This is a genomic window from Nocardia sp. NPDC057440, from assembly GCF_042802915.1.
In the GTDB taxonomy this organism is placed as follows: domain Bacteria; phylum Actinomycetota; class Actinomycetes; order Mycobacteriales; family Mycobacteriaceae; genus Nocardia.
This window is the reverse complement of record NZ_JBHVDF010000017.1, coordinates 1-55,997: the sequence shown is the minus strand read 5'-3', so window position 1 is coordinate 55,997 and position 55,997 is coordinate 1. Positions and strand designations below refer to the sequence as shown.

At 67.3% G+C, this 55,997-nt stretch carries 56 protein-coding genes; 30 read left to right on the top strand and 26 right to left on the bottom strand.

Features of this window, described 5'->3' with window-relative positions; genetic code table 11:
- The first annotated feature begins 104 nt into the window (after nt 1–104).
- The 6 genes from carD (at nt 105) to ACFU4Z_RS29030 (ending at nt 4,596) form a co-directional block, all read left to right on the top strand.
- Entirely contained in the window at nt 105–593 is a 489-nt protein-coding gene (gene carD / locus ACFU4Z_RS29055; protein ID WP_011206964.1) for an RNA polymerase-binding transcription factor CarD, read from the top strand.
- A gap of 2 nt (nt 594–595) precedes the next feature.
- On the top strand, nt 596–1,294 hold the full coding sequence (gene ispD / locus ACFU4Z_RS29050; protein WP_379069027.1) for a 2-C-methyl-D-erythritol 4-phosphate cytidylyltransferase: 699 nt from the start codon (nt 596–598) through the stop codon (nt 1,292–1,294).
- A 2-nt stretch (nt 1,295–1,296) separates the two neighbouring features.
- Entirely contained in the window at nt 1,297–1,764 is a 468-nt protein-coding gene (gene ispF, locus ACFU4Z_RS29045) for a 2-C-methyl-D-erythritol 2,4-cyclodiphosphate synthase (protein ID WP_379069296.1), read from the top strand.
- A gap of 66 nt (nt 1,765–1,830) precedes the next feature.
- Entirely contained in the window at nt 1,831–3,258 is a 1,428-nt protein-coding gene (cysS, locus tag ACFU4Z_RS29040; protein WP_379069024.1) for a cysteine--tRNA ligase, read from the top strand.
- On the top strand, nt 3,258–4,238 hold the full coding sequence (rlmB, locus tag ACFU4Z_RS29035; protein WP_379069021.1) for a 23S rRNA (guanosine(2251)-2'-O)-methyltransferase RlmB: 981 nt from the start codon (nt 3,258–3,260) through the stop codon (nt 4,236–4,238). Before cysS ends, rlmB begins: the two co-directional genes overlap by 1 nt.
- 79 nt (nt 4,239–4,317) lie before the next feature.
- Nucleotides 4,318–4,596 (top strand): DUF4190 domain-containing protein, encoded by a 279-nt coding sequence (locus ACFU4Z_RS29030; protein ID WP_379069018.1) that lies wholly within the window; start codon nt 4,318–4,320, stop codon nt 4,594–4,596.
- Between the two features lie 3 nt (nt 4,597–4,599).
- Here the strand turns inward: ACFU4Z_RS29030 and ACFU4Z_RS29025 are convergent, their stop codons facing one another.
- The 8 genes from ACFU4Z_RS29025 to kstR form a co-directional block, all read right to left on the bottom strand.
- Nucleotides 4,600–5,409: an enoyl-CoA hydratase/isomerase family protein gene (locus ACFU4Z_RS29025; RefSeq protein ID WP_379069015.1), complete on the bottom strand. Its 810-nt coding sequence runs from the start codon at nt 5,407–5,409 to the stop codon at nt 4,600–4,602.
- Nucleotides 5,410–5,643: 234 nt separating this feature from the next.
- Nucleotides 5,644–6,819 (bottom strand): acyl-CoA dehydrogenase family protein, encoded by a 1,176-nt coding sequence (locus ACFU4Z_RS29020; protein WP_379069012.1) that lies wholly within the window; start codon nt 6,817–6,819, stop codon nt 5,644–5,646.
- A gap of 76 nt (nt 6,820–6,895) precedes the next feature.
- Entirely contained in the window at nt 6,896–7,051 is a 156-nt protein-coding gene (locus ACFU4Z_RS29015) for a hypothetical protein (protein WP_379069009.1), read from the bottom strand.
- Nucleotides 7,052–7,155: 104 nt separating this feature from the next.
- A complete protein-coding gene (locus ACFU4Z_RS29010; protein ID WP_379069293.1) occupies nt 7,156–7,992 on the bottom strand; it encodes a metal ABC transporter permease in 837 nt (278 codons plus the stop codon).
- Between the two features lie 29 nt (nt 7,993–8,021).
- A complete protein-coding gene (locus tag ACFU4Z_RS29005) occupies nt 8,022–8,909 on the bottom strand; it encodes a metal ABC transporter ATP-binding protein (protein WP_379069290.1) in 888 nt (295 codons plus the stop codon).
- A 189-nt stretch (nt 8,910–9,098) separates the two neighbouring features.
- Nucleotides 9,099–9,962 carry a metal ABC transporter solute-binding protein, Zn/Mn family gene (locus tag ACFU4Z_RS29000; RefSeq protein ID WP_379069287.1) on the bottom strand — a complete coding sequence of 288 codons (864 nt, stop codon included), beginning with the start codon at nt 9,960–9,962 and terminating at the stop codon, nt 9,099–9,101.
- A gap of 247 nt (nt 9,963–10,209) precedes the next feature.
- The gene (otsB, locus tag ACFU4Z_RS28995; protein ID WP_379069006.1) at nt 10,210–12,780 is read right to left on the bottom strand and encodes a trehalose-phosphatase; all 2,571 of its coding nucleotides are present in this window, start codon (nt 12,778–12,780) and stop codon (nt 10,210–10,212) included.
- Between the two features lie 281 nt (nt 12,781–13,061).
- Nucleotides 13,062–13,712 (bottom strand): cholesterol catabolism transcriptional regulator KstR, encoded by a 651-nt coding sequence (gene kstR / locus ACFU4Z_RS28990; protein ID WP_379069003.1) that lies wholly within the window; start codon nt 13,710–13,712, stop codon nt 13,062–13,064.
- 162 nt (nt 13,713–13,874) lie between these two features.
- Between kstR and ACFU4Z_RS28985 the strand changes: the two genes are divergently transcribed.
- The 7 genes from ACFU4Z_RS28985 to ACFU4Z_RS28955 all read left to right on the top strand — a co-directional run bounded on the left by ACFU4Z_RS28985 (nt 13,875) and on the right by ACFU4Z_RS28955 (nt 21,729).
- Nucleotides 13,875–16,100, top strand: a complete 2,226-nt coding sequence (locus tag ACFU4Z_RS28985; protein WP_379069000.1) for an acyl-CoA dehydrogenase — start codon at nt 13,875–13,877, stop codon at nt 16,098–16,100.
- A gap of 25 nt (nt 16,101–16,125) precedes the next feature.
- Nucleotides 16,126–17,190 carry an acyl-CoA dehydrogenase family protein gene (locus ACFU4Z_RS28980; RefSeq protein WP_379068997.1) on the top strand — a complete coding sequence of 355 codons (1,065 nt, stop codon included), beginning with the start codon at nt 16,126–16,128 and terminating at the stop codon, nt 17,188–17,190.
- Nucleotides 17,175–18,335 (top strand): acyl-CoA dehydrogenase family protein, encoded by a 1,161-nt coding sequence (locus tag ACFU4Z_RS28975; RefSeq protein ID WP_379068994.1) that lies wholly within the window; start codon nt 17,175–17,177, stop codon nt 18,333–18,335. The genes ACFU4Z_RS28980 and ACFU4Z_RS28975 overlap by 16 nt, the downstream gene beginning before the upstream one ends.
- Before the next feature lie 34 nt (nt 18,336–18,369).
- On the top strand, nt 18,370–19,296 hold the full coding sequence (locus ACFU4Z_RS28970) for a bifunctional MaoC family dehydratase N-terminal/OB-fold nucleic acid binding domain-containing protein (RefSeq protein ID WP_379069283.1): 927 nt from the start codon (nt 18,370–18,372) through the stop codon (nt 19,294–19,296).
- Nucleotides 19,293–19,694 (top strand): MaoC family dehydratase, encoded by a 402-nt coding sequence (locus tag ACFU4Z_RS28965; RefSeq protein WP_379068991.1) that lies wholly within the window; start codon nt 19,293–19,295, stop codon nt 19,692–19,694. The genes ACFU4Z_RS28970 and ACFU4Z_RS28965 overlap by 4 nt, the downstream gene beginning before the upstream one ends.
- Nucleotides 19,687–20,865 (top strand): lipid-transfer protein, encoded by a 1,179-nt coding sequence (locus ACFU4Z_RS28960; RefSeq protein ID WP_379068988.1) that lies wholly within the window; start codon nt 19,687–19,689, stop codon nt 20,863–20,865. Before ACFU4Z_RS28965 ends, ACFU4Z_RS28960 begins: the two co-directional genes overlap by 8 nt.
- Before the next feature lie 417 nt (nt 20,866–21,282).
- Nucleotides 21,283–21,729 (top strand): NUDIX domain-containing protein, encoded by a 447-nt coding sequence (locus tag ACFU4Z_RS28955; RefSeq protein ID WP_379068985.1) that lies wholly within the window; start codon nt 21,283–21,285, stop codon nt 21,727–21,729.
- Nucleotides 21,730–21,853: 124 nt separating this feature from the next.
- On the opposite strand, the gene zapE is transcribed toward ACFU4Z_RS28955, so the two are convergent.
- Nucleotides 21,854–22,864 carry a cell division protein ZapE gene (gene zapE / locus ACFU4Z_RS28950; RefSeq protein WP_379068982.1) on the bottom strand — a complete coding sequence of 337 codons (1,011 nt, stop codon included), beginning with the start codon at nt 22,862–22,864 and terminating at the stop codon, nt 21,854–21,856.
- Nucleotides 22,865–22,901: 37 nt separating this feature from the next.
- Here zapE and ACFU4Z_RS28945 point away from each other — a divergent pair, with 37 nt between their 5' ends.
- From ACFU4Z_RS28945 to ACFU4Z_RS28920, 6 genes are all read left to right on the top strand, one after another.
- Nucleotides 22,902–23,243 (top strand): hypothetical protein, encoded by a 342-nt coding sequence (locus ACFU4Z_RS28945; RefSeq protein WP_379068979.1) that lies wholly within the window; start codon nt 22,902–22,904, stop codon nt 23,241–23,243.
- A 162-nt stretch (nt 23,244–23,405) separates the two neighbouring features.
- Nucleotides 23,406–24,350: a DUF4129 domain-containing protein gene (locus tag ACFU4Z_RS28940; RefSeq protein WP_379068976.1), complete on the top strand. Its 945-nt coding sequence runs from the start codon at nt 23,406–23,408 to the stop codon at nt 24,348–24,350.
- On the top strand, nt 24,347–24,850 hold the full coding sequence (locus tag ACFU4Z_RS28935) for a hypothetical protein (protein WP_379068973.1): 504 nt from the start codon (nt 24,347–24,349) through the stop codon (nt 24,848–24,850). The genes ACFU4Z_RS28940 and ACFU4Z_RS28935 overlap by 4 nt, the downstream gene beginning before the upstream one ends.
- A 189-nt stretch (nt 24,851–25,039) precedes the next feature.
- On the top strand, nt 25,040–26,002 hold the full coding sequence (locus ACFU4Z_RS28930; RefSeq protein ID WP_379068970.1) for an AAA family ATPase: 963 nt from the start codon (nt 25,040–25,042) through the stop codon (nt 26,000–26,002).
- Nucleotides 25,999–27,273, top strand: coding sequence for a DUF58 domain-containing protein (locus ACFU4Z_RS28925; protein ID WP_379068967.1), 1,275 nt, complete (start codon nt 25,999–26,001; stop codon nt 27,271–27,273). The genes ACFU4Z_RS28930 and ACFU4Z_RS28925 overlap by 4 nt, the downstream gene beginning before the upstream one ends.
- A complete protein-coding gene (locus ACFU4Z_RS28920; protein ID WP_379068964.1) occupies nt 27,270–27,728 on the top strand; it encodes a hypothetical protein in 459 nt (152 codons plus the stop codon). The genes ACFU4Z_RS28925 and ACFU4Z_RS28920 overlap by 4 nt, the downstream gene beginning before the upstream one ends.
- On the opposite strand, the gene ACFU4Z_RS28915 is transcribed toward ACFU4Z_RS28920, so the two are convergent.
- Together ACFU4Z_RS28915 and kstD are read right to left on the bottom strand one after the other, a co-directional pair.
- Entirely contained in the window at nt 27,729–28,595 is an 867-nt protein-coding gene (locus tag ACFU4Z_RS28915; protein ID WP_379068961.1) for a MaoC/PaaZ C-terminal domain-containing protein, read from the bottom strand.
- A gap of 203 nt (nt 28,596–28,798) precedes the next feature.
- Entirely contained in the window at nt 28,799–30,508 is a 1,710-nt protein-coding gene (gene kstD, locus ACFU4Z_RS28910; protein WP_379068958.1) for a 3-oxosteroid 1-dehydrogenase, read from the bottom strand.
- A 105-nt stretch (nt 30,509–30,613) separates the two neighbouring features.
- Between kstD and ACFU4Z_RS28905 the strand changes: the two genes are divergently transcribed.
- Genes ACFU4Z_RS28905 through dmpG form a run of 4 tightly spaced genes read left to right on the top strand, consistent with a single transcriptional unit; the run spans nt 30,614 to nt 35,043 of the window.
- The gene (locus tag ACFU4Z_RS28905; protein ID WP_379068955.1) at nt 30,614–32,284 is read left to right on the top strand and encodes an FAD-binding protein; all 1,671 of its coding nucleotides are present in this window, start codon (nt 30,614–30,616) and stop codon (nt 32,282–32,284) included.
- Nucleotide 32,285: 1 nt separating this feature from the next.
- Entirely contained in the window at nt 32,286–33,071 is a 786-nt protein-coding gene (locus tag ACFU4Z_RS28900; protein WP_379068952.1) for a 2-keto-4-pentenoate hydratase, read from the top strand.
- 10 nt (nt 33,072–33,081) lie between these two features.
- A complete protein-coding gene (locus ACFU4Z_RS28895; RefSeq protein ID WP_379068949.1) occupies nt 33,082–33,993 on the top strand; it encodes an acetaldehyde dehydrogenase (acetylating) in 912 nt (303 codons plus the stop codon).
- A 12-nt stretch (nt 33,994–34,005) separates the two neighbouring features.
- Nucleotides 34,006–35,043 carry a 4-hydroxy-2-oxovalerate aldolase gene (gene dmpG, locus ACFU4Z_RS28890; protein WP_379068946.1) on the top strand — a complete coding sequence of 346 codons (1,038 nt, stop codon included), beginning with the start codon at nt 34,006–34,008 and terminating at the stop codon, nt 35,041–35,043.
- Here the strand turns inward: dmpG and ACFU4Z_RS28885 are convergent.
- A complete protein-coding gene (locus tag ACFU4Z_RS28885; RefSeq protein ID WP_379068943.1) occupies nt 35,040–35,177 on the bottom strand; it encodes a DUF433 domain-containing protein in 138 nt (45 codons plus the stop codon). The two genes, dmpG and ACFU4Z_RS28885, sit on opposite strands and share 4 nt — an antisense overlap.
- Before the next feature lie 214 nt (nt 35,178–35,391).
- On the opposite strand from ACFU4Z_RS28885, the gene ACFU4Z_RS28880 reads away from it, so the two are divergent.
- Nucleotides 35,392–35,919 (top strand): hypothetical protein, encoded by a 528-nt coding sequence (locus tag ACFU4Z_RS28880; protein ID WP_379068940.1) that lies wholly within the window; start codon nt 35,392–35,394, stop codon nt 35,917–35,919.
- Nucleotides 35,920–35,947: 28 nt separating this feature from the next.
- On the opposite strand, the gene hsaB is transcribed toward ACFU4Z_RS28880, so the two are convergent.
- Genes hsaB through hsaA form a run of 4 tightly spaced genes read right to left on the bottom strand, consistent with a single transcriptional unit; the run spans nt 35,948 to nt 39,516 of the window.
- The gene (gene hsaB / locus ACFU4Z_RS28875) at nt 35,948–36,523 is read right to left on the bottom strand and encodes a 3-hydroxy-9,10-secoandrosta-1,3,5(10)-triene-9,17-dione monooxygenase reductase subunit (protein ID WP_379068937.1); all 576 of its coding nucleotides are present in this window, start codon (nt 36,521–36,523) and stop codon (nt 35,948–35,950) included.
- Between the two features lie 20 nt (nt 36,524–36,543).
- The gene (gene hsaC, locus ACFU4Z_RS28870; protein ID WP_379068934.1) at nt 36,544–37,449 is read right to left on the bottom strand and encodes an iron-dependent extradiol dioxygenase HsaC; all 906 of its coding nucleotides are present in this window, start codon (nt 37,447–37,449) and stop codon (nt 36,544–36,546) included.
- Entirely contained in the window at nt 37,449–38,327 is an 879-nt protein-coding gene (hsaD, locus tag ACFU4Z_RS28865; RefSeq protein WP_379068931.1) for a 4,5:9,10-diseco-3-hydroxy-5,9,17-trioxoandrosta-1(10),2-diene-4-oate hydrolase, read from the bottom strand. Before hsaD ends, hsaC begins: the two co-directional genes overlap by 1 nt.
- 25 nt (nt 38,328–38,352) lie before the next feature.
- Complete coding sequence (hsaA, locus tag ACFU4Z_RS28860; RefSeq protein WP_379068928.1) at nt 38,353–39,516, bottom strand: 3-hydroxy-9,10-secoandrosta-1,3,5(10)-triene-9,17-dione monooxygenase oxygenase subunit; 1,164 nt, start codon at nt 39,514–39,516, stop codon at nt 38,353–38,355.
- 198 nt (nt 39,517–39,714) lie between these two features.
- On the opposite strand from hsaA, the gene ACFU4Z_RS28855 reads away from it, so the two are divergent.
- Nucleotides 39,715–40,929 (top strand): Rieske 2Fe-2S domain-containing protein, encoded by a 1,215-nt coding sequence (locus tag ACFU4Z_RS28855; protein WP_379068925.1) that lies wholly within the window; start codon nt 39,715–39,717, stop codon nt 40,927–40,929.
- Nucleotides 40,929–41,255: a hypothetical protein gene (locus tag ACFU4Z_RS28850; RefSeq protein ID WP_379068922.1), complete on the top strand. Its 327-nt coding sequence runs from the start codon at nt 40,929–40,931 to the stop codon at nt 41,253–41,255. Before ACFU4Z_RS28855 ends, ACFU4Z_RS28850 begins: the two co-directional genes overlap by 1 nt.
- A 19-nt stretch (nt 41,256–41,274) precedes the next feature.
- Here the strand turns inward: ACFU4Z_RS28850 and ACFU4Z_RS28845 are convergent, their stop codons facing one another.
- Nucleotides 41,275–41,685, bottom strand: coding sequence for a cupin domain-containing protein (locus ACFU4Z_RS28845; RefSeq protein ID WP_379068919.1), 411 nt, complete (start codon nt 41,683–41,685; stop codon nt 41,275–41,277).
- Nucleotides 41,686–41,911: 226 nt separating this feature from the next.
- Here ACFU4Z_RS28845 and ACFU4Z_RS28840 point away from each other — a divergent pair, with 226 nt between their 5' ends.
- Entirely contained in the window at nt 41,912–42,835 is a 924-nt protein-coding gene (locus tag ACFU4Z_RS28840; protein WP_379068916.1) for an AraC family transcriptional regulator, read from the top strand.
- Nucleotides 42,836–42,893: 58 nt separating this feature from the next.
- On the opposite strand, the gene ACFU4Z_RS28835 is transcribed toward ACFU4Z_RS28840, so the two are convergent.
- The 3 genes from ACFU4Z_RS28835 to ACFU4Z_RS28825 form a co-directional block, all read right to left on the bottom strand.
- A complete protein-coding gene (locus tag ACFU4Z_RS28835) occupies nt 42,894–43,949 on the bottom strand; it encodes a saccharopine dehydrogenase NADP-binding domain-containing protein (RefSeq protein ID WP_379068913.1) in 1,056 nt (351 codons plus the stop codon).
- A 154-nt stretch (nt 43,950–44,103) separates the two neighbouring features.
- Nucleotides 44,104–44,856, bottom strand: a complete 753-nt coding sequence (locus ACFU4Z_RS28830) for a DUF427 domain-containing protein (RefSeq protein WP_379068910.1) — start codon at nt 44,854–44,856, stop codon at nt 44,104–44,106.
- A gap of 41 nt (nt 44,857–44,897) precedes the next feature.
- The gene (locus ACFU4Z_RS28825; RefSeq protein WP_379068907.1) at nt 44,898–45,728 is read right to left on the bottom strand and encodes an NmrA family transcriptional regulator; all 831 of its coding nucleotides are present in this window, start codon (nt 45,726–45,728) and stop codon (nt 44,898–44,900) included.
- A 191-nt stretch (nt 45,729–45,919) separates the two neighbouring features.
- On the opposite strand from ACFU4Z_RS28825, the gene ACFU4Z_RS28820 reads away from it, so the two are divergent.
- A complete protein-coding gene (locus ACFU4Z_RS28820; protein WP_379068904.1) occupies nt 45,920–47,260 on the top strand; it encodes a DUF2716 domain-containing protein in 1,341 nt (446 codons plus the stop codon).
- 196 nt (nt 47,261–47,456) lie between these two features.
- On the opposite strand, the gene ACFU4Z_RS28815 is transcribed toward ACFU4Z_RS28820, so the two are convergent.
- The 6 genes from ACFU4Z_RS28815 to ACFU4Z_RS28790 form a co-directional block, all read right to left on the bottom strand.
- Nucleotides 47,457–47,891: a MarR family winged helix-turn-helix transcriptional regulator gene (locus ACFU4Z_RS28815; RefSeq protein ID WP_379068901.1), complete on the bottom strand. Its 435-nt coding sequence runs from the start codon at nt 47,889–47,891 to the stop codon at nt 47,457–47,459.
- A gap of 168 nt (nt 47,892–48,059) precedes the next feature.
- On the bottom strand, nt 48,060–49,115 hold the full coding sequence (locus ACFU4Z_RS28810; RefSeq protein ID WP_379068898.1) for an acyl-CoA dehydrogenase family protein: 1,056 nt from the start codon (nt 49,113–49,115) through the stop codon (nt 48,060–48,062).
- Nucleotides 49,112–50,140 (bottom strand): acyl-CoA dehydrogenase family protein, encoded by a 1,029-nt coding sequence (locus ACFU4Z_RS28805; RefSeq protein ID WP_379068895.1) that lies wholly within the window; start codon nt 50,138–50,140, stop codon nt 49,112–49,114. The genes ACFU4Z_RS28810 and ACFU4Z_RS28805 overlap by 4 nt, the downstream gene beginning before the upstream one ends.
- Nucleotides 50,141–50,225: 85 nt before the next feature.
- Entirely contained in the window at nt 50,226–51,368 is a 1,143-nt protein-coding gene (locus tag ACFU4Z_RS28800; protein WP_379068892.1) for an acyl-CoA dehydrogenase family protein, read from the bottom strand.
- Nucleotides 51,368–52,255: an enoyl-CoA hydratase gene (locus tag ACFU4Z_RS28795; RefSeq protein WP_379068889.1), complete on the bottom strand. Its 888-nt coding sequence runs from the start codon at nt 52,253–52,255 to the stop codon at nt 51,368–51,370. The genes ACFU4Z_RS28800 and ACFU4Z_RS28795 overlap by 1 nt, the downstream gene beginning before the upstream one ends.
- Nucleotides 52,252–53,808: a FadD3 family acyl-CoA ligase gene (locus ACFU4Z_RS28790; protein WP_379068886.1), complete on the bottom strand. Its 1,557-nt coding sequence runs from the start codon at nt 53,806–53,808 to the stop codon at nt 52,252–52,254. Before ACFU4Z_RS28790 ends, ACFU4Z_RS28795 begins: the two co-directional genes overlap by 4 nt.
- Nucleotides 53,809–53,905: 97 nt before the next feature.
- On the opposite strand from ACFU4Z_RS28790, the gene ACFU4Z_RS28785 reads away from it, so the two are divergent.
- Together ACFU4Z_RS28785 and ACFU4Z_RS28780 are read left to right on the top strand one after the other, a co-directional pair.
- Entirely contained in the window at nt 53,906–55,096 is a 1,191-nt protein-coding gene (locus tag ACFU4Z_RS28785; protein WP_379068883.1) for an acyl-CoA dehydrogenase family protein, read from the top strand.
- Nucleotides 55,093–55,902, top strand: a complete 810-nt coding sequence (locus ACFU4Z_RS28780; protein ID WP_379068880.1) for an SDR family oxidoreductase — start codon at nt 55,093–55,095, stop codon at nt 55,900–55,902. The genes ACFU4Z_RS28785 and ACFU4Z_RS28780 overlap by 4 nt, the downstream gene beginning before the upstream one ends.
- Nucleotides 55,903–55,997 lie beyond the last annotated feature (95 nt).

The window sequence follows — 55,997 nt, the reverse complement described above, 5'->3', positions numbered from 1 at the left end:
GTCAACCCCCGCAATGCGCTCGTTGTGGCCCTGACCTGCACAGTTGATCGCGCCGTTACCGAGTCGCATGTTAAACTGTGAACATCGAAAGGGGCACGGGACACATGATTTTTAAGGTCGGAGACACCGTCGTTTACCCCCACCACGGAGCGGCGCTGATCGAAGCAATCGAGACTCGCACCATCAAGGGTGAGCAAAAAGAGTATCTGGTCCTGAAGGTCGCCCAAGGTGACCTGACTGTGCGCGTTCCCGCAGAGAACGCCGAGTATGTCGGCGTGCGTGACGTAGTCGGCCAGGAGGGTCTCGATCGAGTCTTCCAGGTGCTGCGGGCGCCGCACACCGAAGAACCGACTAACTGGTCTCGTCGTTACAAGGCCAACCTGGAGAAGCTCGCCTCCGGCGATGTGAACAAGGTTGCCGAGGTCGTCCGCGACCTGTGGCGTCGTGAGCAGGACCGCGGTCTGTCCGCGGGCGAGAAGCGGATGCTTGCCAAGGCCCGTCAGATCCTTGTCGGTGAACTCGCGCTTGCCGAGGGCACCGATGACGGCAAGGCTGAGACGCTGCTCGATGAGGTTCTCGCAGCGGCTTCCTGACCGTGAATGTTGTACACAACGGCGGCTGCGTCGTTGCGTTGGTACCTGCCGCCGGCCGCGGCGTTCGTTTGGGTGAAAACACGCCCAAAGCGTTCGTCGCGGTCGGCGGCACACCTATGGTCCGACTGGCCGTAGATGGCCTGATCGCCTCCGGGGCGGTCGACCGAGTCGTGGTCATGGTCCCCGCCGAATTCGTGGAGAGCGCCGTCGCCCTACTGCCTGTCACGGACTCGGTGCAGGTGGTCGTCGGCGGCGCCGAGCGCACCGACTCGGTGCGCGCCGGCATCGGCGCAGCGCCGGACGCCTCCTATTTCCTCGTGCACGACGCCGCCCGAGCCCTGACACCGCCCGAGCTGATCGCGCGGGTCGCCGCCGAGTTGCGCGCGGGCCACCGCGCGGTAGTCCCCGCGCTGCCCGTTGTCGACACCATCAAGTCCGTCGATTCGCACGGCGCAGTGATCGGCACCCCCGACCGTGCGGGCCTACGCGCCATCCAGACCCCGCAGGGCTTCGCCGCCGATCTGTTGCGCGCGGCCTACGCGACCGATGTCCAGGCCACCGACGACGCCGGGCTCGTCGAGCTACTCGGCACCCACGTGCGCACGATTCCCGGAGACCCCTTGGCTTTCAAGATCACCACTCCGCTCGATCTCCTGCTCGCGCAGGCGGTGCTCGACCGCATGGACGCGAGGACATCGTGAGCATGCGGGTCGGCATCGGCAGCGATGTGCACCCCGTCGAGCCGGGTCGCCCCTGCTGGATGGCCGGATTGTTCTTCGGCGGCGACGACGGCTGCGCGGGGCACTCCGACGGCGATGTCGCGGCGCACGCACTGTGCGACGCGCTGCTCTCGGCGGCCGGACTCGGCGACGTGGGAGCGGTGTTCGGCACCGGAAGGCCCGAGTGGGAAGGCGTTTCCGGCGCGGCGATGCTCGAGGAAGTGCGCAGGTTGATCGACGAAGCGGGCTTCGGCATCGTCAATGCGGCGGTGCAGGTCATCGGCAATCGACCCAAGATCGGTCCGCGCCGCGCCGAGGCGCAACAGGTGCTCGGCGAACTCCTCGACGCACCGGTTTCGGTCTCCGGAACAACCACGGACGGACTGGGTCTCACTGGTCGCGGGGAGGGTGTCGCGGCAGTGGCTACCGCGTTGCTGGAGGCGCGGGTATAGCATCCGGCCGGTCACACCCCGAGCCGGGCCGTGAACCCGCAGGTACACCAGCTAGTATCGACGGTCGTGACGCTGCGCCTCTTTGACACCGACACGCGGACCGTGCGCGATTTCGCGCCCTTGGTCCCCGGCCGTGCTTCGGTGTATCTCTGTGGCGCCACCGTTCAGGGTGAACCGCACATCGGTCATGTGCGCAGCGGAGTCGCGTTCGATGTGCTGCGGCGCTGGCTGCTCGCACACGACTACGACGTCTGGTTCATCCGGAATGTCACCGACATCGAGGACAAGATCCTGACCAAAGCCGCCCAGGCCGACCGGCCGTGGTGGGAATGGGCCTCGACCTATGAGCGGGCCTTCGATCGCGCCTACTGCCTGCTCGGCGTGCTGCCGCCGTCGGCGGAACCGCGGGCGACCGGTCACATCACGCAGATGGCCGACCTCATGCAGCGGCTGATCGAGCGCGGGCACGCCTACGCCTCGGAGGGCAACGTCTACTTCGACGTACTCAGCTATCCGGACTACGGCAAGCTGTCGGGCCACCGAATCGACGATGTGCACCAGGGCGAGAGTCTCGGCCACGGCAAGCGCGACGCCCGCGACTTCACGTTGTGGAAGGCCGCGAAGCCCGGCGAGCCGTCCTGGCCGTCGCCGTGGGGGCCCGGCCGCCCCGGCTGGCATCTGGAATGCTCCGCGATGGCCGAGTTCTATCTCGGCCCCGAATTCGATATCCATTGCGGCGGTATGGATCTGGTGTTCCCACACCACGAGAACGAGATCGCCCAGTCCAAGGCCGCCGGTGACGGCTTCGCGCGCTACTGGCTGCACAACGGCTGGGTGACCATGGGCGGCGAGAAGATGTCCAAGTCGCTCGGCAATGTGCTTTCCGTGCCCAATGTGCTCAAACAGGTTCGGGCCGTGGAACTCCGGTTCTACCTCGGCAGCGCGCACTACCGTTCGATGCTGGAGTACTCGGACAAGGCGCTGCACGACGCCGCGCAGTCCTATCAACGCATCGAGGCCTTCATTCATCGGGTCGTGGAGCGGGTGGATGACATCCCGGTCGGGAAGTGGACCGACGCGTTCGCCGCCGCCATCGATGACGACCTCGCCGTGCCGAAGGCGCTGGCCGAGATCCACTCCGTGGTCCACGAGGGCAACAAGGCGCTGGAAGCGGGCTCGATCGACACCGCCCGAGATCTGGCCGGACAACTGCGCGCCATGCTCGGCATTCTCGGAGTCGACCCGCTCGATCCGCATTGGTACACCCCCGAGGACAACTCGGTCGCCCTCGGTGCGCTCGACGTGCTGGTGCGTGCGGAGCTCGAGCGCCGCCAGCAGGCGCGCGCCGACAAGGATTGGCCGAGCGCCGATGCCGCGCGGGACCGGTTGCAGGCCGCAGGCATCGAAGTGACAGACACCCCTGACGGTCCGGAATGGTCGCTGGCCGCTACAACATCATCGCCTGGCGCGGTGCAAAGTGGAAAGGCGAACTGATGGCAGGCAATTCACAGCGTCGAGGCGCAATTCGTAAGGGCGGCACCAAGAAGGGCGCGGTCGTCGGCTCTGGCGGGCAACGCCGTCGCGGCCTCGAGGGGCGCGGTGCGACGCCGCCCGCCGTCGAGCGCACCAAGCATCCCGCGGCCAAGCGGGCCGCCGCCAAGGCGAAGGCCGAGGCAAAGGGTCGTCCCGGTCCACGCGGTGCGGCAGGACGCGCGGCAGGCCGCAAGAACGACGACGCGCCGGAGATGGTGCTCGGCCGCAATCCGGTCGTCGAATGCCTGCGTGCCGGTGTTCCCGCGACGGCGCTGTACGTCGCGGTCGGCACCGAGAACGACGAGCGGCTGACCGAGAGCGTGAAGATCGCCGCCGACGCGGGCATCTCCATCCTCGAGGTGCCGCGTACCGATCTGGATCGGCTGAGCGCCAACGGTTTGCATCAGGGCGTCGGGTTGCAGGTGCCGCCGTACCGGTATGCGCACCCGGACGATCTGATTGCCAAGGTGCGGGATTCGGCCGAGCCCGCCCTGCTGGTGGCGCTGGACAATATCTCCGATCCGCGCAACCTGGGCGCCGTGATCCGCTCGGTGGCGGCGTTCGGCGGGCAGGGCGTGCTGATCCCACAGCGCCGCAGCGCGAGTGTCTCGGCGGTGGCCTGGCGCACCAGTGCGGGCGCCGCGGCCAGGCTCCCGGTCGCCCGGGCCACGAACCTGACTCGCACACTGAAGGATTGGGCCGCCCAGGGCTGCCAGATCGTCGGTCTCGACGCGGGCGGCGACACCACCCTCGACGACTTCGACGGTCGCGAGCCGACTGTCATCGTGGTCGGCTCGGAAGGCAAGGGCCTGTCGCGGCTGGTTCGCGAGACCTGCGACTCGGTCCTCGGCATCCCGATGGCGGGCCCCGTGGAATCGCTGAACGCCTCGGTCGCGGCGGGTGTGGTGCTCTCCGAGATCGCCCGTCAGCGCCGCGCCTGAGCGACGACTCGACACAGGCCGACAAACTCGGGCACGCCATTGGGCGGCAAAGTGACTCTCGCCCCGTAGAATTCGGGCGGTGGTGATACCCAACCAGCCCATCGGCCAGCCGGTCGAACATCCGAACGCGACGGCTGTGTTGTTCCTGGGCGCGGCCAGTCTGATCTGCTGTGGTCTGCTCGGGCCGGTGGCCTGGGCTCTCGGCAAGCGCGCCCTCGACCAGATCGAGGAATCCGGCGGCGCCTTCGGTGGCCGTGTTCAGGTGATGGTCGGGTACATCCTCGGCATCGTCGGCACGATCCTGATGGTCTGCTGGGCCGTGCTCTTCCTGTTGGTCATGATCAACGGCAACGCGTAGGCGTCAATCGAGGCTCGGGCGCTCGGATTCGCCTTTGCTGTCCCACGCGGGCCATTCCTCGCTGATGCTGCCGGTCCAATGGGGCTGTCTGCGATCGCGGAAGGCCGCCATCGCCTCGCCGCCATCGATGCTCTTGGCGACGTGCTCGTTCAGGTCACCCTCGAGTTGGCCGACCACGGTCGGGCTCATTCCGAGCCCCTCCCACAGCAGTCGCTTCGAAAGCGCGACCGGCAGCGGCGCCGAACCGTTCGCGATGTCGTGCGCGATCGCCAGCGCGGTCGGCACCACCTCGCCCGCGGGCAGGCAGCCGTTGGCGAGGCCCATCGCCTTGGCCTCGTCGCCGTCGAAGGTCCGGCCGGTCAGCATGATGTCCGCGGCATTGGCCATACCCACCAGCCGCGGCAGCGTCCAGTGCGCGTAGCCGTCGGCGAGGACGCCGCGTCGCACCTGGTTGAGCCCGTACACCGCATCCCGTGCCATGTACCGCAGATCGCACTGGAGAGCCAGCGCGAGCCCGATACCGACCGCGTGGCCGTTCACCGCGGCGATCACCGGTTTACGCACCCGCCACGGTGGCGGGTCGATGGTCGCGCTGACATCACCCACCCGATTGGACAGGTCAGCGCCCGCGCAGAACGCGGGCGGCGTGCCGGTCACGACGACCGCGCGAATCGCATCCTCGGCGTCGCAGCGCGCCAGCGCGGCACTGAGTTCGGCAGCCATCGCCGGTGTGACGGCGTTCTGCTGAGCGGGACGATTGAGCGTGAGCACGGCGATGCCCGCAGAGACATCGACGAGCAGTTCCGGACTCATGCCACTGGATGGTAATGGAGTTTGATTTGCAGCGCCTGCGGCGCTGCGTGTTCGCGGCCCCCTTGGTCTCGCTTCCGAGCGGCCGAGACTTGCGACTTCGTCGCGTGCGCTTCGGCCGCTCGGAAGCGAGACGGGCCGCGAACTCTAGTGCTCGATCTCGCTTCGCTCGGAAGGTGTCATCGTGCCCAGTGGGCGCGTCAGTCGCGATGCTCGAGATTTCGCCTAGTTCGGGGCTCAGTTGCTGCGCAAGACCTTGCGGCCGATGGCGTACTTGTGGACCTCGGTGGGGCCGTCGTAGAGGCGGAAGGCGCGCATGTCGCGGAAGATCATTTCGACTACGGTTTCGTCGCTGATGCCGATGCCGCCGAGCACCTGCACGCAGCGGTCGGCGACCTTGAAGAGTTCTTCGGAGACGAAGGCTTTGGCGATGGAGCTTTCGTGCCGCGCCTTCTCGCCCTGGTCCATCAGCCAGCAGGCGTGCCAGATGGTCAGGCGGCACTGGTGCAGTGCGATCTCGTTGTCCGCCAACATGAACGACACGCCTTGGTGGTCGCCGATCGGCTTGCCGAATGCGGTGCGGGTCTTGGCGTAGCCGACCGCGATGCTCTGTGCCCGCTCGGCCGCGCCGAGCCAGCGCATGCAGTGGGTGAGCCGGGCGGGGGCCAGCCGCAGCTGGGCGTAGCGCAGTGCCTGGCCGGTCTCGCCGAGCAGCGCGGACACGGGCAGGGTGAGGTTGTCGAAGCGGACGACGCCGTGGCCGCCGACGTAGTTGCGGTCCATCGTGTTCATGGTGCGTTCGATGACGATGCCGGGCTGGTCGCCATCGGTCAGGAACAGCGTCGGGCCTTCCGGCATGTGCGGGTTCGGTGCGACCTTGGCCATGATGATCCAGGTCTTCGCGCCGTCGGCGCCGGTGATCAGCCACTTGCGGCCGTTGATGATGAAGTTTTCGCCGTCGAAGGTCGCGGTAGTGGCCAGCTGGCCAGGGTCCGAGCCGGCGCCGTCCGGCTCGGTCATCGCGAAGACGGTGCGCTGGTGGCCGGCGACCGCGGGGGCGAGGTGACGTTCGACCTGCTCGGGGTTGGCGATCTTGGAAAGCAGGAACATATTGCCCTCGTCGGGCGCGGCGCAGTTCATGGCGACCGGGCCGAGGGTGGACCAGCCCGCGGCCTCATAGATCACGGCCTGCTCGATGTGCGTGAGCCCGCGCCCGCCGAGGGACTCCGGGGCCTGGACGGTCAGCAGCTTCTCGGCGCGGGCCAGCTCGACGAGTTCCTGCCGGAGCTCATCGGTCGGGCCGTGCGAGGTCAGCCGCGGGTCGCGCTCGAAGGGGACGATCTTGTCGATGACGAACTGGCGTACCCGGTCGCGTTCGGCGGCGAGTTCGGCGGGAATCGTGAAGTCGATCATCGTTGGTCACCATTCGTTCGGGGGTGCGTCCGTCGAGCATACGAAACCTCCGCAGCACTACTGAAGGCACCCGCCCTCAGCCGTTGGAGATGTCGCTCGCGCAGACTTGCGCGAATCGGAGTTCGTCAGATGTGTCGAGAATCCGATCGACGAACTGCACGATGCTCGGTGCCGCACCGCTCGGCGCGGGAACGCCGATCTTCCCCGAGTCCGCTCCGGCACTGCACCTCATCGATGCCCACACCTTCGACGGTTCCGGCAACGTGCTTGCACCACTATTGGGTCGAGCGGTCCGACGTGTGAGGTGAGCGGCCGCGAATCCGGCACTCGGTCGGCTCAGGCGATCCGGGCGACCCGGCGCCGCCGCGGCCCGACCACGCGGCAGATCAGGTAGATCAGGAACGAGATCGTCGTGACGAACGTCGACACCGGAACGCCGGGCGCGAGCGATAGCAGAATGCCGCCGACAGCGGCGATCTCGGCGAACACCACGGCAAGCACGGTGGCGCGCACCGGATTCGCGGTCAGCTGGGCCGCCGCCGCTGCCGGGGTGATCAGCAGCGCGAGCACCAGCAGGGCCCCGACGATCTGTACGCCGAACGCGGCCGTGATGCCGAGCATGACGGCGAACACCACCGACAGCGCCCGTACCGGTACGCCGCGGGCCAGCGCCACCTCCGGATCGGAGCTGGCGAACAGCAGCGGCCGATAGACCACCGCGAGCACGGCGAGCACCAGCACCGTGCAGGTCGCCAGCAGCGCGAGGCCGCTGTAGCCGACGCTGACCACCTGACCGGTCAGCAGCGAGAACTTCGATCCGGCGCGTTCGGGACCGAGCCAGAGGAAAAGCACCGAGAGCCCGAGCCCGAACGACAGCACCACCGCGATCACCGAATCGCGTTCCCGGGCTTTGGTTCCGAGCACACCGAACAGCACCGCGGCCACCACGGAGCCGACGATCGCGCCGAGGCCGACCCCGATCCCGGCAAGCAAGGCGGCGGCCGCGCCGGTCAGCGACAGCTCGCTGGTGCCGTGCACCGCGAAGGACATCTGCCTGCTGATGATCAGCGGGCCGATGGCGCCCGCGAGCAGCCCGAGCAGGGCCGCGGCCAGCACCGCCTGCTGGACGAAGGAGTAGGACAGCAGGTTGACGGTGGTGGAGAAGTCGAACATCTTCGACACCACACCCGAGAGTTTCTCGATCACGAACGAACCCCGCTCGGCTCGGTCTCGGTCGCGGAAGGCCGCGACTCCGTCTCGGCAGGCACGGTGCCGTGGCAATGCTGGGCGCCTGCCGCGCCGAGCGCGTCCATGGTGTCTCCGGTGCCGACCACGACGAGCCTGCCGCGTACCCGCAGCACATCGACCTCGGTCCGATACAGCTCCGACAGGACCGCCGAAGTCATCACCTCGTCCGGCGTTCCGATCCGGAACTTCCCGTCCACCAGGTACAGCACCCGATCCACCAGCGGCAGAATCGGATTGATCTCGTGCGTCACGAACAGCACCGCGGTGTCGTGGGTACGCCTGCGCCGATCGATCAGCTCGGATACCAGCCGCTGATTGGCCAGGTCCAGGCTGAGCAACGGCTCGTCACAGAGCAGCACCTTGGGATCGCCGACCAGCGCCTGCGCGACCCGCAGCCGTTGTTGTTCGCCACCGGACATGGATTCCAGTGGCGCGTAGGCGAATTTCTCCGCGCCGACGTCGGCGATAGCGGCCGCGACCTTGCGCTTGCGTTCCGCGCGCCCGCGCAGCCCCAGGCCCCAGCGGTGCCCGTCGACACCGAGTCCGACCAGGTCTACGCCGCGGAGTTGCACGCCTGCGTCGATGGTCTTCTGTTGCGGCACATAGCCGATGTCGGGATTGCCCGCGCGGGCGGGCGCGCCGGCGATTTCGGCGGTTCCCGAGCTGAGGGCGAGCTGTCCGAGCAGCACCTTCAGCAACGAGGTCTTGCCGGATCCGTTCGGCCCGAGCACCGCGACGAATTCGCCTTGCCGAACGTCGAGATCCAGTCCCTGCCAGAGCGTACGGTCGCCGAACGACATCCGAGCGGCGTCGAGATGGACAGCGGCCTCATCGCTGCCCATCCGCGATGGCAGCTGCCGTTCGACCGGTTCGGCATGTTCGGTCAGCGCGGTTCCCTCACTCATCTCGGCACATCTCCGCCCGCATCAGGCTCGGCCCCGGTGGCGCGGGTTCGGCCACCGGCCGCAGCAGCATGGTTCTCGGCGATATCGGTACGTTCCCTGGCCGCATCAGCTCAGCCCCCGGCGACATCATCTCAGCGCCGCGGCTAGCGCCTGGGCGTTATTGGTCTGCCACTGAATGTAATCCACGCCCTCGGGCAGAGTTTCGGTCACCTCGACGACGGCGAGGCTCGCCGAGTCCGCCAACGAGCGCAGATTCTTGGTGATCTTGTCCTGGGTCTGCACGTTGTAGACCAGGGCGCGGACCTTCTTGCCGGTCAGCAGATCCTGGGTCGCGGCGACAGCGGCGGGAGCCGGGTCGGTCTCCTGCTCGATCGCCTCCTGGAACTCGTGCGGGGTCAGATCCTCGGTGCCCGCGGCGACGAGCAGGTAGTGCGCGAGCGGTTCGGTCTGCAGCACCGGCGTTTTCGGATGCTCGGCGGCGATCTTGGTGGTGATCGCGGTGATCGCGCCCAACCGGCTCTTGAACGCCGCGGCGCGGTCGGTGTAGGCGGCGGCGTGTGCCGCGTCGATCTCACCGAGTGCTGCGGCGATCCGGTCGGCGACCGTGCCGACGGTGCTCAGGTCGTAGAAGACGTGCTCGTTCTCGTCGCTCTTGTCGGTGCGGGATTCGAAGGCATCGACGGTGCGCTTGTCCTTGCCTGAGACGGCTTTCTCGATGAATTCGTCGTAGCCGCCGCCGTTGTAGACGACCAGGTCGGCATCGCTGATCTCGGCGGACTCCACCGCGGAGGTCTCGTGGGAGTGCGGATCAGCCGACGGATCGCTGACGATGGACGTCACGGTGGCGTCCGGCCCCGCGATGGTCGCGGCGATGCCGCCCCACACATTCGTCGATGCGACGATGTTCGGTTTGTCGGAGTCCTTCGAGGCGCCGCACGCGGTGAGGGCGAGCGCGGCGGCCACTCCCACGCTGATGCCTGCGAATTTCATGGCAATTCGGGATCTCACGCGGGGGTACTCCTGGCGGCGCTCTGGATCTCGCAGCGCTGTGTTCCGACCGACCCGCAAGTAGTCGCTGGCGGCAGTGCTCTAGATCATAATGGAAATCGTTACCGTTTTACTTTAGCAAGAGTCCCCGCTGAGCACGAGTCGGTGTTTCCGGCGTCACCCGGATACGAGCCGGGCCCGCGAACAGGGTGATCGTTCGCGGGCCCGGGTTATGTGGTTGTCGAAGCTGCTAGACGAGCGCCTCCACCGGCTTGCCGAGCAGCTGGGCGCAACGCAGCAGGCCGAGATGGCTGTAGGCCTGCGGGTGGTTGCCGAGCGAGCGTTCGGCCACCGGGTCGTACTCCTCGCTGAGCAGGCCGGTCGGGCCCGCGACGTCGACCAGCTGGGCGAACAGCGCCTCGGCGTCCGAGCGTTTGCCGATCAGCAGATACGCCTCGACCAGCCAGGCCGCGCACAGGTGGAAGCCGCCCTCGCCGCCGGGCAGGCCGTCGTCGTGGTGGTACCGGTACACCGTCGAACCGCTGCGCAGCTCCGCCTCGGTGGCGACGACCGTCGCCGCGAACCGGGGATCGGAAGGATCGATGAGCCCGCTGAGCCCGATGTGCAGTGTGGCCGCGTCCAGGTCCGTGCCGTCGTAGGCCGCGGTGTAGGACTGGACCTCTTCGTTCCAGCCCTTGGACTTGACCTCGTCGGCGATGACGTCGCGCAACGTGACCCAGACCGGATCGATCTGCCGATCGAACTTCTGCGCAAGCGTGATCGCCCTGTCGATGGTCAACCAGCCCATCACCTTGGAATACACATGGTGGCGCGGGTTACCGCGGATCTCCCAGATGCCGTGGTCGGGTTCCTGCCAGCGCCGCTGCACCGCGGAAACCATGGCGTGCACCAGCTCCCAGTCGGCATCCGGCAGCACCTGAGCCGGATCGGTGATCCCCTTGTGCTCGCGGCCGTGGGCCAGCGATGCGATGAGGTCGACGATCGGACCGAAAACGTCCAGCTGCACCTGCATATTCGCGGCGTTGCCGACGCGCACCGGCCGCGAACCCGCATAACCCGGGAGCTGATCGATCGACGCCTCGGGCGGCAGGGTCTCGCCGTACAACGTGTACAGCGGGTGCAAGCGCTCCGGGCCGGGCAAGGTCTCGAGCACCCGGTGCACCCAGCCGAGGAATTCCTCCGCCTCGGTGAGTGAGCCCAGTGAAACCAGCGCCTGCGCGGTCAGTGAGGCATCGCGCAGCCAGCAGTAGCGGTAGTCCCAGTTGCGCACGCCGCCGATGTCTTCCGGCAACGAGGTGGTCGCGGCGGCCAGGATCGAACCCGACGGTGCGTGCACGAGCCCGCGCAGCGTCAGCGCGGAGCGCTTCATCAGATCCGGCTTCAGCGTCGGCAATTCGAGCTTGGCCGCCCACCGCGACCAGTAATCCTCTGCGTCCCTTCGCCGTTCCGGCTCGCTGCTCATGGCAGGGGCGAGATCCTGCGTGCCACAGCGCATTTCCAGCACGATCGGACCAACGGACGGATCGACGACGGCGCGCGCCGAGCTGTGCGTGCCATCGGTCAGGATTTCCCATTCCACGCCGGGGGAGCGCAGCACCATCGGGTCGTTGGTGCCGAGCACCCGCAGCCCGGTCGGCTCGCATTCGATGGTCACCGGCACCTGGCCGAATTCCGGTCGTGGCGCGAAGGTGACGACGGCTTTCGCGTCACCGGTGATCACCCTGGTCAGGTCGGTCCTGGTCGGCGCGACGTCGTGCGGCAGATAGTCGACCACTTGCAGGCTGGCCCAACGGGTTTCGACGGTCATGGTGCCGTCGATGTAGCGCTGCGAGAGCGGCAGCCCCGGCCGTTCCGGTGCGATGGTGAAGTGGCCGGCTTCGGGTCCGCCGAGCAGGTGGGCGAACACCGCCGCCGAATCCGGTTCCGGATGGCAGAACCAGGTGACCGTCGCATCCGGCGTCAGCAGCGCGACCGAGCGCGGACTCGACAGCATGGTCAGACGCTCGATGCGCGGCGCGCTCGCGCCCGCCAACCAGGTGCGCCGCTCTTCGAGCAGGAAGGCCAGCGCCCAGGACACGCACTCGGTGTTGTCGACCCGGAACTTCGCCAGGCTCTCGCCCTTGCCGACCTTGATGCCGACATCGGGACCCGAGAGCATGCGGAAGGCCTTCTCGTCGGTGACGTCGTCACCGAAGAACACCGCGGCGGACGCGCCCTCCTGGTGCCGGACGGTATCGAGCGCGACGCCCTTGTCCGTCTGGATCACCGCGAGCTCGATGACTTCCTTGCCCTCGGTCACCTGCACGCCGACCCAACAGGCCGGCCCCTGCCTGACCTGTTTGAGCGCGCGGAGGCCGATTTCCGGGCTGGCATTGCGCACATGCAACGCGACGCTGGCAGGTTTGATCTCCACCGAGGCGCCGGGGTTGTCCGCGGCGATCTGGGAAAGAGAGGTCTGCACTTCTTGCAGTAGCTGTTTAGCGTCGTTGTCGATGGCATGCACGAAGCCGACATCGAATTCGGAGCCGTGGCTACCGATGAGTTGCACCTCGACGGGGAGTCGAGACAGTGCCGCGAGATCCCGCAGCGCGCGGCCGGAAATAACGGCAGCGGTCGTTCCGGTGAGGCCGGCGAGCGCGCGCAGCGCGCTCACCGATTCCCGGTGGGGAAAAGCCTTCGCCGGGTCGGACACGATGGGTGCGATGGTCCCGTCGTAGTCCGATGCGACCAAAAGCCGTGGCACGCGCGCAACCGTCGACAAGGCACGGCGAAGTTCCAGTGGCAGATCCTGTGCGCTCACGCATCCAACCTAGTGATCGGAGGAGTTTTTTCAGGGGCGCGGTGAACAATACTTTGTTTAATTTGCCGCACATACGCGCGCCGCTGTGCGTGCGCGCGATTGCGTCCTGGGTCATCGATCACCTAGTGAATTTTTGCAGCTGGCGTGGTTTTACCCAACTTCCAGCGTGGGCTGCCTCACTTCGGCCGACGCGTGCGCAGGTACTCCCGGTGGTGGTGAGGCCGCCCGGCGGAGTTGCCTGGAATCAACTGGATCCGCGCTCGTCCGGGTGCGGCCCCGCCTTACTTGCGGTTCTCGCCCAACAGGAGATCGACCGTCAATTCCAGGCGCTCGGTGACATCGGTCGCCGAGGCGCGCCTGGTCAGCCAGGCCACCAGGTTCGAAAGCCACACGTCGCTGATGACCCGCGCGATCGCCAGCTGGCGTTCGGTGGGCTCGCCGTCGTTCATGGCACGTGCGAATACCCGATCCATCACCTTGCCGACCCGATCGACCTCGGCGGCCGCCGACGCGTCGGCGAACATGAAGGCTCTGGTCATGGCCTCGGTGAGCAGCGGGTCGCGCTGCATCATCCTGGTGATCTGGGTGAGCAGCAGATGCATGCGTTCGCGCGGCGACTGTCCGGCCAGCGGCTTTCGTTTGCCTTCGATCTGCTCGAATTCACGCGACAGCGCTGAGACGAGCAGATGCACCTTGGAGGGGAAATACCGATACAGCGTCCCGACCGCGACATCGGCGCGTTCGGCCACCGCGCGCATCTGCACCGCGTCGTATCCGCCCTTGGAAGCCAGCGCCAGGGTCGCGTCCAGAATTCGCTTCCGGCGTTCCCGCTGTGCGGCCGAACTCAGCTCGTCCTCACTGAGCGTGGTGACCGTCGCGGTAGGCGGTGCCGTGCTCGAGTCGGCAGGCTGGGATCGGGAGGGACTGGCCATTGATGAGAGTCCTTTCCGGAAACGTCGTTTCATCGGCTTGTTTTCGGGTCGGTGGCGTGCGCTTTCGACCCACAAGGCGAGGTCGTCTCTTGACTTCCGCCCAGCTAGGATATTAGAACATGTTCTAGGTGTGGGAGTCACGCCGGAGAGGCGGTATGGAGTGTGACCATCGCCACCACTGACGAGCATAAAGCCGTTCAGGAGTCGATGCGTGGATGGGCCGGATCGGTGCATCCAATTGCAACAATGCGCGACGATGCCACGAACTTCTGGCGCGCGTACTGGCCCGCGCTCGCGGATCTCGGGATCTTCCGGGTCGCGGTCGCCGAGGATGCGGGCGGCGCGGGCGGATCGGTCGCCGACCTCGCCGTTCTCATCGAACAAGCAGCGCATGATCTGGTGGGTGGACCGGTGCTGGCAACGGCATTGGCGAATCTGGTCACCGGGGGCGCCATCGATGAGGACCTGCCGTGCGGTGTCGCGCTCGACTTCATTGTCGAATCCGCAGTGAGCGTACCGGCCGCAACCGATGAGCTGCTGCTCACCGGTGTCTGGGATTCGGTGCTCGGCGCGGCGCCCGAAACCGCGGTGCTGTTGCCGGTGCAGACCCCGAACGGGCAGCGCTGGTGCCTGATTCCGGCGGATGCCGACGGTCTGCGGGTCGAATCGCTGCCGCCGTTGGACCCCAGCACCCCGCTGGCCAAGGTGCACTGCGCCGAGGTGCGGGTGCCCGCCGAGCGCGTGTTCGACTCGCCCCACCCGGTCGAGGATCTCGTGGCGGTGCTCGTCGCCGCCGAGCTCGCCGGGCTGGCAGGCTGGTGTCTGGAGACCGCGGTCGAATACGCCAAGGTGCGTGAGCAATTCGGGCGTCGGATCGGTTCTTTCCAAGCGGTCAAACATATTTGCGCCTGGATGCTGTGCCGAGCCGAGCTGATCCGTGCCGTCGCCGCCGACGCCGCCGCCGCGGTGGACGAAGGCGGGGCCGAGTTGCCGATCGCGGCCGCGATCGCCGCGACCATTTCCCTCGATGCCGCGGTCGATACCGCGAAGGACTGCATCCAGGTGCTCGGCGGCATCGGATTCACCTGGGAGCACGACGCGCACTTCTATCTGCGCCGCGCGATCGCCCTGCGGCAACTGCTCGGTGGTTCGGCCCGCTGGCGGGCCAGGGTGACCGAGCTGACCCGCGCGGGCCGCCGCCGCACCACCGGAGCGGACCGAGTGTTCGCCGCGGCGCGAGCGACGGATCCGGAGGCGGTAGCGGAGCGTGACCATGAAGGGGCCCGTGAACGCCGTCAGTCGAACACCGCCGATGGTGTCGCTGTCGACGCGAGCGCGAACGAGCTGGCCGCCGAGGTGGCCCGCATCGCCGCGCTGCCCGCCGAGCAGCGACGCGACGCCATGGTCGAGGCAGGGCTCGTCATGCCGCACTGGCCCGCGCCTTACGGTCGTGGCGCGGATCCGATGACGGGGCTGGTGATTTCGGAGGAACTGCGCCGCGCCGGGCTGGAATCGCCGGACCTGGCGATCGGCGGCTGGGCGGTGCCCACCCTGCTGCAGTACGGAACACCGGAGCAGATCGAACGATTCGCGTGGCCGACGCTGCGCGGCGAGGTCGTTTGGTGTCAGCTGTTCAGTGAACCGGGAGCCGGTTCGGACCTGGCCGCCCTGCGCACCACCGCCAAGAAGGTCGACGGCGGCTGGGTGCTGAACGGCCAGAAGGTGTGGACGTCGTTGGGCGACAAGGCGAACTGGGCGATCTGCCTGGCTCGCACCGACGCCGAACTGCCCAAGCATCGTGGCATCAGCTACTTCGTCGTCGATATGCGCAGTGCGGGGCTCGAGGTGCGCCCGCTCGTCCAGATCACTGGTGAGGCGCGCTTCAGCGAGGTGTTCCTCGACGATGTCTTCGTTCCCGACGACGGTCTGGTCGGCGCGCTGAACAACGGCTGGAAGATCGCCCGTTCCACCCTGTCGACCGAGCGGGTCGCCATGGGCGGCAACGGAATCGGGCCGGTGCTCGAGGAGCTCATCGCTAAGCTGCCCGCGACAGGGCCCGGGGCGGAACTGCTGAACGATCGGCTCGGCGGGTTCGTCGCCGACGCGATCGCTGGACTATTGCTCGAGCAGCGCGCCGCGGTGCGGATGCTGGCGGGTGGCGATCCAGGCGCACAGAGCAGCGTGCGCAAACTCGTCGGTGTCCGCCATCGCCAGGCGGTCGCCGAATTCGCCGTGGAGACGGCAGGTGCTATCGGTGCGCAGGACTCGGAAGTGGCAAAAGAGTTCCTGCTCACGCGCTGTTTGTCGATCGCTGGGGGAACCGAGCAGATTCTGCTGACCGTGGCTGGTGAGCGGATCCTCGGACTACCCCGCGACACGGACAGCTAGTCGACAAGTCAACTGGGAGAAAAGCGTGGACTTCACCAGGGACGAGGGCCAGGACGCCGTGGCCGAGGTCGTCGTGAGTTTGCTGGAGCATGAACCGGCACGGGATATCGAGCTGTGGCCGAAACTCGTCGACAGCGGACTGCTGTCGGTCGCCCTGCCGGAGCGCTTCGGCGGTGATGGCATGGGCCTGCCGGAAATAGCCGTGCTGCTGACCGAGCTGGCCACCGACGCGGTGGCGGTACCCGCCGTCTCGACGCTCGGTTTCGGGCTGCTTCCGCTGTTGGGCGCGTTGCCCGAGACCGTGGCCGAGCAGGTGTTCCCCGCAGTGGCCAAGGGAGCCGTGCTCACCGCGGCGGTGAGCGAACCGGCCAACCCGTTTGTGGTCAAACCGGAAACCACGGCGGTCGCCGAGGGTGATTCGGTACGCATCACCGGCCACAAGGTGGCGGTGCCCTACGCGGACCTCGCGCGCTGGCTGCTGATTCCCACCAATTCCGGTATCGCGCTTGTCGAATCGGACGCGGAGGGCATCACGCTGACACCGTCGCCGGTGTCCGGCGGCATTCCCGAGTGCAGTGTGCGGCTCGACAATGTCGAGATTCCGGCCGAGCGGCTGCTGCCCGGCGGCATCGCGCAGCTGCACCGGCTCGCGGTCGCGTCGATCGGCTCCGTCGCGGACGGGCTGCTGAAGGGCGCGCTCGTCTTGACCGCCGAGCATGTCCGCACGCGCAGACAGTTCAACAGGCCGCTTGCCGAATTCCAGGCGGTGGCACAGCAGATCGCCGATCTGTATGTCGTCTCGCGCACCCTGCACGCCGCGGCCGTATCGGCGAACTGGGCGCTGGCGCACGACGATCCCGGCCAGGCGCACCAGGAGCGGATCGACGACGATCTCGATGTCCTGGCCTACACCGTGGCGTCGGAATTGCCCGCGGCCATGCAGAAGTGTCATCACCTGCATGGTGGCCTCGGCGTCGACATCACCCACCCGATGCACCGCTACTACTCGCAGGCCAAAGACATCGCGCGCTGGCTCGGCGGCGAATCGTTCCGACTCGATCGATTGGGGGCCAGATGTTCATCGACCTGACCGCGGAGCAGCGCAAGCTGCGCGATGAATTGCGTTCGTACTTCGCCGATCTCGTGACTCTCGAAGAGGAAGCCGAGATGGCGGTCAACCGGCACGGCGACGCCTACCGCGCGGTGGTGCGCCGGATGGGTGCGGACGGCTGGCTCGGTGTCGGCTGGCCCAAGGAATACGGCGGCCAGGGCTTCGGTCCGATGGAACAGCAGATCTTCTTCAATGAAGCGGTCCGCGCCGATGTGCCGCTGCCGCTGGTGACACTGTTGACCGTCGGGCCGACGCTGCAGCAGTTCGGCACTGACGAGCAGAAGGCGAAGTTCCTGCCCGGAATCCTCTCCGGTGATATCCATTTCGCGATCGGTTACTCCGAACCCGAAGCGGGCACCGACCTGGCCTCGCTGCGGACCAGCGCCGTGCGCGAGGAGTCCGGCGACTGGATCGTCAACGGGCAGAAGATCTTCACCACCGGTGCGCACGAGGCCGATTTCGTCTGGCTGGCGTGTCGAACCGGGTCCGTCGAGTCGCGGCACCGCGGCATCACGATCCTGATCGTCGACACCACCGACCCTGGTTATTCCTGGACCCCGATCATCACCTGCGACGGCGCCCACCACACCAATGCCACCTACTTCGACAATGTCCACGTCCCGGCGAACATGCTGGTCGGCGGGGAGAACCGAGGGTGGAAGCTGATCACCACCCAGCTCAACCACGAGCGGGTGAGCCTCGGCCCGTCGGGCAAGATCGAGCAGCTCTACGACAAGGTGCGCGACTGGGCACAGCCGCGCGGTGTACTCGCCGAGGCCGACGTGCGCCGTTCGCTCGGCCGCATCCACGCCATGGTCCGGCTGAACGAGCTGCTGAACTGGCAGGTGGCGGCCACCGTCGACGGTGACCAGGCCACCGTGATCGCCGATGCGTCGGCGACCAAGGTGTTCTCGACGGAATCGCTGCAAGAGGCGGGCAGGCTCGCCGAGGAAATCATCGGCCGCTACGGCGATCCCGCCGATCCGGCCACCGCCGAATTGCTGACCTGGCTGGACCGCAGAACCAAACAGAACCTGGTGGTGACCTTCGGCGGCGGTGTCAACGAGGTGATGCGCGAACTGGTCGCCTCATCCGGACTGCAGTTGCCGCGGGTACCGCGATAGTGAACAACCAAAGGAGCCGCGCGTGCCGGAAACCATGACTCCGGAAGCGATTACCGCCGCCGCCGAGCGCATCATCGCGGCCGGGGACTGCGCGCCACGTCCCGGGCGTGACCCGGTGAACCAGCCGATGATCAACAACTGGGTCGAGGCGCTCGGGGATGCCAATCCCGTCTACGTCGACGACGAAGCCGCGCGGGCCGCCGGGTTCCCCGGCGCTGTCGCACCACCGGCCATGGCTCAGGTGTGGACGATGTTCGGGCTCAACGGTTCGCGCCCGGACGACGATCCGATGGCCAAGGTCACCGAGCTGCTCGACGGCGCGGGCTACACCTCGGTGGTCGCCACCGACTGCCAGCAGACCTACCACCGGTATCTCACCGTCGGTGAGCAGGTTTCGGTGACGAGCAGGCTGGCCGAGATCCGCGGCCCGAAGCGGACCGCGCTGGGGGAGGGCTGGTTCGTCACCTTCCAGACCAGTTGGCAGGTCGGCGACGAGGTCGTCGCCGAGATGCTCTTCCGGCTCTTGAAGTTCGCGCCCGGCACCGGCGCCGCACCGAAAGAACCCGAGGGGGCCCGCGTCAAGCCGCTGGTCTCCTGGGACACCGAGTTCTTCTGGGAAGGCACCAAAGCGGGCGAGCTGCGCATCCAGCAGCTGCCCGACGGCACGCTGCGGCACCCGCCGATCCCGGCGATCTGGAAAGACAAGTCCGAGCAGACCGACTATGTGGTGGCCTCGGGACGCGGCGAAGTATTCAGCTACGTCGTGCATCACGCTCCGAAAGTGCCCGGTCGGCAGCTGCCGTTCGTCGTGGCGCTCGTCGAATTGGAGGAAGGCGTGCGCATGCTCGGTGAACTGCGCGGCATCGACCCGGCCGAAGTGAAGATCGGTATGCCGGTCGAGGTCGAGTTCGACACGCTCAACGACGAGGCCGTGCTGCCGGTCTGGCGGGTGTGCGCATGACCGCCGTTGCGGTAGGCACTGTGCTGCCGGAGCTGGTTATCGAGGCCGACCCGACCTTTGTGGTCAGCACGGCCCTGGCCACCAGGGATTTTCAGGACGTCCACCACGACAGGGACAAGGCGATCGCCCGCGGTTCCAAGGACATCTTCGTCAACATCCTCACCGACACCGGGCTGGTGCAGCGCTTCGTCACCGATTGGGCCGGTCCGCGCGCGATAGTGAAGTCGATCGCGCTGCGCCTGGGTGTTCCGCTGTATTCCGGTGACACCTTGACCCTTTCCGGCACGGTGACCGAGGTGGTGGGCGACGAGGTCCACATCGACATCGTCGGCAAGGACAGCCTCGGCGACCACATTACGGCGAAAGCCGTTATCTCCTATCGGGGTTCGAATGACTGAGCAGGGTATCTCGGGCCGCGCGGCCATCGTCGGGATCGGCGCCACCGACTTCTCCAAGGACTCCGGGCGCAGCGAACTGCGGCTGGCCGCCGAGGCGGTGACCGCGGCGCTCGCCGATGCGGGGCTCACGCCCGCCGATGTCGACGGCCTGACGACCTTCACCATGGACACCAACACCCAGGCCGCGGTCGCGCGTGCCGTCGGGATTCCGCAGCTGAAGTTCTTCAGCCACATCGGTTACGGCGGTGGCGCGGCATGCGCCACCATCCAGCAGGCGGCGATGGCGGTGGCCACCGGGGTCGCCGACGTGGTTGTCGCCTATCGGGCATTCAACGAGCGGTCGGTGTCGCGCTTCGGCCAGTTCTCCACGGCGCTGGCCACCGCACCGACCTCGTCGGGCATCGATGCGGGCTGGTCCTATCCGCAGGGGCTCGGCACACCGGCCGCGCAGGTGGCCATGGTCGCCCGCCGCTACATGCATGTGTACGGCGCCACGAGCGAAGATTTCGGCCGGGTGGCCGTCGCCGACCGCAAGCATGCCGCGGTGAACCCGAACGCCTTCTTCTACGGCAAACCGATCACGCTGGAAGAGCACCAGAATTCGCGCTGGATCGCCGAACCGCTGCACCTGCTCGACTGCTGTCAGGAGTCCGACGGCGGGGTCGCGATCGTCGTCACCAGCGCCGAGCGCGCCCGCGATCTTCCGCAGCGTCCGGCCGTAATCGCCGCCGCCGCACAGGGTTCCGGTGCGGACCAGTACGTGATGACCAGCTACTACCGCGACGCCATGACGGGTCTACCGGAGATGGGCCTCGTCGGTGCGCAGCTCTGGGCGCAGAGCGGGTTACGCCCCGACGATATGCAAGCCGCCATCCTCTACGACCACTTCACGCCGTTCGTCCTCATGCAATTGGAGGAACTCGGCTTCTGTGGTCGCGGCGAGGCCAGGGACTTCATCGCCGACGGAGCCATCGAGGTGGGCGGCCGCCTCCCGCTGAATACGCACGGCGGCCAACTCGGCGAGGCCTATATCCACGGCATGAACGGCATCGCCGAGGCCGTCCGCCAAATCCGTGGCGCGTCCGTCAACCCGGTCGACAATCTGGAGAACATCCTGGTCACCGCGGGAACCGGCGTGCCGACCTCGGGCCTGGTGCTCAGCGCCGGCTGACCCCGATCCCGGTGTAAGCCGGGATCGCACGGCCGCCGCCGGGATGCGGGATGGTGTCTGCCGCTCTCCCGGCGACCGGCCGGGCTCGCGACCCATGCGGCCGGTCCGGCTGGTCGTGAGCGGCGCAGTGGATGCCGCAGCCACCCGCAGCGATGTCGTCGATCGCTACCGCGACGATGTCGCGGCCGGCCCAGCATGAATTTCCTTGGGCGGTACGGGGGCGAGTCGCTGCGGTATCCGCCGATCGTCGGGCGCGGCCTCATAGGGCTTTCGTCTATCAGCCGATCGATCTGCTGTGCCAGTGTCGATCCATGGGCTGCCGCCGGCCGACGCAGCCTGTCACAGTTTGCTGTCGGGGTACCTTGATGGTGGTAGCGGCCATACCGAACAGTATGCCGATCTGCCATAGGGAGCTTTATGACCGACCGGCACCTCGTCGATGTTCATGTCTTAGTCATCCGCGACGGTGAGCTGTTGCTCAGCAAGCGGCGCAGCAATGACGAGTTCGACGGCCGGTGGCATCTGCCTGCGGGCAAGCTTGAAGTGGGTGAGTCTGCGGCCGTCGCGGCGGCGCGGGAGGCGCACGAGGAGATCGGCATCGTGATCGACCCTGCGGGCCTTCGTCTTTTTCACGTCGCGCATGTGATCGGCTCCGGCCGCGAAGCTCGGCTCGGGCTTTTCTTCGAGGTGTTGCGCTGGACCGGCGAGCCGGTCAATCGCGAGCCGGACAAGTGCTACGAGCTTCGCTGGTTTCCACTCGACGCCCTACCGGAGGACTCGATCATCCGCTACTCGCTCGCCGGCATTCGGGCGTTTTCCAGTGAAAGCACCTACAGCGAGCGCGGTTGGAACCGTCGGCCGTGATGCCGCCGAATGGGGGGCGGGTGCGTTCGATGCGTTCGTCAGCCACACGCTTCAGAGGCGACCAACCCTGTTCTTCGGCAAGCGCCGCACAGCCGCGTGTGGGCACTCTCGCCCGGCGCTGCTGTCACGCCACAGCTGCGGCCGAGTCGTGCGGCGTGCGAATCAGGGCGGGGTCGGACTGTGGGAGCTCACCGAGCCTGCTGGCGGTCCGGGCGATATCGGGGAGGTTGACGTCGGCGACCAGGTCCGGCAGCGGTGCCTGTGCCGAGACGGTCAGCGGGAGGTCCGCGTCGTAGAGCACGTCGACGAGGTTCACCAGGCGCATCGCCCAGTCGGGCGGCACGTCACGAAGACGCGGCACCTCGCAGAGGGTCCAGGACGAAAAGCGCTGGGCCAGTTCGACATAGTCCGCGGAGGAGGTCGGGGCACCGCAGAGCGCGGTGAAGTCGAAGACGATCGACGCTCCCTCGACGGCCCGTGCGACTACATGCCGAGCGCCAACCGTCACCTCGACGCCACCCGCCTGCGCCAGCGGTCGCGCGGAAGGTGCGGGGCGGAGCAGGTATCGGCCCGCGAGGAAACCGGTGGGCGCGCTGCTGTGGGGGGCGCGGGTGCGGTAGTCGAGTGGGCCGTCTAGCGAGAGGACGTCCAGGTTGGCGGTGATGCGGGCGATGGTCGGCAGGAAGCGGTCGTGGAACAGGGGGTTGGGCAGTAAGTCCTGCGGCGGGTAGTTCGATGTGGCCACCAGCACGATGCGCCGGGCGAACAGGGCGTCGAGGGTGCGGGCGATCAGCATCGCGTCACCGATGTCGTGTACGTGGAATTCGTCGAAGCACACGAGCTCGGCGTCGTCGAGCAGGGCGTCGATGGCGCGATCGATGGAGCCGGATGCGGAAAGAGCCGTGTGCAATCGGGCGAAGAAGCTGTGGAAGTGGAAGCGGCGCTTGCGATTCGAGGCGATGTTCGCGAAGAACCTGTCCATCAGCATCGTCTTGCCGCGACCGGGCCTGCCGTGCAGGTAGATCCCGTGGTGACGTTTGACCGGCCGACCGCGTCGGTCGAGGAGTTCGGCGAGCCGTGCGGTGGCCCGCAGCTGCTCGGCATCCAATTCGATCACACCGGTATCCATGTCCATCCTCCCGATTCTCTATAGTTGTAGAGGATTGGGGGGTGTGTCCGCCAGGAAGGGTGACGATGTCCACAGCGACCGTCGCACGCTGATCGTCGACGCCGCCATCGACGAGCTCACCACACTGCTGTTGCCCTATCTGATCAGCAATCGGCGGCAGTCGAGCCAGCCCGCATTCGAGGTGGCTCCGACGCCGCCGCCGAGCGGTTGCGCACCGTCGAGGGGTGCTGCCGACCATAGGTCGCTCTTGGAGGCGCTCGGCCCAGCGCGTGCGGCGGGGCGGACCGCAGGCCGATGGGTGCTGGACGGAGTGGCGGTGCGGCGAGCCGGGCGTCGGTGCGACCGGCCTAGCGGCGGCCACAAGATTCGGCCGCCGACATTGTGATGGGGTCCGAACAGTGCTGATAGCCCACGCTGATCAGGCTGGAGCTGCGGTGTTGCCGATAAAGATGAGCGGGTCCTAAGTATTCGATTCGCGCTCGAGCGGACCGCTCGGCATGTAACTATGTGGCTGATTTGTGCAGTACTCAGAGGTGGCGGTAACGAAGTGGCCGGGGCGCGAGCGCCGATATTGCGCGTGATCGTGCTGATCACGCTGGTTGCGTTTGCCGCGATCGCGTTACGCGGACATATCCCGGGCGCGGCGGGGCCCGCGCAGTCCCGATCGATCCCGTCGGCGCTCGCGGTGGCGTTGATGCCGGTGCTGCTCACCGTCTCGATCGTCATTCTGATCGCCGGAGTAATCGCAAGTCAGCATCGGCTTCCGCTCGCCATGCCGGTATCGGATCGCGTCGTCGAACGCAGGTCTGGACGGCTCGGCAGGTTCGGCTTGCTGGTGCTTGCCGTGCTGGCAGGTCTTTCGTTGGTGATCGCGGCGGCGTCGGCGATCTTCTTCGTCGGCGTCGGTCGTGACGGCGGCGCCGAGCGGCCGCCGCCCCCCACCGGCTCCGCCGAACCGACCGAACAAGTTGTCACCACGCCCGCCGACCCGTCCGTGCCGACCGGCCAGCTGACCGGCACCGCGCTGCTGTTGGCCACGATCGCCGCCATCGTGCTGGTCGCCGTCGCCATCATCGGCTTGGTGGTGGTCGCGGTGGCGGTCCGGCGCAGACCGGTTCCGGTTGCACCGCCGCCTGCCCCGGCCACGCCGACCGAGGCCGGCTCACTGGCGCGGGCCGCCGAGATGGGTCTTGCCGCGATGAACGCGCCGGGCCAGGACCCGCGCACCGCGATCATCGCCTGCTACGTCGCCATGGAACACGGCCTGTCCTTCGATCGCGCTGCCGCGCCGCTGGCCTCGGACACCCCGATGGAGGTGCTGGCGCGCGCCTTCGAACGCGGTGCACTGCACGACGCGTCCGCACGGGAACTGGTCGCACTGTTCGAGGAGGCCAGATTCAGCCCGCACTCGATGCTCGAATGGCAGCGAATGCGCGCGGAACAGTTGCTGCGCATTGTGCTCGCCGATCTGCAAGGTGAGGTGCGGGCGTGAATCGCAGGGGAATCGTGCTCGGCGCGGCAGCCGTCGTCGTGCTGATCGAACTCGTCACCTTCGGCAAGGCGCGCGAAGCCATGCTGATCCTCGCCGGAGTCCCGGTAGCGCTCGCGCTTTTTCAGCTGATCTGGTCGCTGCGCGCCAAGCCCGCGCACAGCGACCGCGACCACATCGACACCGACGATATCGAGAACGGCCCCGCGGAGATGCTGTACCACTGGCACGCCAGGGCGGAGATGCTCGCCGACCGGGCCGAGGGGACCCGCGCCGAATGGGACCGGCACCTGCGGCCGCTGCTGGCCAAGGAGTTCGAGTTGTCCACCGGTCTGCGGGTCGCGAAGAACCGCAGGGCGACCGAGGCCGCCGGAATACTGCAGTTCGGTCCGGAACTGTGGCGCTGGGTGGATCCGGCCAACTCGGCCTTGCGCGATCAGACGACTCGCGCACCTGGGCGGGCGGCGCTGGATGAAATCCTGCGTCGGCTACAGGGGATGTAATGCGGGGCATGAGAGGTCAGGCCCGGAGGAGGCAGTGTGCGTAACCACGTAGGGCCCCGATCATGCCCAATTGAACGTCGGCATGAGAGGTCAGGCCCGGAGGAGGCAGCGTGTGTCACCACGTAGGGCCCCGATCATCAATCGAACGTCGTCTACAGAGAATGGGTTGAGGCAAGTGCGGGAAGTCAAATGACGATGCCGATGGACGCGACCGTCCAGCGCAGCGAGGCGGTGCTTCGGGAGTTGTCCCGGGTCATCGTCGGCAAGCGGGACGAGTTGCAGCTGATCATGATCGCCGTCTTGTCCGGTGGTCATGTCCTGATCGAGGACCTACCCGGTCTCGGCAAAACGCTCATCGCCAGATCTTTCGCCGCCGCGTTCGGGCTGGAATTCACCCGTGTGCAGTTCACACCGGACCTGTTGCCCGCGGATCTGCTCGGGTCGACCATCTACGACATGACCTCGGGCCGGTTCACTTTCCGGCGCGGGCCGGTGTTCACCAATCTGCTGCTCGCCGACGAGATCAACCGGACGCCGCCGAAGACACAGGCCGCGCTGCTGGAGGCCATGGCCGAGGGCCAGGTCAGCATGGATGGCGAAACCTATTTGCTGCCACAGCCCTTCGTTGTGCTCGCGACCGATAATCCGATCGAGTACGAGGGCACCTATCCGCTGCCGGAGGCGCAGCTGGACCGGTTCGCGATTCAGCTGCGGCTCGGCTATCTCTCCGAGCACGACGAGACGCAGATGATCCGCCGCCGTCTGGAGCGTGGCTCGACACCGCCGACGGTGGGACAGGTGGTGGACGCGAACGGGCTGCTGGAAATGCGGCAGTCGGTGGAGTTCGTCACGGTGCACCCCGATGTGGTCGGCTACGTCGTCGCGCTCGCGGCCGCCACCCGTGGGCATCCGCAGGTGGAGGTGGGTGCGAGCCCGCGCGCCGAACTCGACCTGGTGCAGATGTCGCGGGCGCGAGCCTTGCTGCTCGGCAGGGACTACGTGATCCCGGAGGACGTGAAAGCGCTGGCGATTCCGGCGATGGCGCACCGGATCACGCTGCGCCCGGAGATGTGGGTGCGCCGGATCCGCGGCGAGGACGTCATCGGCGAGCTGTTGCGCCGCCTTCCGGTTCCGCGCGCCTCGGTGCCATGACACATCGCGACGCGAGCACGACCATCGAGGTCGAATTACAGTGGCGGCCCGCGCCATTGGTGTTCATGCTCGCGGTGTGCGCGGCCTCGGCACTGCTGCTCGCGGTGGCATTGGGCCGCTGGCAGCTCGTGGTGTTCGCCGCGCCGCTGCTCGGCGTGCTCGCCACCGCGTCGTGGCAGCAGTCGCCGACCAGGATCCAGGTCGACGGCGGTGGGACGCTGCGGTGTTTCGAGACGGAGGAGGTCGTGCTGACGGTCGCGGCCTTCGTCGAGGCCGGACACGCGCTGCTGCGCTGCAAGTCCGAACCGGTGGAAAAGCTCGGGATCGAGGTCGAGGAGGCGAGCGATTCCGGGGCGGCTCCCGCCGGGCTGCGGATGGCGTTGACGGCCGACCGTTGGGGTCGGTATCCGCTGTCGGTACGGATTTCCGCGCTCAGCCCGGCGGGACTGTCGGTGGCCTCCGCGGTGGTGCCCGCCGGTCAGCTCTTCGTCTATCCGATCACCGATCCGCAGCGCATGGGGCTGCCGCGCACCGAGCTTCCCGAACGGCTCGGCACCCACCTGACCCGCAAATACGGTCCCGGCGTCGAGTACGCCGATATCCGCGCCTACGCCCCCGGCGACCAGCTGCGGATCGTGAACTGGCCGGTGAGTGCGCGGCGCGGCAGGCTTTACGTCACCGAGCGGCTGACCAACCGTTCCGCGGATGTGGTTGTGCTCGTGGACACTTCGCAGCAGGCGCCGGGACCCGCCACCGAGTCCTTGGAGCTGTCGGTGCGCGGCGCCGCGCAAGTGGTGCAGTCGACATTGCAGGCCGGTGACCGCACGGCGGTCGTCTGCCTCGGCCAGTCACCGCGCTGGCTGCGGCCCGATATCGGCCGCCGCCAGTTCTATCGGATCGTCGACACGGTGCTCGATGTCGGCGACGAGCACATCCCGACGACCGGCACGCTCGCACCGCACGGGGCAGTGCCGATCGGCGCGATCGTCGTCGCCTTCTCCACTTTGCTCGACACCCAGTTCGCGCTGGCACTGATCGATCTGCGCAAGCGTGGGCACGTCGTGGTCGTCGTGGATGTCCTGCGCGGCACGCCTTTCCACGATCATCTCGACCCGACGCTGGCCAAAATGTGGCAGCTGGAGCGCACGTCGATGTACCGGGACATGGGCACTGTCGGCGTCGACATTGTGGCGTGGCCGGATGGTGCGCGCCTCGATGAGGTGATGCGTCTGATCCCGGAGCATCGGCGCACGGTTCGGGTGCGCCGATGATCCGTTTCCTCGCCGTCCTGTCCGGTGCGCTGCTGGTGACATCGGTGACCCTCATGACGCCATGGGCAGGCATCCCCGCATTGATCCTGGTCGCGGCGGGCTGGTGGTTCCGGCTCGCGGCCGTCGCGGCGGTACTGCTGGCGGTCGGTGTGCTCGCCGCCGCCGACACCGGCGTGCTCGCCGCCGCGGCGACGGGATTGGTCGCCACCACCTACCTGCTCAACACCGCGACGGTGTCGGCGCCGATCGGTGTGGTCCCGACGACGGTTCCCTCGGTGGTCGGCGCCGTCGGATTCGCCGCCGCGGCTGTCGGTGCCGCACTGCTGCCGCTGCGCCTGGCCTGGGCTCCGATAGCGGCGCCGATCGTGGTGATCGTGTTGTACGCCTTGATAATCCAGGGTCTGGCCGCGCGCCGCGGCCGCACCGGAGACGAATCCGCGGCGGCCGCGGGCTGATCAGGCGGGCAGGAAACGCAGCGTGACGTCGCCGAGCACGGGGGCGTCGTCGCGTTCGACCACGGTCGCCGCGATGGTGAGCTCGTCGCCTTCGCGCCAGATCCGGGTGCGCAGGGTTTCACCGGGGTAGAGCACCCCGGCGAAGCGCGCGCGGAATCCGGCGACCCGGCTCGCGTCCGAGTCGAGCACGGTGTCGGTCGCGGTCTTGCAGACGATCCCATAGGTGCACAGTCCGTGCAGGATCGGGTTGGGGAAGCCTGCGGCGCGGGCGAACGCGGGGTCCGAATGCAGCGGGTTCCGGTCGCCGCACATCCGGTACAGCAGCGCCTGCTGCGGCAGCGTCGGTGTGATGACATCGAAATCCGGTGTGCGATCGGGCAGCACCGACTTGGTGCTCGGGCCGCGTTCGCCGCCGAAACCGCCCTCGCCCTTGGCGAAGATGGACGAGCGCGCGGTCCACAGCGGCTCGCCGTCGGAACCGGTGACCGTCTGCTCCTGCACGACGACGGCGGCCGAACCCTTGTCCCACAGTTCGGTGATCCGACCGGTGCTGGTCGCCTTGCCCGCGGCTGGGATCGGTCGGTGCACCTCGACCTCCTGATGCCCGTGCACCACCTTGGCCAGATCGATATCGATGCCGGGGAACCGCACCTTGGGCGGCTCGGTGTCATGCAGCGTCGCGGCGACGGTCGCGAAGGTCGGCAGCACCTGTGGGCCGCGGTCATCGAGATAGCGCAGCTCGGCGGGGTCGGTCCAGCGGGTGCCCGCACCCAGCCCGAGCTGATAGAGCTGCACGTCGGACGGCGTCCACGCGAACTCCCGGCTCGGGAGCTCCGCGCCGAGCGCGATTTGCGGGTCGATGGGCATCGAGTTCTCCTTGTGAGTGCTTGTGGACAGCTTCCGCCGTCCGGTGCAGGCGGCCTTCGGTCGGACGCGTCCTTGCTGGGTCGATCCGAGGCGACCTCCGGACCGTCCCTCGCGGTGACGGTGGCCTCGGATCGATCCTGCGGCGTCCGAATCGGACGGGCAAGGGGGCGTCCGGTCGGTGAGACGGACGCCGCGTCGATCGGTTACGCCTCGGCGGCGGTCTTGTTCGACAGCTGCTTCTTCCGCTCGGCGATATCCAGCACCGCCAGGTAGCCGAAGGTGATGGCGGGTCCGATGGTGGCTCCGGGGCCCGCGTAGGTGTGGCCCATCACCGGAGCGCTGGAGTTGCCGGAGGCGTAGAGGCCCTCGATCACGGTCTGGTCCTCGCGCAGCACACGGCCCGCGGTATCGGTGACCAGCCCGCCCTTGGTGCCGAGGTCGCCTGGCACGATTTTGGCCGCGTAGTAGGGGCCCTGCACCAACCCGGCCAGGCACGGGTTCGGCTTCACGGTCGGATCGCCGTAGTACCGGTCGTAGTGGCTGTCGCCGCGGCCGAAGTCCTCGTCCTTGCCGAGCTCGGCGAAGGTGTTGAACCGGGCGACGGTCGCGGCGAGGGTGTCGGTGGGCACGCCGATCTGCGCCGCCAGCTCCTCGAGCGTGTCCGCCTTGACGATGTTGTCGTTTTCCATCCAGCGGGACGGAAACCGCAGACCAGGCTGCAATCCGGCGAAGATGTAGCGGTTCCGGTAGCGCTGGTCGAACACCAGCCACGAGGGGATGTTCTCGCCGGGACCCTCACCCTGCCCGTATTCGCCGCCGTACATGGTGTGCACAGCCTCGACGTAAGGAGCGGACTCATTACCGAATCGCTTGCCGTCGGCGTTGACCATGATGGTGCCGGGCAGATTGCGCTCGGCCAATGCGAACCACGGCCTGCCGCCCTTGAACAGGGTCGGCCCCCACCACGCGTCCTCCATGAAGCCGACGGCGCCGCCTGCCTCCATGCCCGCGATGATGCCGTCGCCGGTGTTGGCGGCCGCACCGGTGGTCCACTCGGTGGTGATCGGCTGTCGCTGGTATTTCGTCCGCATCTCGGCGTTGTGCTCGAAACCGCCGCTGCCGAGTACGACGCCGTAGCGCGCGGTGAAGGTGACGGGCTCGCCGTCCTGCAGCGCCTCGACGCCGGTGACCACCCCGTTGTCCACGATGAGCTTGGTCAGCGGGGTGTTCAGCAGCAGCGGCACATTCGCGTCCATGACGCCCTTGCGCATGGCCGCGATGATGGCCTGACCCATCACCATCAGGTGCTTGCGGGTGAACTTGGCCCAGTAGGTGCGCGCGCCGACCCGCAGGGCCCGCATCATGCCCTTCGGATGGCGGCGGATCAGGTTCAGGCGCACGAAATCGGCCTGCGTGACCGCCACGTTCAGCGGCGCCTTGGCGTACGGCGGCTCCAGCTTGAACCGTTCCTCGCCGAGGATCATGGCGTTGAACGGCTTCGGCTCGCACGAGCGCCCCTCGCCCGTGCCGCCGGGGGCCTCCGGGTAGTAGTCGGAGTAGCCGGGCACCCAGTTCATCTGCAGCGGGGTGTGATCGAGCACGAAGTCGAACGCTTCCGCGCCGCGGTCGATGTAGGTATCGATCCGTTCCTTCGGGACCACGTCGCCGATGATGCTGTGCAGGTAGGTGCGCGCGACCTCGCGGTCGTCGGGCCGCCCGGACGCCAGCAGCGCCTTGTTGCCGGGGATCCACACGCCACCACCGGAGCGGGCGGTCGATCCGCCGTAGTGCGCGGCCTTCTCGATGATCACCGCGCTGAGCCCATGGTGTGCCGCGGCGAGGGCGGCGGTCATGCCGGCAGCGCCGCTCCCGACCACCACCACGTCGTATTCCCGATCTGTCATGTAGAACACGTTATAGAATGGGGCGGCCGTTGGTCTATGTTGTGTGGCAGAAGACTTGCTCGGTGTTCCATTAGTCGGGAAAACTTGTTTCAGTTTCAGACCGGAGTGAAGTACATGGGCCTCGAATGGGACCTGGCCGCCGACGTAGTCGTGGTCGGATACGGCGCCGCGGGTGCGGCGGCCGCGCTGGAAGCGACGGACGCCGGTGCGCAGGTACTGGTACTGGAGCGGTTCGCCGGTGGCGGCGCATCGGCGCTGTCGGGCGGCATCATCTACGCGGGCGGCGGCACATCGGTGCAGCAAGAAGCGGGCGTGCGCGATACGCCGGAGCAGATGCTCGCCTATCTCGAGCGTGAAGTCGGTACCGCCGTCACACCCGAGACGCTGCGTCGCTTCGTGGCCGAGAGCCCCGCGATGATCGAATGGCTGCAGAGCCACGGCGTGCCCTTCGAGGCGTCGCTGTGTCCGTACAAGACCTCGTATCCGAATGACAGCTACTACCTCTACTACTCGGGCAGTGAGGTTTCCGGCTACGGCCGCGAGGTCGCGACACCCGCGCAGCGCGGGCACCGGGTCAAGGGCAGGGGCACTTCCGGCAAGAAGCTGACCGGCCCGCTGGCCGCATCGGCCTCACGGCGCGGTGTGCGCGTGGAAACCCTCACGCAGGCAACCCGTTTGATCGTCGATGACAACGGCGCCGTGATCGGCGTCGAATGCCAGACGCTGCGCGACGCCCCCGGCCAGATCAGGGATCGCTACACCCGGATGGCGAAAATCGCCGCCAAGCCGGGCATTTACTACCCGCCGCTGCGTAAAGCCATGGAGCGAGGGCTGGCGAAGATGGATCGCCGCTACCGCACCACCATTCGGATCAAGGCCAGGCGCGGCGTGGTGCTCAGCGCGGGCGGGTTCATCGCCAATCGCGCGATGCTGCAGGAGCACGGGCCGCGGTACCGCGGTGGCCTCGCCCTCGGCACCACCGGCGACGACGGCAGCGGAATCCTGATGGCGCAGCAGGCCGGCGCGGCGACTGATCGGATGGGCAATATCTCGGCCTGGCGATTCATCTTGCCGCCCAGCGCTTTTACCGGTGCGGTGCTGGTCGACGCGGACGGCAAGCGGGTGATCGACGAAACCAGGTACGGCGCGGCCGTCGGGCATGCGCTGATCACCGAGCACGACGGCAAAGGCTGGCTGCTCGCCGATGACGACCTCATGCGCACCGCCATCTCGCAGATCGGCGGCCAATCCGCCTGGTTCCAGCGCGGGCAGTTCGAGGCGATGCGGCGGACCGCGGTGCGCGGCGCGACCCTGGCCGCGGTCGCGGCGAAGGCCGGCGTCGACGCGGACGGCTTGCGCGCCACCGTCGCAGCCCACAACGCCGCCATCGAGAACGGCGCCCCCGATCCGGTCGGCAAGCCCGCCGAATTCACCAAAACGGTAGGGGCAGGGCCGTTCTGGTTGTTGGATGTGGGTATCAAGCCGAGTGTCATCAACCCGTGCCCGATGCTCACCCTCGGCGGCGTTGTCGTCGACGAGGCCACCGGAGCGGTGAAATCGACTGCCGGAAACGATATTCCCGGCCTGTATGCGGCGGGACGGACGGCGGTCGGGATCTGCTCGGACTCCTACGTCAGCGGATTGTCCCTTGCCGACTGCATCTACTCCGGCCGCCGCGCGGGCAAGTTCGCGGCGGGCGGCGAAACCAGCTCGCGGGCGGCAGCGTCCGAAGGGGTCCTTGCACGGGCCGCGGTGCCCGAGCCGACAACAGTGGAAGGAAATTAGCGTGCTGTCCGACTCGGTACGAACCGAATTGGCCGATGAACTCGAGGTCGCCGAGCGCGACCGGGTCGCCATCGATCCCCTCGTCGCCAGGCATCCCGATATCGATGTCGTCGACGCCTATGAGATCCAGCTGATCAATATTCGGCGCAAGCTCGACAACGGGGCCACGGTGGTGGGCCACAAGGTCGGGCTCTCGTCGCTCGCGATGCAGCAGATGATGGGCGTCGACGAACCCGACTACGGTCATCTCCTCGCGGACATGGAGGTCTTCGAGGACGTTCCGGTCGAAGCGTCGCGCTACCTGTTCCCGCGCGTCGAGGTCGAGGTCGGCTTCGTGCTCGGCGCCGACCTGCCCGGCGAAGACTGCACCGAGGCCGATGTGCTCGCCGCGACGGTCGCCTACGCGCCGTCCATCGAACTGATCGATTCCAGGATCAAGGACTGGAAGATCGGGCTCGCCGACACCATCTCCGACAACGCCTCCTCCGCGGGCTTCGTGCTCGGCTCGGCGCGGGTCGCGCCGAAAGACCTGGATATCAAGGCCATCGACGCCGTGCTCACCCGCAACAGTGAGGTGGTCGCGGAGGGCCGCAGCGACGCGGTCCTCGGGGATCCGGTCATCGCGGTGGCGTGGCTGGCCCGCAAGGTCGCCAGTTTCGGCGTGCGTTTGAAGGCGGGCGACATCGTGCTGCCCGGTTCTTGCACCCGCGCCATCGACGCCCGCTCCGGCGATGCGTTCCACGCCGAGTTCGCCGGACTCGGTTCTGTTCGTTTGCAATTCAAGTAGGAGGCCTGCCGTGTCCGAAACGGGGACCGTCACCGCCGCGATCGTCGGATCCGGCAATATCAGCACCGATCTGCTGTACAAACTGCTGCGCTCCACCACGGTGGAACCGCGCTGGATGATCGGCATCGACCCGGAGAGCGAGGGTCTGAAGCGGGCTCGCGGGCTGGGGCTGGAAACCTCGCACGAGGGCGTCGACTGGCTGCTCGGTCAGTCCGAGCTGCCGGACCTCGTCTTCGAGGCGACCTCGGCGTACGTGCACCGTGCCGCCGCGCCGCGGTATGCCGAAGCCGGCATCCGCGCGGTCGATCTCACGCCCGCCGCCGTCGGACCCGCCGTGGTGCCGCCGGTGAACCTCGGCGCGAATATCGATGCGCCGAACGTCAATATGATCACCTGCGGTGGCCAGGCCACCATCCCGATCGTCGCGGCCGTGTCGCGCGTGGTGCCGGTCGCGTACGCCGAGATCGTCGCCTCGGTGTCGTCGGTCTCCGCTGGACCGGGCACGCGCGCCAATATCGACGAATTCACCAAGACCACCTCGCGGGGCGTGGAGACCATCGGTGGCGCCGAGCGCGGCAAGGCGATCATCATTCTGAACCCGGCCGAGCCGCCGATGATCATGCGCGACACCATCTTCTGCGCGATCCCGGAAGACGCCGATACCGAAGCCATCGCCGAATCCGTCCATCGGATGGTCGCCGATATCCAGCAGTACGTGCCGGGCTACCGGCTGCTCAACGAGCCGCAGTTCGATCCGCCGTCGGTGATTTCCGGTGGCATGGCGAAGGTTTCGGTGTTCGTCGAGGTCGAGGGTGCGGGCGACTTCCTGCCGCCGTACGCGGGCAACCTCGACATCATGACCGCCGCGGCCACACAGGTCGGCGAGGTCATGGCCAAGCAGATCCTCTCGGCCCGGGTGTAAGGAGCTCCAACCATGACATATTCCGCAGAACTCGACATCCGCGTCACCGACACCTCGCTGCGCGACGGCTCGCATCACAAGCGCCACCAATTCACCGGCGAGGATGTCCGCAATATTGTCGCGGCCCTCGACGGCGCAGGCGTTCCGGTCATCGAGGTGACCCACGGCGACGGCCTCGGTGGCTCCTCGTTCAACTACGGCTTCTCGAAAACCCCCGAGCAGGAATTGGTCAAGATCGCCGCCGAGACGGCGAAGCAGGCCAAGATCGCCGTGCTCATGCTGCCCGGTGTCGGTGTCAAGGAAGACATCAAGGTCTCCCAGGACAACGGCGCCTCGATCTGCCGCATCGCGACGCACTGCACCGAGGCCGACGTCTCGATCCAGCACTTCGGCCTCGCCCGCGAACTCGGCCTGGAAACCGTCGGCTTCCTGATGATGTCGCACACCCAGCCGCCGGAGGCGCTCGCCAAGCAGGCCCGCATCATGGCCGACGCGGGCTGCCAGTGCGTGTACGTGGTGGATTCGGCAGGAGCCCTTGTCCTGGAACAGGTTTCCGATCGCGTCGCCGCTCTCGTCGCGGAACTGGGCGATGACGCCCAGGTGGGTTTCCACGGTCACGAGAACCTGGACCTCGCGGTCGCCAACTCGGTCTACGCGGTCCGCGCGGGCGCCAAGCAGATCGACGGCAGCGCCCGCCGGTTCGGCGCGGCGGGCGGCAACACCCCCGTCGAAGCCTTCGTCGGCGTCTGCGACAAGCTCGGCATCAAGACCGGCATCGACTTCTTCGCCATCGCCGACGCCGCCGAAGACGTCGTCCGCCCGGTCATGCCCCAGGAATGCCTGCTCGACCGCCAGGCCCTCATGATGGGCTACGCGGGCGTCTACTCCAGCTTCCTCAAGCACGCCGAACGCCAAGCCGAACGCTATGGCGTCTCCGCCGCCGAAATGCTGGTTCGCGCAGGTAAGCGCAAACTGGTCGGCGGCCAGGAGGACCAGCTCATCGACATCGCCCTGGAACTCCAGCGCGAACAGGCGGTTGTCTCCGCCTAACCCGCAGGCCCAGGATCGGGCCGCGATCGGTGCACCGCACCGCCCGCGGCTCGATCACGGTTCACCGCGAGTACGGCGAGGATGTCCGCGCGTTGGAGATCCGGGTAGTCGGCGAGGATGTCGTCGACGCTCATCCCGCCTGCACTTCGCCGCCCGCTGACATATTCCGAAGATTCCCACTTCGCGCGGCATTTCCTCTCAGGTACCCGGCTCCTATACTGGCCAGTGCAAGCCTGGTCGGGTGTCGGCGATCGCAGTGGTCTTCGGCGGTCGGCGTTCGATGGTTACCCAATCGAGGTCGCTTTGCGGGTCGGTGTAGCGGCCGAAGCCTCTCGCGAGGAGGGCTGCATGACTGATCCGGTCCACACGAAGGTCTGTTTGACCTGCCGGGAGTACGCGGATCCCGCGTTGGCGGTGTTTCTCGTTCCGGAGCCGCTGGTCCGTGGCGGATGCATTCTGCATCTGCTGGAGCAGACGCCGCTCACTTTTGCGGCCCCGCATCTCGATGCCGGTTTGATGGAACTGGTCCAAACCCAGGTCGAGCCGTACAGCTCCGTGCGTGCGGAGTTCCGGGATTTCCCCGCGCGACTACCCGACTACGCGCGCACCCGCGCCATCCTGCACGACCACTTGATCACCGATCCCGCCCCGATCGGCCTGGACACCGCCGACACCGCCGACATGACGCGCCTGGCATCACTCCCGGAACTCCCGATCGGCCCCCGGCGCGTCGACGACTTCCAGGACTACGCCGTCCGCATAGCCATGCTGGCCATCTACCGTCATTTCGAAATAGACCAGCGCATTCCCCTCCTCTACCACGGCTACGCCGATCCCACGAACGGCTGGTTCGCCCTCCGCGCCGCCTCCGCCTGAGGCGGTAAGTAGTGCCGCGATCGAACGCCTACAGCCAGGTGTCCAGCGTCGTCGTGGTGAGGAAGTGCTCGAGGTCGTGGCGCCAGGGGGCCGGGACGGTCTTGTCCGGTTCGATGGCGCTGTACTGGCCGCGGTAGAACAACAGCGGCCTGCCGGAGGTGGTCGACTCCGACAGGGCCAGCACTCGGCCGATCACAATGTAGTGATCGCCGCCGTCGACGACGCTGTCCACCGTGCACTGGATGGTGGCCAGGGCGTCGTCCAGGAGCGGAAGCTCCAGTTCTGAGGTGTGCCAGCGGGTTTCGGCGAACTTGTCGGGTTCGCGGGAACCGAAGCGGGCACACAGCTGCTGCTGTTCCTCGGCGAGGACATTCACGCAGAAACGCCCGGACTGTTCGATCGCCGCCCAGGACCGGGAGGTCTTGGTGGGGCAGAACAGCACCAGCGGCGGTTCGAGGGAGAGGGCGGCGAACGACTGGCAGGCGAACCCGAGCGGGGCGCTGTCACCATCGAAGGTGGTGATCACCGTGATGCCGGTGGCGAACTGGCCGAGTACGTTGCGGAACTGCCGTCCGTCGATGGCGGGATAATCTTCAGTTGTCATCGCGTCGCTCGCCCCGTTCATTATTGCTGTCGCTGTCCGACCGTGAAGTCGTGACCCCACAGGCTCACCGCGGTGGATTCCCGGGCGATCCATGAATGATCGTCGACTTCGAGCCCTTCGCAACCGAATTCGACATCGAATCCGCCAGGGGTCTTCATGTAGAAGGACAGCATCTTGTCGTTGACGTGCCTGCCGAGCGTCGCGGACATCTTCACCTTCTTGCGCAGCGCCCGATCCAGGCACAGCCCGACGCTGTCGGAGCCCTCCACCTCGAGCATCAGGTGCACGATGCCGCTCGGTGTCGGCATCGGCAGGAAGGCGAGCGAGTGGTGGCGCGGGTTGCAGCCGAAGAAGCGCAGCCAAGCCGGTTCGCCGTCGGCGGGCCGCCCGACCATTTGCGGTGGCAGCCGCATCGAGTCGCGTAGCCGGTAGCCGAGGACATCCCGGTAGAACGCCAGCGAGGCCTGGTCGTCCTTCGTACTCAGCACCACATGGCCGAGTCCCTGTTCGCCGGTGACGAACGTGTGCCCGTAGGGGCTGACCACGCGCCGATGTTCCAGCGCCGCACCGTGGAAAGCCTCCAGCGTATTGCCGGAGGGATCCTCGAAACGGATCAGCTCGTCGACCCTGCGGTCCGCGCGTTCGGCCGCGGTGCCCTCCTTGAAGGGCACCCCGGCCGCGTCCAGCCGATCCCGAATATCTTGCAGTTCACCGGCATTGGCGGTCTCCCAGCCGGAGACCTGCAACTGGTCCTTCGCGCCGGGCACGATGACGAGCCGAGCCGGGAAGTCGTCCATCCGCAGGTACAGCGCGTTCGGATCGCTGCCCTTGCCCTCGACCATGCCGAGTACCTTGAGGCCGTATTCACGCCAGGCCGCCATGTCGGTGGCCTCGATGCGCAAGTACGCCAGTGATCGAATGCCCATCACTTCTCCTTGACGCCGGCGAGGAAGTCGCTTGCCAGCCGGTTGAATTCATCGAACTTCTCCAGCTGCGCCCAGTGCCCGCAACCACCGAACACATGCAGCTGAACTCGTGGAATCAGTTTCGTCGCCACCAGCGCGCCGTCGAGCGGATTCACTCGATCTTCTCGACCCCAGATGAGCAGCACCGGTTGGCGCAGCTTGTACGCCTCGCGCCAGATCATGCCCTTCTCGAAGTCGGCTCCGGAGAACGACTTTCCCATCGCCCTGGTCGCCGCGAGCGACTCCGGGGTGCTCGCCGAGGCGAAGCGCTCGTCGATCAATTCTTCGGTGATCAGCGACTGGTCGAAGACCATGATCCGCAGGAAGGCTTCGAGGTTCTCCCTGGTCGGCGCGTAGTTGAACTTACCGAGGTGCTTCACGCCCTCGGTCGGGTCCGGCGCGAACAGGTTGACGCTCAATCCGCCGGGGCCCATCAGCACCAGCTTCCCCGCGCGCTCCGGGTAGTCCAGCGCGAACCGCACCGCGGCGCCGCCGCCGAGCGAATTGCCGAGCAGATGAACCCGGCCGCTGATCTGCAGGTGATCGAGCAGGTCCCGCAGCGCCGACGAGCTGTGCACGAAGTACTGCGGATGGTCGACCGGCTTGTCCGACTGCCCGAACCCCGGCTGATCCACCGCGAGCACGTGAAAGTTCTGCGCCAGCACCGGGATGTTGCGTGCGAAGTTCGACCAGGAGGAGGCCCCGGGCCCGCCGCCGTGCAGCAGCACGATCGTCGGGCCGTTGCCGGCACCGGCCTCGTGGTAGTGCAGCCGAAGATCAGGGCGCACCTGCGCATAGCGCGAAGTGGACTCGTAGGTCAGTTCTACGGTCGAGGTCACGATGCCTCCGATGTCGTCGTGGTCATCACACCATGCCGTCGGTGACCGGCAGCCCGAACTCGTGGGTGCCGTACATGACATAGGCGCGTTCGGGATCGTTGGCCGCGTGCACCCGGCCCGCGTGCGCGTCCCGCCAGAAACGCTGCAGCGGAGTGCCGTTCGCGAGCGCGGTGGCGCCCGAGCTCTCGAAGAGCTTGTCGATGGAGGCGATCGCCCTTCCGGTGGCGCGGACCTGATCGCGACGCGCCCGCACCCGCAGGTCGAACGGAATGTCCTTGCCCGCGACCAACAGTGCGTATTCGTCGGCGACATTGCCCGACAGCTGCCGCCACGCGGCATCGATATCGCTGGACGCCTCGGCGATCCGGACCTTGGCGAACGGGTCGTCCTTGGCCTTCTCTCCCGCATAAGCGGCGCGGATGCGCTTGCCCTGATGTTCGACGTGCGCCTCGTAGGCTCCGTAGGCCATGCCGACGATCGGTGTCGCGATGGTCGTGGGATGGATGGTGCCCCACGGCATCTTGTACACCGGGTCGGTGTTCTGCTCCAGGCCGGGCGAGGCGAGCTCGCTCATCTTGCGGAAGCTGAGGAACCGGTGCGACGGCACGAAAACCTCGTCCACCACAACGGTATTGGATCCGGTGCCGCGCAGGCCGACCACATTCCAGACGTCATCGATGCGGTAGTCGGTGCGCGGGATCAGGAAGCTGCCGAAGTCGACCGGCTTGCCGTCCTTGATCACCGGGCCGCCGAGCACCGCCCAGGTGGCGTGATCGGAGCCCGAGGACCAGGCCCACGCGCCTTTGACGAGGTAGCCGCCGTCGACGACGGTGCCCGCGCCCATCGGAGCGTAGGACGAAGAGATGCGGACCTCGGTGTCCTCACCCCACACGTCTTCCTGGGCCTGCTGCGAGTACAACGCGAGGTGCCAATTGTGAACGCCGACAATGCCTGCCACCCAGCCGGTGGACCCGCATGCGCTCGCGATCTTGCGGACCGTGTCGTAGAAGGTCACCGGGTCGGCCGCGTAGCCGCCCCACTGCTTGGGCTGCAGCAGGCGGAAGAACCCGGTCTCCTGTAGCGCCTTCATTGATTCGTCGGGGATGCGCCGCAGGTCCTCGGCCTCCTGCGCGCGCTCGCGCAGCGTCGGCAATAGCGCTTCGACCCGTTCGGTCACTTCTTGCGTCATCTCGGGACCTGCTCCTGCCTGGTCGGATTGATAACCGGTACTCATTTGCCTCTGAGACTAGAACAGGTTCTTATTTATGTCGAGAACCGCCGTTCATCTCGAACAAAGTATGGACATGTGCTGGAAGTGAGCCGAATCGCTGGCGTGGAACGCGACATTTTTGTAACGTGTTCTAGTACAGAAGGAGGAGGAATCGCGATGGCAGTTACCCCACAGGGGAGCGGTGCGAAGGTTCGAGAGCTCGATGTGGGCTCCGCACCCACCCGATATGCGCGGGGATGGCATTGCCTCGGCCTGGCGAAGTCGTTCCGCGACGGCAAGCCGCACGCCGTCGAGGTGTTCGGCACCAAACTCGTGATCTGGGCCGATACCCATGACGAACTGCGGGTGCTCGATGCCTACTGCAGGCATATGGGTGGCGACCTGAGCATGGGCGAGGTCAAGGGCGACGACATCGCCTGTCCGTTCCACGACTGGCGCTGGGGCGCGAGCGGCAAGTGCACTGCGATTCCCTATGGGCGGCGGGTGCCGCCACTGGCGCGCACCAGGAAGTGGACAACGCTGGAGCGTAACGGTCAGCTGTTCGTCTGGCACGACCACGAGGGCAGCCAGCCGCCGCCGGAAATCACCATTCCGCACATCGAGGGTCCGTACACGGACTCCGGCGGCAATCCGACCGAGCAGCTCGACAGCGGATGGACCGACTGGACCTGGAACTCCCTGTTGATCGAGGGCGCGAACTGTCGCGAGATCATCGACAACGTGGTCGACATGGCCCACTTCTTCTACATCCACTTCGCCTTCCCGACGTACTTCAAGAACGTTTTCGAAGGGCACATCGCCACCCAATTCCTGGAGACCAAGGGTCGTCCCGACATCGGCATGGCCTCCAAGTACGGCGGCGACACCCTGCTGAAGTCGGAGGCGTCGTACTTCGGGCCGTCGTACATGATCAATCCGCTGATCAATATCTACAGCGGGTACGAGGTCAAGAGCGTCCTGATCAATTGCCACTACCCGGTGTCGCAGGACTCTTTCATGCTGCAGTGGGGCATCACGCTGGAGAAGCCGCAGGGCGTCGACGGTGAGATGGCCGACAAGCTGGCGGCGAAGATGACCGAGGGCATCAGTGTCGGCTTCCTGCAGGACGTGGAGATCTGGAAGCACAAGTCCAAGGTCGAAAACCCGCTGTTGTGCGAGGAAGACGGCCCCGTCTATCAGCTGCGTCGCTGGTACGACCAGTTCTACGTCGACCTGGCCGACGTGACGGAGAAGATGACGCAGCGCTTCGAGTTCGAGGTGGACACCACCAAGGCCAACGAGGCGTGGGAGGCCGAGGTCGCGGAGAATCTGCGGCGCAAGGCAGAGGCCGACGCCAGCCAGGCATCGGCCGCGGCGGAGGCGGGTGTCTGATGACCACCTGGGCGAAAGCACCCGACTTCGCCGACCAGCCGGCGCGGCGGGCCGCGGTGCAGGCCCAGACCGTTGTCGACAAGCAGCGCTATCTGGAGGAAGGCCTGACACCGTTGCGGTGTCAGGCCTGCCAGAGCCTGGTGCTGGTGCGCAAGAGCAGTTCGCACCAGACCTCGGTGCAGTGGACCGAGAACCCGGCCACGCACTGCCCGGTCTTCGCCGCGCTCAGCGAGCAGGGCAGTGCCCCGGGCCGTCCGGATTCGTGCGCCCAGTTGGAGAAGACCATCAAATGGGCCGTTGACGAGGGCGTGCTCGAAGTTCCCTAGCCGTGCTCGAATTCGCGGCTCAGTCCAGACGGAAGTCGGCGAAATCGAAGCCGGGCGAGACGATGCAGCTCACCAGCACGTAGTCCGCGCCCGCTGGTCGAGCGGCCTGGCTGACACCGCCGGGCACCACCGCCTGCAATACCTGACCGTGCTCGACATCGGGACCGAGGATGATCTCCTCGCCACCGATGTCGAGCACCAATGGTCCACCGCGGTGCCACAGCCACACCTCGTCCGACTGCACTGTGTGTGGTGCGGACTTCTCACCGGGCAGCAACAAGAAATAGATCCCGGTCGCGCTCGCGCGCGCACCCTCGTATGACTCCGGCGTGAATTCCACAGCGCTGCGCCACGTTTCCCGATACCAGCCACCCTCCGGGTGCGGTTCCAGATCGAGTGCGACGGCGAGCGGCGGTCGTGTGTCGGTCATGGTCCGACTATGCCCGACTCACAGTGCTTCGATGCGCCAGGTGATGCCGAAGGGCGTGCGGCGTCGAGGAAGTCGGCGGCGTCGAAAGCCTCGGCCGCGGCGAGGGCGCCTGGCTCGGCGGTGCCTTCGGTCAGCCGGAACAGAGCACGATTTCGTGAGTGAATTTATGGCCAGTTTGATCATTATCATGCTCTGAACGCTCAGAAATAAGCGCTATGGTGGGTGCGTGGACATTCTCAGCGAGACCATCGCGGCCATCCGCACGGGCAACCCGGCGTCCGGGATGTTCGTGCGGCACGCTCCATGGGGGCGCAGCTACCCGGTGGTGCCCGGCGCGGGTTTCCATGTGGTGCTGCAGGGTTCCTGCTGGCTCGTGCCGCCGAACGGGGAGCCGGTCGCCCTCGGGGCCGGTGACGTCCTGTTCATGCCGCGGGGCGCCGACCATGATCTGGTGGACCGGCTGGACAGTCCGGTCACCGAGAAGGCGCAGCCGGGAGAGCCGCGTGAGATCGCCGGGCCCGGTGCGCGGAGCGCATTGCTGTGCGGGGCATATGAACTCGGCAGGCAACGCAGTCATCCGCTACTCGACGAGCTCCCCGAATTCATCCATCTACCGGCGCGTCCCGGCCGCCACCCGTCGCTGCGCGCGGCCGTCGACTTGCTTGCGGCCGAGGTTGTGGAACCGCGGCAAGGCAGCGACGCGGCAGTGCCTGCCGTGCTGGAGACTCTGCTGCTGTTCATCCTGCGCGCCTGGTTCGACGAGCAGGCCGCGGCCGGCGAGCCCGCCACCGGCTGGGCTGGCGCCTTCGCCGACCCCGCCGTCGCCGCCGCGCTGCGGGCCGTGCACGAAAAACCCGCCCGCATCTGGACCGTCCCGGACCTCAGCGATATCGCTGGCGTCTCCCGCGCAACCCTGGCCCGCCGCTTCACCGCCACCGTCGGCGAGCCACCCCTGGCCTACGTCACCCGCTGGCGGATGCTGACCGCGGCCCGTCTCCTGCGCGACACCGACAGCTCGCTGAGCACTATCGCCCGAAAGGTCGGCTACACCTCGGAATTCGCCTTCGCCAAGGCATTCAAGCGCCAATACGGTCAAGCCCCCGGCCACTACCGCCGCGCCGAGGGCACGGCACCACTCATTGCCGTCTGAACCGGTGCACCCATTGCGGGACAGCGCATGTCGCGGCCGGATCGGCGTGTTTCACGATCTACGGTTCGATGCGCCAGGTGATGCCGAACCGGGCGAGGGCGTCGAGGAAGTGCTCGGGGTCGAATGCTTCGGCAGCCGCGAGCGCTCCTGGCTCGGTGGCGCCATCGGCGAGCCGGACCGCGGCCTCCACCGCCATCAGCGCCGAGTCGCGGTAGGCGTCGGTGCCGCTCACTACGCCGCGCACAGTAGGGCCGTCCCCGTCGAATGCGTCGACGACGAAGTCATAGCTCAGCCCCGAAGTCGGTTCGTTCGGGAGTGATTCGACGATTTCGGCAGTGAGGCCGCCGAGCTGACTGTGGAATGCGGTGTCGAGCACACCCTCGACATAGGAGACCTTCGAGTGGCGGGGAATGGTGAGCACCGGGGGCTGCGGGAACTTCGAAACGGTGGTGGGTTCGGTGGCGCCGGGGAAGGTCATCTCGGCGTGCCTGGCGGCCGCGCCGGTGTGGAATCCGCCGTCCTGGAAGTGCCAGCCGCCACTGCGGAACCAATCCAGGCTCGCCAGTACGGTTTTCGCGCTGCCTTTGGAGCCGTTGCCTTCGCTCGTACCGTGCAGGCTCATGGAGATCTCCACTGGACCGGTCAGTCGTCGGGAGGTCAGGTAGCCGAGCAGGTCGCCGGGGAGATTGCTGTTGGTGATGCCGGGGACCACCGTCACGCCCGCCGCCTCGGCCCGCGCCGAGTAGTCGTCGAACACTCGCTCGAGGAACAGCTGCTCTCCGGACAGGTCCGTGTAGTGCGCGCCCGCGTCGATCGCTGCCGCGAGTACCGCCGCGCCATGGTCGACATAGGAGGGCAGGCTGCTTATCACCACGTCGGCACCGGTGAATGCCGCAACCAGAGCGGTCTGGTCGGAGACCTCCGCGACCCGAACCTCTGCGTTCGGGAGCCCGGCGGCGGTTGCGGCGGCGTGCATGCGACCGGCATTGCGGCCCACCAGGATCGGGCTGATGTCGCGACGGTTCAGTTCGGCCAGGAGATGACCGCCGGTGACTCCGGTGGCGCCGTAGACGGCGATTGTCTTGGTGGGCTCAGTGGCATTCGTGTTGGTCATGACTCGAACGATATGGCGAGTCGATGAGTAAATGAATGGTTTGATTGCTCGTGATGATGTCTGAAACGCTCACAACCTGCCGTGAGTCGGAGGGCGCCGGGCCGAATGAGGTCCGACATCCACTCCGGTGCGTTACGCCGACACCTGTCGTCGGTCAGCTGAACGGCGTATGCGGGCGGTCCTGGAGTTCGCTGTCGAGGTAGATGTCGACCTTCTCGTTGTAGAAGCAGGCGAGGCCCGCGATCTTCTGGCTCTCCGGCAGCGGCGTCCGATAGCCCCACACGAGGTCGGTGTATTCCTTGTCGCCGACGCGGATATTCCAGTATTCGGCGGTGCCTTTGTACGGACAGCTCGAATGAGTCTGCGAGGGGCGCAGCAAGTCCATGCGCACATCGGTCAGCGGCAGGTAATACCGTGGGGGAAGCCCGGTTTCGAAGAGGATGCGCGGTGAACGGGAGTCGGCGACGGTGACGCCGTCGATCTCCACGCGCACATGCCGTGAGCTGGCCAGGATGTCGATCCGGGAGTATGGATCGCGCGGATGGACGTAGACCGGTTCGTCCTCCTCGAACCACGCGTCCATCGAGTTCCAGTCCAGCCGGACCAGATCATCGAGTTCGGAGAACGGCGAATCGTGGTAGCGCAGCGCGCTGCCCGGCGCGTCTGCGCCGTCGACCACCACGTCGTACCCTGTCGCGTCGCCCCGGCTGGGGGAGTGTTTCGTGATGCCGTTCGGTTCGAGCTTCGCGCGCAGGTCGGCGAGCGGCACGTAGTAGGTCGGGTAGTGCGGGCTTTCCCAGACCAGGACCGGCCGCGCCGTATCGGCGACCAGTTGTCCGCCGAGATAGACCCGCACCCGCTTCTGGCTCGTCTCGATCTTGACGCGGCCCCGCTGCTCTTCGGTCATAGTTCCCGACCGTACTCCGGAAAAGCGACGAAAATCCGAAGTCAGTGCGCCGTCCAGACTCCCGTTGCGGCGGCCGCACCGGCATAGTCGCGAAAGTCGCGCGGTTCGCGGCCCAGAATCTTCTGGACGCCGTGCTCCACTCGGGCATTGCGCCCGTCCATGAGCTTGGTGAACAGGTAGAGCGACTGGTCGACCTCGGCCGCCGACCTGCCGTGCGCGGTCAGCGTCGCGGCGTAGGCATCGGTCGACACCTCGACGAACCGGATGTCGCGCCCGCTGGCCGCGCCGATCTCGGCGACCGCGTCGGCGAAGGTCAGCAGGCGGGGCCCGGTGAGTTCATAGATCGCCCCCGAATGCCGTGGCTCGGTGAGGACGGTCGCCGCGACGTCCGCGATGTCGTCCGCATCGACGAACGCCTCGCCCACCGCGCCGACCGGCAGCGCCACCCGCCCGGCCCGCACGTCGTCGCGGAGAAACCCTTCGTCGAAGTTCTGGTCGAACCAGGCCGCCCGCAAGATGGTCCACTCCGCCCCCGAGTCCTGTAGTCGGCGCTCGCTGTCCACCCCGACCTCGGCCCGCTGTCCGGACAACAGGACCAGTCGCCGGGCGCCCACGGCAACCGCCTGCTCGGCGAAGGCGCCGATCACCTCTGGCGCCCCCGGCATCGCTACATCGGGGGAGTACACGACGAAAACGGCGCTGATCCCATCCAGGGTGGCGGCCCAGGTCGCCGGATCGGTCCAGTCGAACCGAGGTGTCCCGGTCGTGGAACCCACACGCACCGGCCGGTTTACGGCACGAAGCCGCTGCACCAGGCGTCGGCCGCTCTTGCCGGTCCCGCCGAGCACCAGCGTCTGCGCTGTCTCCAACATGCTGCTCCATTCGACCGAAGGGATCTCCGCACGCAAGGTTCCAACTCCGGCGGACGCTACCTGGCCTGCTGCGACGACTCCGGGCAGGCGCGCCGAACCATCGCCGATCGCGGACACGCGCATTCCGCGTCTCGAAGTGCCTGACGGCGGTGTCGTCGGGCAGGGGCGGAAGCGATGGGATGATAGGCAGAATGGGCTCGAGAACGGAGAGCATCGAAGATTTGCTGGCGCTACACGACGCTCAGCTACGCGGTCGGCTGCCGGCGCCGATGCCGATCGGCAGTGTGGTCGAAACGGACGGGTCGGTTGTCCGGATCCATTACGGCACCCACGCGAGTATCGAGCATCGAGCCTTGCCGGTCGAGGGCCTCGACGCACTGATCGCCCGCCAGCGTGATGCCTGCGAAGCGCGCGGTGAGCCCGCGGAATGGAAGGTCTACGCGCACGACAGTCCTGTCGACCTACCGCAGCGGCTGTGGGCGGCGGGATTCATCACGGGCCGGGAACGCGCGGTCCTGGTCGCGCCGGTTGATCAGATCGTCGCCGCCGAGCCGCTGTCGGCGGAGGCGGTCGTGGCAGAGGTGTCCGACCATCGACACCTCCAGGACGTTGCCAAATTCGTTGCCGCGGCCGGACCGCAGCCGATCGCTTTCACCGAGTTCCTCGCCGACGGGCGGTCGCTGCAGTGGGAGGACCATGTGCTGGTCGCCATGCAGGACGGACGGATACGGGCCGCGGCATGGGGCGCTCACCTCGCGCACACGAATTTCGTGGCGATCGGCGGGATCGTGGATCCGGAGGGCAGGTTCGCCGATCATCTGTGCGGATGGGATTGGCGACGCTCGAACTCGATCGGCAGGTTCGGCACACCCGATGTGGGTTATGTGGTTGCCGAGGCCGACGGCGAGCTGCGACCCGCGTTGGAAGCAGCGGGCATGCGCGTCATCACGACTGTCACTGCCTATCACTGGCTTCCGGAGCAACCACCCACACGGACGCGCCCGATTCGGCGACTATTCGACGACCCCGAACACGACGCGCTATGGGCGCGCTTCTATACCGAGTTCGAGTTCCGCCCGAGTACCGCGACCTCGCCGGGCATTACCGAACCGGCCGCATCGGCGACCTGGCAGCTGGGAGCGCTCGACCCGGCGGACGCCGAACACGATGGCGTCGAACAGCTTCAGCGCATCATCAGCGCGGGCCTGCTCGCGTGTGACAAGCCCGGTGAGGTGCTCTATTGGCTCGACTGGCAGCACGCGGGATGCCGCTTCGACCCGGGCCGGGTGGGTGGCGTCGGCCAACCGAACTGGCCGGGTTCCGCGTACCCCGACGGCGACTACTACATCTACGTGACGCCCGACTTCCGGCTCGGAACCTTCGGTCACCCTTGGGAATCCACCGTGTGTGTCTTCGGTGATCAGCTGCTGTCCGAGGTCGAGGAGGAGCTCACCGCTCTACTCGGCGCCCCCATCCGCCGTGGCGGCCGACCCAGCGGCGCCACCCGGACATTCGGCGCCGACGCGCCATAGTCCGACTCTCGAATCCGAGAGTCGGTGAGTAGCGCCCCGCGAGCGATCCACTTGCGTTATGCCGCAGCCGATGCCACTCGCTGCTGTGTTCGCCGTGCTCGCCCGCGAGGCCGGAGGCGGCCGCGCCGCCACGTGAAGCGGACGACGCGCGAGGCGGCTGCGGCGGTGGAGTGTTCGAGTGTCGCCTAGATGTCGATCAGTGCCGGGGCGCAGCCTTTTTCAGGGCGTCGAGCAGTTCGTTCAGATCTGTTTCCATGCGGGCGAGTCGGTCGGTGTCGAACTCGGACAGTCTGGTCGCGAGTGCGGTGCCGAGGGCCCGGCGCGCGTGGTGGAGCCGGTCACGTCCGGCCGGGGTGAGTTCGACGACGACCGCACGGGAATCCTCCGGGTCCTTGCGCCGGGAGGCATAGCCGTCGGCGACGAGCCGGCCGATCAGCGCCGTCGCCGCCGGCTGCGAACATCTGTCGATGCGGGCGAACTCACTGACCCGCATGGCGCCGTGTTCGTCGAGCACCGCCAGCGCTCGCAGCACGGCCCGGGGCAGATCATCGCCGCTGATCACCCCGGCAAGCCTGGTCAGCCGACCGGCGGTGACGAGTAGATTGACCACGCTGTCTTCTGCTGATGTCACCTGAGATTGCTGCACCCGTCCATTATTTCATAAGGTAACTATGTAAATCGAGTAACTGTGTCACGCGGTGACTACCTGCGGATACGTCGCCGTTCATACGCGAAAGCGCCCCGGGGAGGGCAATGACTCCGCCGGGGCGCCGGGTCGGTGACGACGCGGACGAGGTGGCTACACAGGCTGGGGCAGGGGCCTGTGGGGCGTGCCGAACAATTGGGCGTCGCCGTGGGCGCGCTTGAAGAACAGGTGCGCGTCGTGCTCCCAGGTGATGGCGATGCCGCCGTGCAGTTGGACTGTTTCGGCCACGATGGTGCTCAGCGCCTCGGAGCAGTGCACGCGCGCGGCCCAGACGTCCTCCGCGGCCGACGGACTGCCCGCAGCGACGGCGGCGGTCGCCGCGTAGGAAGCGGACTTGGCGGATTCCAGCAGCACATACATGTCGGCCATGCGGTGCTTGAGTGCTTGGAAGCTGCCGATCGCGCGGCCGAACTGCACCCGGGACTTGGTGTACTCGACCGTCATATCCAGGCACTGCTCCGCGGCCCCGACCTGCTCCGCGGCCACTGCCGCCCAGGCGATTTCGCGTAGGCGCGCCGTGACCGCCGCCGGATCGCCCGCGCCGAGCCTGCGGGCGGCGACCGCGGTGAAGGTGACCTCGGCGAGCTTACGGGTCGGGTCCATGGTCGGGAGGGCGCGTCGGGCAATGCCCTCGGTCGCCGCCTCGACCTCGAACAGGCCGGTGGGCGTCACCACGATGAAGGTGTCGGCGTGGGTGCCGTCGAGCACGTAACTGGCTGTGCCGGTGAGTGTTCCGTTGTCGGCATGCACGCCCGGCTCATCCCAGCCGCGCTCGCCCGCCCAGCACACCGCGATCGTCCGGGTGCCCTCGGCCACCTCGGGCAACAGTCTGTCGCACGCGTCGGCATCACCGGACAGCAGCACGGCCTGCGCGCCGAGCACGGCCGAGCCGATCATCGGGACAGCGGCCAGCGTGCGCCCCAATTCGCTGACCACCAGCAGGGATTCGACAAGGCTCGCACCGAAGCCGCCGTATTCCTCCGGAATCGCGAGCGCCGCGACGCCGATCTGCTCGCACAGCAGCCGCCACAGCTCCTCGTCGTAGCCGAGCTCGGTGTCCATGCCCGCGCGCACCGCGTCGCGGCCTGCGTGCTTGGCGAGCAGCGCACGAACGGAGCTGACGAATTCGAGATGCTCGGTGCTGGTCATACCGCACCCCGCAGGCCGCGGTCGCGCACTGCCTCGTCGCGCAGTGCGCGGGCGATTCGTGAGCGGTGCAGATCCGGTGAGCCCCACGCGGACCGGAGCGCGGTGACCTTGGTCAACCACAGCGACAGGTCGTACTCGGCGGTGTAGCCGATGGCGCCGTGCACCTGCAGGGCGGCCCGTGCCGCCTGGTAGGCGGCATCGCCGCAGGCGACAACGGCTGCCGACACATCGCGGCCGCGGGTGGGCTCGGCCATGGTCAGCGCGGCGCGCAACAGTAGCGGCTCGGCGAGGTCGAGGCCGATCAGCACGTCGGCGAGCTTCTGTTTGACGGCCTGGAATTCGCCGATCGGCTTGCCGAACTGCTTGCGCTGCTTGGCGTATCCGGTAGCGGCGTCGAGCAGCGCCCGCCCGGCGCCGAGAAGCTGAGCCGCGGCGGCGAGTGCGCCGGCGTCGAACGCGACCGCGATGGCCACGGACACTTGCTCGCCGGTGGCGACCACTTCGTCGGAGGCGACGGTGAACAGCCGCCTGGCCGGATCGACCGACCGCACCAGCCCGGTCCGATGCGCGGTGCACAGCTGGTCACCATCGGCGATCAGCACCACTTCCGCGGTGTCCGCATCCAGTGCGACGGTGCCGTCGGGCGAGGCGAAGGCCATGGTTCCGAGCGCCGCGCCGTCCGCGAAGCCGGGCAGCCACCGTGCGGCGAGTGCGGTATCCGGAAGAGCTTGCAGCAGTGCGGGAATCGCGGCCGCGGTCTCGACCAGGGGTCCCGGCGCCGCGGCCCTGCCGATTTCCAGGAAGGCGACGACGAGGTCGATCGGGTCGGCGCCGATGCCGCCGTTGCTTTCCTCGACCGCCAAGCCGAGCACGCCCGCGCCGGCCAACTGGCGGATCAGCGTCCGGCCGGGCCGGGGATCACCGGCCGCCCAGGCGCGGACCGCCGTCGGGGTGCGTCCGGCATCGAGCAGCTTGCGCACACTCGTGCCGAAGTCGAGTTGTTCCGGGCTGAGCGCGAATCTCATCGTGCCCTCCTTTCCGTACGCGACGTCGTCGAAGCAGAGCGATAGTCGACTCGGGGCGGGTGGCCGCTGGGCAGGTAGCGCACGCTCATCGGCTGCTCCCTCTCGGTAGTCCGAGCAGCCGCTCGGCGATGATATTGCGCTGAATCTCGTTGGTGCCCGCGTAGATCGGGCCCGACAGCGAGAACAAATAGCCGTCGGTCCATCGGCTGGACCGCTCGGCGGCGGCGCCGAGTACCTCCAGCGCGGTTTCGTGCATGGCGATATCGAGTTCGGACCAGAACACCTTGGTGATCGAGGATTCCGCGCCGAGTTTGCCGCCCTCGTTCAGCCGGGTGACCGTCCCGAAGGTGTGCAACCGGTAGGCCTCGCTGCCGATCCAGGCGTCCACCACCGCATCCCGCTGCGTGGTGTTGGTGCGATCGCCTTCGTCGAGCCACAGATCGATCAGCCGCTGCGCGGTCGCGCTGAACCGGCCCGGGCTGCGCAGCGAAAGACCGCGCTCGTTGCTGGAGGTGCTCATGGCCACCCGCCAGCCGTCGTTCGGCTCCCCGATGACGTCGCGATCGGGAACGAAGACGTCGTCGAGGAAGATCTCGGCGAAGCCGGGCTCGCCGTCCAGCTGAGGGATCGGGCGCACCGAGACGCCGTCGGCCGTCAGCGGGAACATCATGTAGGTGAGCCCGCGGTGCCGCTCGGCCTCGGGATCGCTGCGGAACAACCCGAATGCCCAGTCCGCGAACGATGCTCGCGAACTCCAGGTCTTCTGCCCGCTCAGCAGCCAGCCGCCCGTGGTGCGGCGCGCGGTGGAGCGGATGCCCGCCAGGTCGCTGCCCGCCTCCGGCTCGGACCAGGCCTGCGCCCAGATGTCGTCGCCGCGCGCCATCCGCGGCATGATGCGGTCGAGCTGCTCGGGGGTGCCGTGCTCGAAAAGCGTCGGCGCGAGCAAGAAGATGCCGTTCTGGCTGACGCGTCCCGGCGCGCCCGCGGCGTAGTACTCCTGCTCGAACAGCACCCACTCCAGCAGCGAGGCGTCGCGGCCGCCGTACTCCGGTTGCCAGGAAACGACCGAAAGGCGCGCGTCGGCGAGGGTGCGTTCCCATGCGCGGTGCGCCTCGAAGCCTGCCTTCGTGTCCATCGAGGGCAGCGGCTGCCCGGGTTTGTTGGCGGCGAGGAATTCGCGGACTTCCCGCTGGAATTCCTGGGTCGCCGGGTCCAGATCGAGATCCACTACGTCGTTCCGTTCTGCTCGGCGGTGCTCGCCGTCGCCTTCATCGATTTTGCGTTCATCCCGCCCAGCGAGTCCGCGCCGACCTCGGCGTTGTGGGCGTGGGCGAAGTGATGCAGGCCGAATACCGAGTCCATGCCCGCACGCATGCCCATGAGGTCCTCGGCCTGATTCACCGCCTTCTTGGTGAGTGCGAGGCCGAATCGCGGCATGGTCGCGATCTTCTCGGCGAGCGCCAAGGTCTCGGCCTCGAGTTCGGCACGCGGCACGACCCGGTTGACCATGCCCCACTCCTTGGCCTGGGCCGCGCCGAACCGGTCACCGGTGAACAGGAACTCCTTGGCTGCGCGCGGTCCCATCACCCACGGATGCGCGAAGTATTCGACGCCCGGGATACCCATGCGGACAACGGGATCGGAGAAGAAGGCATCGTCGGAGGCGATGATCAGATCGCACACCCAGGCCAGCATCAGCCCGCCCGCGATGCAGGCGCCCTGCACCATCGCGATGGTCGGCTTCGGAATCTCGCGCCAGCGGCGGCACATGCCGAGATAGACCTCGAGCTCACGCGCGAAGCGCTGATCGCCGCCTGTCTTGTCGACGTGGTCCCACCACAGCGCGGCCTTGTTCGGGTAACGCACGTGGTGATCGCGCCCCGGTGTGCCGATGTCGTGTCCGGCGCTGAAGTGCTTCCCGTTGCCCGCCAGCACGATCACACCGACCTCGTCGTCCTCGACGGCGCGTTCGAAGGCGGCGTCGAGGGCGTAGGTCATCACCGAGTTCTGCGCGTTGCGGTAATCCGGCCGATTCAAGGTGATGATGGCGACCCGGCCGCGCCGTTCATAGGTGACGACGTCTCCCTCGTCGGGAACGCCGGCTTCGTCCGTCATGACGACTTCTCCTCACGTAGTTGACGCTTGAGCACTTTCCCGGCGGCGCTGTAGGGCAGCTGATCGCGGAATTCGATCAATCGCGGCACCTTGAAGTTGGCCAGCACGGTGGTCGCGTGCGCGAGCACCTGGTCTTCGGTCAGGGTGGATCCGGGCTTGCGGACCACGTAGGCCTTGCCGACCTCGCCCATCCTGGTGTCCGGCACGCCGATGACCGCGGATTCGGCGACGCCGTCCAGCCGGGCGAGCGCCTGTTCCACTTCCGCCGGGTACACGTTGAAACCGCCGGAGATGTACATGTCCTTGAGCCGGTCGGTGATCTTCAGATAGCCGCGCTCGTCGAGCGTGCCGATGTCGCCGGTGTGCAGCCAGCCGTCGGCGTCGATGGTCTCGGCGGTGCTTTCCGGATCGTCCAGGTAGCCGAGCATCACGTTCGGGCCGCGCAGCAGTACTTCACCGTCGGGGCCGAGGCGTAGCTCGAAGTCGGCGATCGGCCGTCCGCAGGTGCCCGCGATGGTCTCCGCGTCGTCGTCCGCACGGCACATGGTGCCGAACCCCGCGGCCTCGGAAAGGCCGTAGCCGGTGATGACGACATCGAAATCGAGCTCCGAACGCATCCGCTCGACCAGCACCACCGGCACGGTCGCCGCGCCGGTGACCGCGACCCGCAGCGTGCTCAGGTCGAACGTGGCGCGATCGGGGAAGTCGAGAATCGTCTGATAGATCGTCGGCGGACCCGGCAGCACCGTGATCTGCTCGTCGCTGACCAGCCGCATGGTGGCAGGCACATCGAACACCGGCTGCGGGATGATCGCCGCGCCGGTGACCAGGCAGGCCAGGATGCCCGCCTTGTAGCCGAAGTTGTGGAAGAACGGGCTGACGACGAGATAGCGGTCGGTGCCCGCGAGGGTGGTGCACTCGGCCCAGGCCCGCACCACCGACAGCGCTTGCCGGTGTGCGACCAGGGTGCCCTTGCTGCGCCCGGTGGTTCCGGAGGTGAACAGGATGTCGGAGATGTCGTCGGGGGCGACGGCGCGCGCACGCTTTTCCGCCTCGGCGACGGTGACGGGTTCCGCCGCGGCGGGCAGCTCCGACCAGTTCAGCACGTTGCCGCCCGCGGCCGTTGTGCCCGGTTCGACCGGGATGACGACCACGGTGTCGATAGCCAATTCCGGTGCCGCCGCACGCAGTTCGGCGAGTCGATCGCGCCCGAGGAAGGCGCCTGCGATGAACAGGGCCTTCGCGTCGACCCTGGCGAGCACATCGGCGGCCTCGTCGGCGACGTAGCGGGTGTTGAGCGGCACGAGGGCCGCGCCCGCATAGTGGGCGGCCAGCGCCGCGATCACCCAGTGATGGGTATTGGGTGCCCACATGGCGACCCGGTCGCCTGCTTGCACCCCGCGCGCGATCAGCGCTCGCGCCACCTCCTGGACCGACGTCAGCAACTGCGTCCAGTCGAGCCGGACGTCGCCGTCGCCGACGGCGGGTGCGGCGCCGAACGTGCGTGCGGCGTCGTGCAGTGCCAGCGGTGTCGTTTGAGCAGGGGTTGTCACGGTTGTCCTCACCGTCGGTGCGGTCATTTGATGCCGATACTCAGTCAAAGTCATCAGGCTCTAACAAAGCAAGTGCTTGGTAGGTTATCCTACCGGCGTGGTTGCGATCCAGACCTCAGATTCCGACACTGCCGCACAGGACGCGCGGTTTTCCGCAGAAGTGCGCCAGTGGTTGGACGAAAACCTCAACGGAGAATTCCGCGAGCTGCGCGGACTAGGCGGGCCGGGCCGGGAACACGAGGCGTTCGATGAACGCCTCGCCTGGGACCGGCACCTGGCCGCGTCCGGCTGGACCTGCCTCGGCTGGCCCAAGGAATACGGCGGCCGCGAGGCGTCCGTGCGGCAGCAGGTGATCTTCCACGAGGAGTACGCCAAGGCCAATGCGCCCGCCAGGGTCTCGCACGTCGGCGAGGAACTGCTCGGGCCTACCGTCATCGCCTTCGGCACCGATGAGCAGAAGGCTCGGTTCCTGCCGGGCATTCGCAATGTCACCGAACTGTGGTGCCAGGGCTATTCGGAACCGGGCGCGGGCTCGGACTTGGCGGCCATCACCACCACCGCCCAGCTGGACGGCGACGAATGGTCGATCAACGGCCAGAAGATCTGGACCTCGCTGGCCCACGTCGCCGACTGGTGCTTCGTCATCGCACGCACCGAACGCGGCTCGACCCGCCACAAGGGCCTTTCCTACCTGCTGGTTCCCATGAAACAGCCGGGTATCGAGGTGCGCCCGATCATCCAGCTGACCGGAACCTCGGAATTCAACGAGGTCTTCTTCGACAACGCGCGCACCGCCGCGGACCTCGTGGTCGGCGCGCCCGGCGACGGCTGGCGCATCGCGATGGGCACGCTGACCTTCGAACGCGGCATCTCCACGCTCGGTCAGCAGATCAGGTTCGCCCGCGAACTCGCCGATGTCGAGGCGCTCGCCCGACGCACCGGCGCGGCCGACGATCCACTGATCGCCGACCGGATCGACAAAGCTTGGGTCGGACTGCGTGTGCTGCGCGCCCACGCACTGCGCACGATGGAGGGCGCCGGCGCCGACGACGGGGGACAGGCGTCGGTCTCGAAGCTGTTGTGGGCCAACTGGCATCGCGGTCTCGGCGAACTCGCCATGGCGGTGCTCGGCCCCGCCGGCCTCGTCGCCGACGACAACGATCTGAACGAATGGCAGCGGCTGTATCTGTTCACCCGCGCCGACACCATCTACGGAGGTTCGAACGAAGTGCAGCGCAACATCATCTCCGAGCGCGTGCTCGGTCTGCCACGGGAGGCGCGTCCATGAGCGACAACACCGCACGGCCGCTGTCTGTCGCACCCGAGCCCATCCCCGGCCACGGCCTGCTGACCGGCCGGACCGCCGTCGTCACCGCCGCCGCGGGCACCGGAATCGGTTCGGCCACGGCACGCAGGCTGCTCTCGGAGGGCGCCGATGTCGTCGTGTCCGATTGGCACGAGCGGCGTCTCGCCGAGACCGAGGTCGAGCTGAAAGCCGAGTTCCCGGATCGTCGAGTGGCGTCGATCGCCTGCGACGTGCAGAACACCGAACAGGTCAACGAGTTGGTGCGCGGCGCGGCAACCGCTTTCGGCCGCATCGACATCATGGTCAACAACGCGGGCCTCGGCGGCGAAACCCCGGTGGTCGATATGACCGACGAACAGTGGGACCGCGTCCTCGACATCACCCTCAACGGCACCTTCCGCTGCACCCGCGCGGCGCTCGGCTACTTCCGCGATGCGGGCCACGGCGGTGTGATCGTCAACAACGCGAGCGTGCTCGGCTGGCGTGCCCAATACGGCCAGGCCCACTACGCCGCCGCCAAGGCGGGCGTGATGGCGCTGACCCGATGCAGCGCGATCGAGGCTGCCGAACTCGGTGTCCGGATCAACGCGGTGGCCCCGAGCATCGCGAGGCACGCATTCCTGGACAAGGTCAGCTCGACCGAATTGCTCGACCGCCTGTCCGAAGGCGAAGCATTCGGCCGCGCCGCTGAGCCGTGGGAAGTTGCCGCGACCATTGCGATGCTGGCAAGCGACTACACCTCCTACCTCACCGGTGAAGTCGTGTCGGTCAGCAGCCAGCGCGGTTGATTTTGGCAGCGCCTGCGGCGCTGCGTGTTCGCGGCCCCCTTGGTCTCGCTTCCGAGCCGTCGAGACTTGCGACTTCGTCGCGTGCGCTTCGACGG

Bases quoted from the DNA above. Each gene is read 5' to 3' on its own strand.
- carD (WP_011206964.1), top strand. From the start codon at position 105: ATGATTTTTAAGGTCGGAGACACCGTCGTTTACCCCCACCACGGAGCG.
- ispF (WP_379069296.1), top strand. From the start codon at position 1,297: ATGCGGGTCGGCATCGGCAGCGATGTGCACCCCGTCGAGCCGGGTCGC.
- rlmB (WP_379069021.1), top strand. From the start codon at position 3,258: ATGGCAGGCAATTCACAGCGTCGAGGCGCAATTCGTAAGGGCGGCACC.
- ACFU4Z_RS29025 (WP_379069015.1), bottom strand. From the start codon at position 5,409: ATGAGTCCGGAACTGCTCGTCGATGTCTCTGCGGGCATCGCCGTGCTC.
- ACFU4Z_RS29020 (WP_379069012.1), bottom strand. From the start codon at position 6,819: ATGATCGACTTCACGATTCCCGCCGAACTCGCCGCCGAACGCGACCGG.
- ACFU4Z_RS29015 (WP_379069009.1), bottom strand. From the start codon at position 7,051: ATGAGGTGCAGTGCCGGAGCGGACTCGGGGAAGATCGGCGTTCCCGCG.
- ACFU4Z_RS29010 (WP_379069293.1), bottom strand. From the start codon at position 7,992: ATGTTCGACTTCTCCACCACCGTCAACCTGCTGTCCTACTCCTTCGTC.
- ACFU4Z_RS29005 (WP_379069290.1), bottom strand. From the start codon at position 8,909: ATGGGCAGCGATGAGGCCGCTGTCCATCTCGACGCCGCTCGGATGTCG.
- ACFU4Z_RS29000 (WP_379069287.1), bottom strand. From the start codon at position 9,962: ATGAAATTCGCAGGCATCAGCGTGGGAGTGGCCGCCGCGCTCGCCCTC.
- kstR (WP_379069003.1), bottom strand. From the start codon at position 13,712: ATGGCCAGTCCCTCCCGATCCCAGCCTGCCGACTCGAGCACGGCACCG.
- ACFU4Z_RS28975 (WP_379068994.1), top strand. From the start codon at position 17,175: ATGTTCATCGACCTGACCGCGGAGCAGCGCAAGCTGCGCGATGAATTG.
- ACFU4Z_RS28970 (WP_379069283.1), top strand. From the start codon at position 18,370: ATGACTCCGGAAGCGATTACCGCCGCCGCCGAGCGCATCATCGCGGCC.
- ACFU4Z_RS28965 (WP_379068991.1), top strand. From the start codon at position 19,293: ATGACCGCCGTTGCGGTAGGCACTGTGCTGCCGGAGCTGGTTATCGAG.
- ACFU4Z_RS28960 (WP_379068988.1), top strand. From the start codon at position 19,687: ATGACTGAGCAGGGTATCTCGGGCCGCGCGGCCATCGTCGGGATCGGC.
- ACFU4Z_RS28955 (WP_379068985.1), top strand. From the start codon at position 21,283: ATGACCGACCGGCACCTCGTCGATGTTCATGTCTTAGTCATCCGCGAC.
- zapE (WP_379068982.1), bottom strand. From the start codon at position 22,864: ATGGACATGGATACCGGTGTGATCGAATTGGATGCCGAGCAGCTGCGG.
- ACFU4Z_RS28930 (WP_379068970.1), top strand. From the start codon at position 25,040: ATGACGATGCCGATGGACGCGACCGTCCAGCGCAGCGAGGCGGTGCTT.
- ACFU4Z_RS28925 (WP_379068967.1), top strand. From the start codon at position 25,999: ATGACACATCGCGACGCGAGCACGACCATCGAGGTCGAATTACAGTGG.
- ACFU4Z_RS28920 (WP_379068964.1), top strand. From the start codon at position 27,270: ATGATCCGTTTCCTCGCCGTCCTGTCCGGTGCGCTGCTGGTGACATCG.
- ACFU4Z_RS28915 (WP_379068961.1), bottom strand. From the start codon at position 28,595: ATGCCCATCGACCCGCAAATCGCGCTCGGCGCGGAGCTCCCGAGCCGG.
- ACFU4Z_RS28905 (WP_379068955.1), top strand. From the start codon at position 30,614: ATGGGCCTCGAATGGGACCTGGCCGCCGACGTAGTCGTGGTCGGATAC.
- dmpG (WP_379068946.1), top strand. From the start codon at position 34,006: ATGACATATTCCGCAGAACTCGACATCCGCGTCACCGACACCTCGCTG.
- ACFU4Z_RS28885 (WP_379068943.1), bottom strand. From the start codon at position 35,177: ATGAGCGTCGACGACATCCTCGCCGACTACCCGGATCTCCAACGCGCG.
- ACFU4Z_RS28880 (WP_379068940.1), top strand. From the start codon at position 35,392: ATGACTGATCCGGTCCACACGAAGGTCTGTTTGACCTGCCGGGAGTAC.
- hsaB (WP_379068937.1), bottom strand. From the start codon at position 36,523: ATGACAACTGAAGATTATCCCGCCATCGACGGACGGCAGTTCCGCAAC.
- hsaC (WP_379068934.1), bottom strand. From the start codon at position 37,449: ATGGGCATTCGATCACTGGCGTACTTGCGCATCGAGGCCACCGACATG.
- hsaA (WP_379068928.1), bottom strand. From the start codon at position 39,516: ATGACGCAAGAAGTGACCGAACGGGTCGAAGCGCTATTGCCGACGCTG.
- ACFU4Z_RS28855 (WP_379068925.1), top strand. From the start codon at position 39,715: ATGGCAGTTACCCCACAGGGGAGCGGTGCGAAGGTTCGAGAGCTCGAT.
- ACFU4Z_RS28850 (WP_379068922.1), top strand. From the start codon at position 40,929: ATGACCACCTGGGCGAAAGCACCCGACTTCGCCGACCAGCCGGCGCGG.
- ACFU4Z_RS28845 (WP_379068919.1), bottom strand. From the start codon at position 41,685: ATGACCGACACACGACCGCCGCTCGCCGTCGCACTCGATCTGGAACCG.
- ACFU4Z_RS28835 (WP_379068913.1), bottom strand. From the start codon at position 43,949: ATGACCAACACGAATGCCACTGAGCCCACCAAGACAATCGCCGTCTAC.
- ACFU4Z_RS28830 (WP_379068910.1), bottom strand. From the start codon at position 44,856: ATGACCGAAGAGCAGCGGGGCCGCGTCAAGATCGAGACGAGCCAGAAG.
- ACFU4Z_RS28825 (WP_379068907.1), bottom strand. From the start codon at position 45,728: ATGTTGGAGACAGCGCAGACGCTGGTGCTCGGCGGGACCGGCAAGAGC.
- ACFU4Z_RS28820 (WP_379068904.1), top strand. From the start codon at position 45,920: ATGGGCTCGAGAACGGAGAGCATCGAAGATTTGCTGGCGCTACACGAC.
- ACFU4Z_RS28810 (WP_379068898.1), bottom strand. From the start codon at position 49,115: ATGACCAGCACCGAGCATCTCGAATTCGTCAGCTCCGTTCGTGCGCTG.
- ACFU4Z_RS28805 (WP_379068895.1), bottom strand. From the start codon at position 50,140: ATGAGATTCGCGCTCAGCCCGGAACAACTCGACTTCGGCACGAGTGTG.
- ACFU4Z_RS28795 (WP_379068889.1), bottom strand. From the start codon at position 52,255: ATGACGGACGAAGCCGGCGTTCCCGACGAGGGAGACGTCGTCACCTAT.
- ACFU4Z_RS28780 (WP_379068880.1), top strand. From the start codon at position 55,093: ATGAGCGACAACACCGCACGGCCGCTGTCTGTCGCACCCGAGCCCATC.